This window comes from Streptomyces sp. NPDC127068 (assembly GCF_042724695.1).
GTDB lineage: Bacteria > Actinomycetota > Actinomycetes > Streptomycetales > Streptomycetaceae > Streptomyces.
The window spans coordinates 8,122-65,327 of record NZ_JBHXEN010000015.1 but is presented as its reverse complement, the minus strand read 5'-3'; the positions used below and the strand labels follow the sequence as shown (position 1 = coordinate 65,327).

The following is a 57,206-nucleotide window of genomic DNA, read 5'->3' as shown; positions in this document are numbered from 1 at the left end:
CTTCCACGACCACTTCGACTACCCGTACCCGTTCGGCAAGTACGACCAGGCGTTCGTCCCGGAGTACAACCTCGGGGCGATGGAGAACCCGGGGTGCGTGACGTTCCGGGAGGAGTTCATCTTCCGGGGGAAGGTGACGCGGGCCGCGTACGAGCGGCGGGCCAACGTCATCCTGCACGAGATGGCGCACATGTGGTTCGGCGACCTGGTGACCATGCGCTGGTGGGACGACCTGTGGCTCAAGGAGTCGTTCGCCGACTTCATGGGGACCTTCTCGATGGTCGGGGCCACCCGCTTCACCGACGGCTGGATCACCTTCGCCAACAACCGCAAGGCGTGGGCGTACCGCGCCGACCAGCTCCCGTCCACGCACCCGATCACGGCCGACATCCGTGACCTGGAGGACGCCAAGCTGAACTTCGACGGCATCACCTACGCCAAGGGCGCCGCGGTGCTGAAGCAGTTGGTGGCGTACGCGGGCCAGGACGCGTTCCTGGAGGGCGCGCGGCGCTACTTCAAGCGCCACGCCTACGGCAACACCCAGCTCCAAGACCTGTTGGTGGTGCTGGAGGAGACCTCGGGGCGCGACCTGGCCGCCTGGTCGCGGGCCTGGCTCCAGACCGCCGGGGTCAACACGCTCACCCCGCAGACGCTGCTGGACGCCCAGGGACGGATCACCGAGCTGGCGATCCTCCAGGAGGCCCCCGAGGCGTACCCGACGCTGCGTCCGCACCGGATCGCCGTGGGGCTCTACGCCCGCGAGGACGCCGGCGGCGACCTGGTCCGTTACGCACGGGCCGAGGTCGACGTGGACGGGCCGCGGACCGTGGTGTCCGCCCTCGCGGGCGAGCGGGCGCCGGAACTGGTGCTCGTCAACGACGAGGACCTGACCTACTGCAAGATCCGGTTCGACGAGACCTCGCTGGTGACCCTGCGCGAACGCCTCGGGTCGCTGACCGATCCGCTGGCCCGGGCGCTGTGCTGGTCGGCGCTGTGGAACCTGACCCGGGACGCGCTGATGCCGGCCCGGGACTTCGTGGACCTGGTGGTGCGGTTCGCCGGGCGCGAGAGCGACATCGGGGTGCTCCAGATGCTGCACGCCTGGGCGCTGTCGGCGGTCACCCACTACGCGGTGCCCAAGTGGCGCGAGGAGGGCGGCCGACTGCTCGCCGAGGGGGCCCTGCGGGAGCTGCGGATCGCCGAGCCGGGCAGTCAGCACCAGCTCACCTGGGCCCGGTTCCTGGCCGCGACGGCGTCCGGGGAGGCCGACCTCGGGCTGCTGACCGGGCTGCGGGAGGGCAGTGCGCGGATCGACGGGCTCGACGTGGACCAGGAGCTGCGCTGGGCGTTCCTGGAGCCGCTGGCCGCGCACGGGGTGGCCGGCGCGGACGTCATCGCGGCGGAGCTGGCCCGGGACGACACGGCGTCCGGCAAGCGCCACCAGGTGCGGTGCCTGGCCGCCCGGCCGCTGGCCGAGGTCAAGGCCCGGGCGTGGGCGGACGTGATGGAGTCGGACGCGCTGTCCAACGCGCTGGTCGAGGCGACGATCTCCGGATTCACCCAGCCCTCGCAGCGGGAACTGATCGCGCCGTACGCCTCTCGGTACTTCGAGGCGATCGAGCGGATCTGGGCCGAGCGTTCCATCCAGATCGGCATGGACGTGGTCCGCGGGCTGTTCCCCTCCCTCCAGGGGGACCGGGCGACGCTGGACGCGGCGGACGCGTGGCTCGCCGCGCACGAGGGGGCGGCGCCGGCGCTGCGGCGGTTGGTCATCGAGTCCCGGGACGACCTCGCGCGGACGCTGCGCGGGCAGGAGTGCGACCGGCTCGCCGCCGGGTGACCGCCGACTCGGTGTGAGGCAGGTGGGACGGGGCGCGTGCGAGGGTTCGCACGCGCCCCGTTTCCTGCGCCCCGGCGGGCGACGTTCGTACTGGTGAACGCGCGCCCGCCGGAAGGGGGATCGAGGTTTCGCCTGCCGAACCACCACACGTTCGGGCGAAGTTGTCCCGGATTGTCGATGAATCCGTAACTCAGGTTAGTGACCCCGTCCGGGGTGGGCAGATTGCGGGACATGAACCACAATGCCCCACTCTCCGCTGGCACCAACCACCCCCGCTCCACCCCGGACTTCCGCGATGCGCGGCTGCGCGTGATGAGCCTCGCCCAGCTCCGCGCGCACGGGGTGTCCGCCGCCGAAACCAGTGCACGCTGCCGGTCGGGCGGATCGTGGCAGCCGTTCCTGCCCGGCGTGTACCTGCTGCACCAAGGACCGCCCACCAGCGAGGAGCGGCTGCACGGCGTCCTGCTGTACGCGGGACGGCCCAGCGCCCGGGGCACCGTCCCCGCCCAACCGGTCGCCCCGGAACCGCACCACGCCTACGAGTACGGGGACGGGCTGCCCTTCTCGGACGGCCTCCCCTACGAGGACGAGGAGCAGTCCCCGTACCGCGACGCCATGCTCACCGGGATGGCGGCCCTGAGGCTGTACGGCTTCGTGCACGCGCCCTCGCTGCTCGCCCTCGACCGGCTCGACGTCCTGGTCCCCCGCACCCGCCGGCTCCGGTCCACCCCCCAAGTGCGGCTGGTGCGCGCCGTGGTGCTGCCGAGGCCGCACCACGTGACCGGGCTCCCGGTGGCCCCGGTGCCCCGGGCCCTGGCCGACGCGATCGCCCAACTCGGCGACGCGCCCACGATCCGCGCGCTGCTCACCGAGGCCGTGCGCGACCGGCACTGCGAACCGGCCGCCGTGGTACGGGAGCTGAACCAGGCGCGGCTGCTGGGGCGCCCGCACGTGGTGGACGCGGTCGACTCGTTGCTCGCCGAGGGGCGGTCGGTCGCCGAGGACCGGCTGTACCGGCTGGTGAGCGCGCACGGGCTGCCCGAGCCGGTGTGGAACGTCGACCTGCGACTGCCCGGCGGACCGCACCTGGGCGGGGTGGACGCGTACTGGCCGGAGCACGCCGTCGCGGTGGAGTTGGACACCCGTTCCCCCCGGCCGGGCGCCCGGCACGGGGACCCCGCCCAGGAGGCCGAGTGGGCCGAGTACGCGCGCAAGCGGGACCACCTGGAACGGCTGGGGATCACGGTCGTCCACCTCACCCCGCGCAAGCTGCGGGACAGCGTGGAGCAGCAGGCCACGGTGGTGCGCACGGCGCTGTTGACCTCCGCCGAACGGGAGCCGGCCACCTATGTGGTCGTGTTGCCGCGCTGACCGGGCCCGCGGCCCCCGCTCCGGGCGCCGCCGCAGAACTCCGCCTCCTCGATCGCGCCGCCGCCCAGCCAGTCGGCGTTGAGGTTGTAGGCGAGGGCGTGCCCGCCGTCGCGGGTGCTGAGCGTGCGGGTGGACGATCCGGGGATGCCGCCCCCGTGGCCCCACAGCCGCAGGCCGCACCCGGTCGGGACGCTGGCGATGCCCAGCCCGTAGCGCGCCCGGGAGGGCAGCCCGGTCGGCACGGTCGTGGTCATCGCGGTGAGTTGGCGGGCGGGCAGGAGGTCGCCGTGCAGCAGGGCGGCGAAGAAGCGGGTGAGGTCGGCCGAGGAGGAGATCATCTCGCCCGCCGCGTAGGCCATCGACGGATTGAGGAGGGTGACGTCATGGACCGAGGTGGCCCCCGGGTGGGGGGAGAGCCTCCCGTAGCCCCGTCCGCTCGGGCCGGGCACGTGCGGGTCGGCGCCGGGGACGGAGGTGGCGCGCAGCCCGAGCGGTCGGATGATCCGGTCCCGGACCGCGTCGCCGTAGGGGCGCCCGGTGACCGCTTCGATCACCAACCCGGCGAGCACGTAGTTGGTGTTGGAGTATCCCCAGGTGGCGCCGGGTGCGAAGGCCGCCGGGCCGCTCAGGGCGGTGCGCACCAGGGTGCGGGGGGCGAGGGTGTCGAAGCGGTGCGTGAAGAAGCCCGGGTCCTGGAAGTGCCAGCGGCGGAACTCCGGGTCGGCGGTGTAGTCGCGGACGCCGCTGGTGTGGTTGAGGAGTTGGCGGACGGTGATCCGCCGCCCGTCGTGGCCGTCGCCCCGGACCAGCCCGGGCAGCCAGTGGTCGACGGTGTCGTCCAGGTCGACGCGGCCCTCGGCCTCCAGGGCGAGGAGCACGGTGGCGACGAACGTCTTGGTGACGCTGCCGATGCGGTAGCGGTCGTCGGCGCCGCGCGGGCGGCCGGTGCGCAGGTCGCCCACGCCCACCGCGGCCTGCCAGTTGCCGGCGCGGTCGCGCACCTGGGCGGTCACCCCGGGGGCGCCGTTCGCGACGGTCTCGGCCATGGCCCGCTCGGTGCGGCGGTGGTCGTCCGGGGCGCCGGACGCCCGGGCGGGTTCCGTGAGCGCGACGGTGACGAGCACCGCCGCGCTCAGCGCCACGAGTCCCCTGCGCGCGGTGCGTGCTGTCGGTGCTGTCGGTGCTGTCGGTGCTGTCGGTGCTGTCACAGGGGTCCCTGCTTCTTCACTCGGTCACGGTCGCGGGCCGTGCGGGGGCACCGGTCGGTCGGTGGGCCGGTGCGCAGCAGCTCGCGCCCGGTAAACCGGTGGAACCCGGGGAAGGTTCGCCGGCCCCGGGCGGTGGACCGCGGCTCTCCCCTTGGGGAGGAGGGTACGAACATCCGCCCGGTTCCCGTGCGTCGGGGGCCCGGTGCGCGGTTCGGTGCGCTCCGGGCGGCGGGTTCAGCGACCGACCGGCGGACGCTCCCGCCAGAGTCCGAGCGCGTGGTCGACCAACCCGACCCGGACCAGGTCGGGCACCTCGGCCAGCGGTATCCAGGCGGCGAGGTCGGTGGAACCGTCGGTCTCGTTGCGCAGCGAACCCCCGGTCACCTCGGCGCAGTAGAGGAGGCGCAGGGCGTGGAAGTCGGCGTACCGGCCGAGCGGCCGGGGGTCGCGGGGGTTGCGGTGCGAGTGGACGCCGAGCAGGACGCGCGGGACGACCTCGTAGCCGGTCTCCTCGGCGACCTCGCGGATCACCGTGTCGTACGGGTCCTCACCGTGGTCCATGCCGCCGCCGGGGAGGGTCCACCGACGGGCGCCCTCCCGGTCGACCCAGCGGGCGAGGAGGACGCGGTCGTCCTCGACGCAGACGGCGTAGGCGGCGACCCTGAGTACGTTTCCCATCCGGCCCACGGTACGGGCCGCCCGCCGGACGGCCCGAACGAATCCGTCTATCGCCCGCTATGCGCACCATGGCGTATGGCGGAAGTGCGCCATGAGCACGACACCGTTTCGGCAACCCTCCCCAAACGGCAGGACCGTACGTAAAGCTGAGCGGTCACCCGGCCCCGGAATCCGGAACACCTCCGGACCCGGCCGGCCGCGTAGACGCTCCGTCCCGGGTACCCGCCCGACCCGCCCGGACGACCGCCCGGCGCGGCTGCGCAGTGCGGTGCCCGGGGCCGGACCCCATCCGCTCCTACACCTACAGGGATGAGATGACCCCCACCCCCAAGCCGGCACCCGCATCAGGTGCGAGACGCGCGGCACGCATAGCCGTGGCCGCGGGCCTCGTGGCCGCGCTCTCCGCCGTCGGACCCATACCCTCGGCCTTCTCGGCCCCCGGCGGCGACCCGGCTCCCACGGACTCGGCCGTCAAGGCGGCGGACGCCAAGCTCGGTTCCGCCGACGCGGAACTGCTCGCCGAGGCCAAGGCCAAGGGCGACAAGAACGTCACGATGATGGTGGCCACCGTGCCCGGCGCCACCGAGCAGGTCAGGGACCAGCTCGACGCCGTCAAGGGCGGTTCGGTCGCGAAGACGCACGACAAGCTCGGCTACGTCCGGGCGACCGTCCCGACGGCGCGGGCCGAAGCGGCGATCGCGGCGGCGGTGAAGCTGTCCTCGGTGCAGGGCATCGACCTGCGTCACGAGATCAAGCTGGACGACCCGCCGGTAGGCGGCGACGAGTCCCGCGGCAAGCGCCCGGCCCCCGGCAGCTACCCCGCCCCGGGCCGCGACACCCCCGCCAAGAACCCGTACAACCCGTCCTTCGAGACGGGCGCGGTCGACTTCGTGCGGCAGAACCCGACGGCGGACGGCCGCGGGATCACCATCGGCGTCATCGACTCGGGCGTGGACCTCGGCCACCCGGCGCTCCAGAAGACCACCACCGGTGAGCGCAAGATCACCGACTGGGTCACCGGCACCGACCCCATCCTCGACAGCGACGGCACCTGGCGCCGGATGGCCAACCCGGTCAGCGGCCCCACCTTCTCCTACCTGAACACGAGTTGGCGGGCGCCCGCGGGCAGCTACCAGGTCAACGCCTTCCGGGAGAACGTCACCACGACCGGCGACGCGCAGGGCGACCTCAACCGCGACGGCGACACCAGCGACGTGTGGGGCGTGCTCTACGACCCGGCGGCCGGCACCGTCCGCGTCGACCTGAACGACAACAAGGACTTCACCGACGACGAGGCCCTGAAGCCGTACAAGGACGGCTTCCAGATCGGGTACTTCGGCACCGACGACCCGGCGACGGCGATCGCCGAGCGCGTGCCGTTCGTCGTCGAGATCCGCAAGGACGTGCCGACCGACCCGTACGGCGGCGACTGGATCGGCAAGAAGGCCGACTTCGTCAACATCGGCATCATCGAAGGCGACCACGGCACCCACGTCGCCGGCATCGCCGCGGCCAACAGCCTGTTCGGCGGCAAGATGAACGGCGCGGCGCCCGGCGCCAAGCTGGTCTCCTCGCGGGCCTGCTCCTGGGGCGGCGGCTGCACCAACATCGCGCTGACCGAGGGCATGATCGACCTCGTCACCAACCGCGGTGTGGACATCGTCAACATGTCCATCGGCGGTCTGCCGGCGCTGAACGACGGCAACAACGCGCGGGCCGCGCTGTACACCCGCCTCATCGACACCTACGGCGTGCAGCTCGTCATCGCCGCCGGCAACGACGGCCCCGGCGTGAACACCATCGGTGACCCGGGCCTCGCCGACAAGGTGCTGTCCGTCGGCGCGACCATCTCCAAGGAGACCTGGGCCGCCAACTACGGCTCCGGGGTCCGCAAGTCGTACGCCATGATCCCGTTCTCCTCGCGCGGTCCGCGTGAGGACGGCGGCTTCGCGCCCGTCATCTCGGCACCCGGCGCGGCCATCAACACCACGCAGACCTGGACCCCCGGCGGCCCGGTCGCCGAGGCCGGCTACCAGCTGCCGCCCGGCTACTCGATGCTCCAGGGCACCTCGATGGCCTCCCCGCAGGCCGCCGGCGCCTCGGCGCTGCTGCTGTCCGCGGCGAAGCAGCGCGGCATCGACCTCACCCCGGCGAAGCTGCGCACCGCGCTGACCTCCACCACCGAGGAGGTCCGCGGCGAGCAGGCGCACGCCCAGGGCACCGGCCTGATCGACGTGGTCGACGCCTGGAAGGCCGTGCGACGCGGCGCCACGGCGCACGAGTACACGGTGAAGGCCCCCGTCGACACCAACATCGACCAGCAGCTGAAGACCCCGGGCTTCGGCACCGGCCTCTACGACCGTGAGAGCGGCCTGAAGAAGGGCCAGCGCAAGACGTACGACGTCACGGTCACGCGCACCACCGGCCCCGACCGCCCGGTCCGCCACGAACTGGACCTGGAGAACAACCACGAGGGCACGTTCCGGCTGCTCGGCGACGCCGCCGACGGGTACGTGACGCTGCCGCTGAACACCCCGGTCACCGTGCAGGTGCAGGCGCGCCCGCGTTCGCTCGGCGTGCACAGCGCGATCCTGGAGGTCAACGACCCCCGCACCGAGGGCATCGACCACCAGGTCATGTCGACGGTCGTGGTCGCCACGCCGATCAGCAAGCCCTCGTCGACGTTCTCCGCGTCCGGCGTCTCCACCCGCAACAGCCACCAGTCGTACTTCCTGACGGTGCCCGAGGGCGCCACCAGCCTCGAAGTGCGGATCGGCGGGCTGAAGGACAAGAGCCAGACCCGGTTCATCACGCTGCACCCGACGGGCGTGCAGATGGAGAACTCCAGCACCATCTTCTGCTACGCGAACTACGAGCACCCGCTGAACAAGTGCCGTCCGGACGTGCGCTCGTACGCCAACCCGACGCCGGGCGTCTGGGAGATCGAGGTCGAGTCGCGGCGCACCTCGCCGCTGCTGGACAACCCGTTCGAGCTGGACGTGACGGTGCTCGGCGCCGCCTTCGACCCGGCCGTGCAGCACCTGCCGGAGGCCAAGGCCGGCGTCCCGGCCCCGGTGTCCTGGCAGGTCACGAACCAGTTCGCGGCGCTCCAGGGCAAGTTGAAGGGCGCTCCGCTGAGCTCCGTCAAGGCGCAGCGGCCGACCATCGCCACGGGCCAGACCCAGCGGTACGAGGTCGTCGTGACGGAGGGCGCGACCAGGCTCGACGCGTCGATCGGCAACACGTCCGTCGCCCGCGCCGACCTGGACCTGTACCTGTACGACGAGGCGGGCAACCTCCTCGCGGACGACGCGGACGCCAACTCGGAGGAGGCGGTGTCGCTGCGCGACCCGGCCGCCGGGACGTACGTCGTGGAGGTCGCCGGGTACTCGGTGCCGGATGGCCCCACCGCGTACGACTACCTCGACCTGTTCGTGGCGCCCTCGCTCGGCTCGGTCACGGTCGACGAGTCACGGACGTACCCGCTCGGACTCGGTGACACCGTACGGGTGCCGGCCGAGGTCGTCGCGAAGGCTCCGGCGGCCGAGGGCCGTCAGCTGCGCGGCGAGGTCCAGCTGCTCAACGAGCGCGGGACCGTCGCGGGCGTCGGCGGCGTGCGGGTCGGCACGATCACTCCGTAGCCACCACCAACGCACGACGGCGGGGCCGGCACCCAGTTCGGGTGCCGGCCCCTTTCGTTGGTCGTGTCAGACCCAAGGGCAGGCCCGGGACTCCTCAGTAGGTACGGGAGTCGTGGGAAGTCGCGCCACTCCCCTTCATCTTGATCTTGATCCAGGGGTAAAGGGTGTCGTAGCAGCCATAGACCGGCATGCAGAGATCGATGCGCCGCTTCATCAGTGAATGGGCGGAAGCTGCAGGAAGCCGGGTCTTCTCATTGCGCGTACGGTTGCCCACCTGGACGAACCCGTTCTCGTTCGACGTGTAGTCGGAACGGGCACCCCAGGCCGTCACCTTTGACCCGTTGTACTTGAAGCGCGCCCGGTGGTGATACTTGTAGAGCGTCGTGCCCAGCAGGCTCTTGTGCGTAATCGAGACGCGCTTTGTCTTCCAACGGCCGGCAGCCGCCTCCACATTAGCCGCCCGCGCATCTCCAGCGGCTACGGCGGACACCGGGTCGGTTTCCTCCGGGACCTCAACTTCATCCGCCTCGGAAACGTCCTGCCCCTTCGGCCCCTTGATCAGGTCGGGCAACCTCACGGCGTCCCACGCCTTGGACTCGTCGGCCTGCGACAGCCCAGTGGTCGATATGGCCTGCATCGTCCCGTCATCGAAGACTTCGTATTCGATCTCCTCTGCGTCGACGGCAGCGGGAACCCTCGGGTCCGGCACCTTGTCGGCGAGCGCGGGGTTCGACGCGATTAACTCGACGTCAGCGTTGCTCCACGTGCCGTTCCCCAAGCGCTGTAGCGCCTGAACCACAGCCGGGTCGGGCGCGGCCGAAGCGCGCGCTTCCGGTGCGATGGCCACGAGCACGGATGCTGCCGTCGCCAGGGCGAGCAATGTTCCAGTTCCCTTGGAAACTGATTGCCACATGACTGCAGACATATCTTCTCCTGCCTTTCCGGAGCGGCACCTTCTGGCCGCCATCACTCAGGAGGCTAGAACATCGAGCCCATCCAAAGCGGGAATCACTGAGGCAACTCAGTGACATGACCTGCACCTGCCGACCGTCGGCACGAACACACAGCTACTTCAAGCAGGACGCGCCCGTGTGCACGAGAGTTAATATTGGGCCGACAAGCATCACTGCAACCCCCCTCGCTCGCCACTAGATGGGACCAAAGGAGGAGCAAGCGGCACGAAAATGCCCATCCAGGGCAGGAGAAAAGCTTTACGCCACCAGGCGACAAGCATTGGCCGTTGTTGCCCTACCGACGGCCACTCAACACATGGACAATGGGAAGGCGATTCATCGCGTTACGGGGAGAGCGCATTGAAAAGAACCGTGAGCAGCCTTGCCTCGTTTGGTGTAGATTCGAAGGCTCAGGCCGTATACACGACCCTCCTGGCACACCCGAACTGGGCACTCGGCGAAATAGCGGAAAGCTTGCAGATCAGCCCGCCAGAGGTGAAATCCGCCTTGCACCACCTCATTAAGAACTCGTTACTCTATGCCTCATCCGAAAAAACGGGACGCTACATCCCTCTCGATCCCGAGGTTGGACTGGTACCGGTCATAGAACGAATCGAGGCCGAGTTGGACGCAAGACGGTCTCAACTCGCGCGAGACCGCGCCACAATCTCTGAACTCAGACATAAATACACCGACCTCACCACCCGCCACAGCTCCATCACGGAAGAGACCTTCGACAATGTCGAGGCAGCCGAAGCCAAGCTGCTCGCATTGACCAAGAAGGCCCGGAAACAGATCGACATCTTGGGGAACTTCGAGCTGATCGGCGAAGGATCACCGCAAGAAGACGCCTTGATCAGCAAGGCGCTCAGCAGCGACCTGGCGGTACGCTCCATCCTTCTCGAAAGCATGAGGAACAGCGCCCCGCAAGCAAGTCGCGCCAGCTGGATATCCACGCTGGGCGCTGACGTTCGAACAGCACCTACGCTACCTTCACGCATGGTAATCTACGATCGCTCTACTGTCGCAATTTCAGGCGCCGAAAACGGAAGTGGGGCCGAGGTCGCGGTAATAACCGCGTCGGCGGCGACCCACGCGCTCCAGGAATTGTTCGAACTCGTTTGGATTGGCTCATCTCCGCTGGAGAGCCCCCACAACGAAAGCGACCGAGGTGCCCTCGGAAGTCGCGAGATGGCATTGCTGAGGATGCTCGCAGCTGGCCTCACAGATGACGGAATTGCCCGCCAACTGGACGTGTCACTGCGCACGGTGCGCCGTCACACCTCTCAACTCTTCGAGAAACTGACGGCCAGAAGCCGGTTCCAGGCAGGTGCCGAGGCTGCCCGACGCGGGTGGATATAGCGTCTCGCCGTCACCCATCGCTCAGCCGAGGTCAACGAAAGGCCGTTGGCCGCGATAAACCACCTATCACGGCCAACACCTCGCGCTCAGGCAGATTCCCAGGCTCCCCAGCATGTCTCGCATCGAACAATTAGACATGCACTCGCTCCGGCCGAGGGGCCGCCGCCCCCGTCGCCAAGATTTGCCTGGAATCCTTCACCTCAACCATTCTGTCGAGACGACACGTGCTGCTTCACAGTGAATGTCAGTGCAGCGGCCAGCAGGAGGGTACCCAAGCCCATTTCGACCGGGCCGAACCTGTGCCCCAACACACCCAGAACTAAGCTGAAAATCGAGATCACCACAACGATCTTGAGGACGAGATACATGCTGCACATCACCTTCAGTCACTGGCCAACCGGAGAAATGATTCTTTGAGAGTCGGATCAAGAGTAGGGGGGAACAACACTCTCCGGTCGTTACCATCAGAGTGATGGCGTGGTTTGGCCGGAGACACAGCTGGAGTTGGCCGGAAGGGTGCGGTACCTCACTCAACATCTGCGAGGGACCGCACCCTTCCAGTTTCGTCCATGGAGATCTTTCAGAGGCGTGGTGACCGATTGCCGCACTCGATCTTCCGGGAGGCGGGCAGGGCCTTCACCACCATGGTCCGCAGCGTGACCAGGTCGGCGCCCGTGGCCCAGTCGTCGGGGTGCGTCTCCCGGCCCTTGGGGAAGGTGAGCAGGGTGCGTTGGCCGACCGTGAGCTGCGGGTCCGCGTCGACGTCCATGCGGAACGTGATCCGGGCCGGGCCGCGGGCCGGCTTGTACCAGCGGGTCACCTGCACCGTGAGCTCCACCCCGGTGCCGTCCGGATGCAGCTCCCGGCGGGTCACCTCGCCCTCCGCGATCCGCCGCATGCAGGCGACGTAACCCTCCGGGCTCATCGACTCCCGGTCCCCCTGGGCACGGCCCGGCGGCTTCGCCGCCTGGGGCTCCCCCGCCTCGATCGACTTCGCATGCCCGCTCTCGGAGCCGTTGGTGCCGTGCGCGGTCACCCAGCTCACCCCGGTGACCAGGGCCGCGAGGAAGGCGAGGGCCGAGGCTCCGACGGCGAACCTGCGGGCGAGCCGCCGGCCGCGGGAGCGGCCGGGCGGGCGCGAGGTCCCCGGAGACCCCCCGGTGCGCCCCTGGGTCCTGGGCCGCGGGCGGGGAACGTGGGCGGTGCTCGACGAGGTCGGGGCGGGGGCCTCCTTCGCGGGGTCGCGCGACCAGGCCGGTTCGACCGGCTCGACCGGCTCCTCGGCTGGCTCCACCGGCGCTGCCGGCTCGTCGGCGAGGGCGGCGCCCAGCAGGTGCAGTTGGCGGCGGAGTTCGGCGACGTCGTCGACGGCGGCACGGTGCGCGGCGGCCGTCTCCGGGTCGGCGGCGGCCTCCGGGGCCAGCGCCTCGTCCAGGATCGCCGACAGCAGTACGTCGTCTTGGGCTCGGGGCCCTTGCTCGGTCACCTCACACCACCTCGTCCTCGTGCAGGAGCGCGCGCAGCGCCCGTACCGCCGTGTACAGCCGGCTCTTGACCGTGCCCTCCGGAACACCGAGCCGTTCGGCGATCTCCCGCACTTGCAGGTCGGCGTAGAAGCGGAGCACGACCACCTGGCGTTGCGGGGCCGGCAGCCCGTCCAGGCCCTGCGCCACGGCGACCGACAGGACGCGGACGTCCTCTCCGGCGCCGGACTCCTCGGTCCGCAGCGAGGCGAGCCGTTCCCCGACGCGTTCCTGGCGGCGCCGCGACCGGTGCCAGTCCACGGCGAGGTTCGATGCGACGACCGCCGCCCAGGCGGCGACGTCGCGGGGGGCCTCCTGGCCCTTGGCCGCGCGTTCGAGCAGCCGCAGGCGGACCTGCTGCACCCCGTCCGGCAGGTCCGCCTGCGGTACTCCACCGAGCGCCAGGATCGCGCGCACCCGACGTTCCAGGGCCGCGTCCAGCGGGTCCGCGGCCGGGTCGGCGGGGGACCCGACCGCCGGCGCGGCCAGCGTTTCGGCTGCTGGTCGGGCAGCCGGACCGCCGACCGGCGGGCGGGGCGGTCTCCCGTCCCCACGGAGCGCGCCCACCTCCACGTGCTGCACGGCACCGACCGCGGTGCCCCTGTTCCTGTTCCGGTCCCGTCGCCACAGCAAGGGCGCCTCTCCCCTCCCCTCGCACCGGACCGCCCCGGAGGGGGGCGACCGGTGTTCCCCCCTACGACGTCGGAGGTCGACGAAACGTTCGACGCGGATTCCGCGGGTCCTCCCCGTCCCACTTTTCGGAACGCGGACCAAAGGATTGGACAGGCGGGACGGGGACAGACGCATCATGGAACCGTGAGCCCGTCCTCGTACGTCAGCAGATGTGTACGTACGGGGGTGATTCACCCCATACCCCCCGTACAGCGCGGTACGGACACCGAAGTACACCCGGGCGGGCACACCACGTCCGGGCAGAGCACCCAGAAGGAGTCACCGTGAGGGTCGGAATCGTCGGAGCCACCGGTCAGGTGGGCACGGTCATGCGCAAGGTGCTCGCCGACCGGAACTTCCCGGTCAGTGAGCTGCGACTGTTCGCCTCGGCGCGGTCCGCCGGTTCCACCATCGACTGGCAGGGCACGCCGGTCACCGTCGAGGACGCCTCCACCGCCGACTACAGCGGTCTGGACATCGTGCTGTTCTCCGCGGGCGGCGCCACCTCCCGGGCGCTCGCCGAGAAGGTCGCCGCGCAGGGCCCCGTCGTGATCGACAACTCCTCCGCCTGGCGGCGCGACCCCGAGGTCCCGCTCGTGGTCTCCGAGGTCAACCCGCACGCCGTCGCCGACCGGCCCAAGGGGATCATCGCCAACCCGAACTGCACCACCATGGCCGCCATGCCCGTGCTGCGCCCGCTGCACGAGGAGGCCGGTCTGGAGGCGCTCGTCGTCGCCACGTACCAGGCGGTGTCCGGGTCCGGGCTCGCCGGTGTGGCGGAGCTGCACGGGCAGGCGCAGAAGGTCGTCGCCGAGGCGGATCGGCTCACCCACGGCGGCGACGCCGTCGAGTTCCCCGAGCCCGGTGTGTACCAGCGCCCCATCGCCTTCAACGTGATCCCGCTGGCCGGGTCCGTCGTGGACGACGGTTCGCACGAGACGGACGAGGAGCAGAAGCTGCGCCACGAGTCGCGCAAGATCCTGGAGATCCCGGAGCTGAAGGTCTCCGGGACCTGTGTCCGGGTGCCGGTCTTCACCGGGCACTCCCTCCAGGTCAACGCACGGTTCGCGCGGCCGATCAGCGTCGAGCGGGCGTACGAGCTGCTGGGCGGGGCGCCCGGCGTGGCGTTGTCGGACGTCCCCACCCCGTTGGAGGCCGCCGGGCAGGACGTCTCCTACGTGGGACGGGTCCGGGTGGACGAGACCGTCGCGCACGGGCTCGCGTTCTTCCTGTCCGGGGACAACCTCCGCAAGGGCGCGGCGCTGAACGCCGTGCAGATCGCGGAGCTGGTCGCCGCGGAGCTCGGCGCCTAGCCGCAGCCCGCGCCGCCGAGCCGCTGTCACGGCCGGGCCCGCTCCGGGGAGGCGCGGGCCCGGCCGTCGTCGTCCGTCAGGACCCGGCGGGCACCCGTTTCATCCGGCACGGACTTGGCGCGGACGTCAATCGGGTCGCGATGAGTGGATGCCGCACGCAGTGCACTCGCGCCCGGGGTCAACACACCTGCGCCCCCACGGGGACGGGCCGGGCGCCGGGTGAACGGCCGCCGCGCTAGCCGGTGGTGCGTCGGCCGGTCGGGCGCAGGGCGAGCAGGGCGAGGGCGGCGGCGGCCGTCGTACCGGTGAGGATCAGCACGCTGGCCTCGCCCAGGACGTCGACGAAGCCGCCGCCCACCGCGGCGCCCAGCGCGATCGCCGAGTTGAAGACGCCGGCGAACAGCCCGGACGCGGCCTCCCGGGCCCGGGCGCCCCCGCCCCCCAACGCACCCACCAGCCAGCTCTGGGCCGACACCGAGACCCCTCCGTACGCGAGGCCCCACGCCACCAGCAGTACGACGGAGAGCACGGCGCTCCCGGCCGCCGCCGCCAACAGCGGTACCGCCAGGGCGAGTACGGTCGATATCCCGAGCAGGGCCCGTCGCGGTGAACGTCCGGCGACCGTTCCGGCGACGAAGTTGCCGATGACGCCGGCGACCCCGTAGCAGAGCAGCAGGGCGCTGATCGCGCCGGCGTCGATCCCGTCGACCCGTTCCAGTACCGGCCGTACGTAGGTGTAGGCGGCGAAGTGTCCGGTCACCAGGAGGGCGACCACCAGCAGCCCCGCGCGCAGGGCCGGCAACCCCAGCAGGGCGGTCATCTCGCGGGGTCGGACGGCCGCACCGGCGGGCAGCGGCGGGAGCAGTACGGCGTGCAGCACGGCGACGAGGACGGCGAGGGCGCCCACCGCGGCGAACCCCCACCGCCAGCCCGCGACGTCCCCGATCAGTGCGCCCGCCGGGATGCCGAGCACGGAGGCGACGGCGATGCCGCTGAAGACGACGGCGGTGGCGCGGGCGACCGAGGGCGCGGGCACCAGTCGGTGGGCGAGTCCGGCGGCGACGGTCCACACCCCGCCGATGGCGACGCCGACGGCGACCCGGGCGGCCAGCAGCGCCCCGAAGGAGGGGGCCAACGCGCAGACGAGGTTGGCGGCGGCCAGTAACAGCAGCAGCCCGCACAGCAGGGTCCGGCGGTCGAGGCGGCCGGCGAGCGTCGGGAACAGCGGGGCGGTGACGGCGGCGACGACGCCCGGCAGGGTGACGGCGAGCCCGGCCGTGCCCTCCAGGACGCCGAGCCCCGCGCCGAGGGGGCTCAGCAGGCCGACGGGCAGCATCTCCGTGGTGACGACGGTGAAGGTGGCGGCTGCGACGGCGAAGACGGCGGCCCGCCCCCGGGCCGGAGTCAGGGGGCGGGCTGCGGACGGTGGTCCACTCAGGTCGGTGGTCATGTCCCCAGGCTCGACACGGTCGGGCCCGGGAACAACGCCGCGTGCGAGCGGGACGGGTGGAGGGGGTGCGGGTGCTCAGCGGCCCGGGGACTCCGGGGGTTCCGGAGACTGCGGGGCCTGCGGGGCCTCGGGCTGCTGGGGCACGTGGGGATGCTGGGGGGCCTGGGGGGCCTCCGGGACGGCAGGGGTGACGGGGGTCGTGGGGGCAGTGGGAGTTGCCGGGGGGACGGGGGTTGCGGAGGTGAAGGGGGCGACCGGACCGGTGGGACCGGCGGGGGTGTGTGCGTGGGCGGCGCCGACAGGGGCTTCGTACCGGGCGGGGCGCCTGCGGAGCAGGAACCCTCCGAACAGGACCACGGCCAGCGTGGTGTAGACGACGATCGTGAACGGCGTGGACACCAGCGTGGTGACGTCGCCGCCGGCGATGTCGAGCGCCCGGCGCAGCTGGACCTCCGCCAGCGGGCCGAGGATCGCCCCCACGATCATGGGCGAGACGGGGAAGCCGAACCGGCGCATGAGGTATCCGGCGAGTCCGAAGACGAGCAGGACCCCGACGTCGAACGCGCTGCCGTTCACGGCGTAGGTGCCGAGCAGGGCGAAGATCATGATGCCGGCGAAGAGGTACGGCTTCGGGATCTCCAGGATCTTCACCCAGAGGCCGATCAGCGGCAGGTTCAGGCCGAGCAGGATGACGTTGGCGATCAGCAGGCTGGCGATGAGGCCCCAGACCAGCGCCGACTGGGTGTCCAACAGCTGCGGACCGGGCTGGATGCCGTACTGCTGGAAGGCGACCAGGATGACGGCGGCCGTGGCGGACGTCGGGATGCCGAGGGTCAGCAGCGGCACCAGGGTGCCGGCGGCGTTGGCGTTGTTCGCGGCCTCCGGTCCGGCGACCCCCTCGATGGCGCCCTGACCGAACTCCTTGGGGCGCTTCGACAGCTTGCGTTCGAGGGTGTACGAGAGGAACGTCGGGATCTCGGAGCCGCCCGCGGGGATCACCCCGAGCGGGAAGCCGATGGAGGTTCCGCGCAGCCACGGCCGCCAGGCGCGCCGCCAGTCGTCGCGGGTCATCCAGCTCTTGCCCTTGTTCACCCGCATCACGTCGAAGCGGCTCGACGTCTGGTGCGCGGCGACGTAGAGCACCTCGCCCAGGGCGAAGAGCGCGACGATCAGCACGACGGTGTCGATCCCGTCGAGGAGGGACACCTCGCCGAAGGTCAGGCGCTGCTGACCGCTCTGGAAGTCGAGTCCGACGAGTCCGACGCCCAGGCCGAGCGTCATTGACACGAGTCCGCGCAAGGGCGAACCGCCCACGAGTGCGCTGACGGTGAGGAAGGCGACGACCATGAGCGCGAAGTAGTCCTCGGCGCCGAGGTGCACCGCGACCTTGACCATCCACGGCGCGAAGAACGCCAGCAGCAGCGTGGCGATGGTGCCGGCGATGAACGAGCCGATGGCGGCCGTGGCGAGGGCGGCGGCGCCGCGCCCCCGTCGGGCCATCTTGTTGCCGTCGATCGCGGTGATGACCGAGCCGGACTCGCCGGGGGTCTTCAGCAGGATCGCCGTGGTCGATCCGCCGTACATGGCGCCGTAGTAGATGCCGGCGAACATGATGAAGGCGGAGGCCGGTTCGAGCCCGTAGGTCATCGGCAGCAACAGGGCGATGGTCAGCGCGGGGCCGATGCCCGGCAGGACGCCGATGAGCGTGCCGACGATGGTGCCGATCAGCGCGAAGAGCAAGTTCTCCGGGGTGACCGCGAGCGAGAGCCCGTGGAGGAGTCCGTCCCAACCCGACATCAGAGCACCCCTTCCAGGACGCCGGGGGCCAGCGAGATGCCGAGGGCCCGGGTGAAGACGAGGTACACCACGAGGGACAGCACGACCGCGATGCCCGCCGACTTGAGGTGGCTGCGGGCGCCCATGGCCCAGGCGGTGAGCCAGAACGCCAGCGCGGAGACGATGACGTAGCCGAGCGATTCGACACCGGCGATGAAGATGAGCACGGCCGCCACGCAGACGGCGAGCGGTATCCACCGGGTGGTGCGGACGTCGACGTCGCCCTCTCCGGAGTCGGCCTCACCGCGCCGGCCCCGGGCCACCTGGACGCCGAGCGCCAGCGAGAGCGCGATCAGCAGGACGCCGACCACCTTCGGCGTGAAGCCGGCGCCCACCCCCGAGGCGGACGTCGAGGCCGCTTGCCCGAGGCCGTCGAGCAGGATGACCACCCCGATGGCCAGGAGTCCTGCGGTGATGGCCCACTCTCCCAAGGCCGCCCTGCGCTGTTCGCGGGGCCGGGTGGGGGAGGACTCGGGAGATGTCGAGCGGGTGCTCATGGGTGTGCCTTTCTCACGCCGAGGTGGGTGGGTGCCCGCCGTTCGCCGGGCACCCACCAGGGAGTTGCGGTCACTTCTTGGACAGGCCGAGCTGGTCGAGGACTTCCTTCACCCGGGTGTTCTCTTCCTTGAGCCAGGTCGCGAACTCGTCACCGGCGATGAAGTTGTCGTTCCAGGCGTGCTTCTTGAGCGCGGCCTTCCAGTTCGCCGAGCCGTGCATCTTCTTCAGCGCGTCGACGTACTTGTCCTTGGTCGCGTCGTCGAGGCCGCTGGGGGCCATCATCGAGCGCCAGTTCTGGAATTCGAGGGTCGGGCTGACGTCGAGGGCGGTCTCGGCGAACTTGACCCCCTCGACGGGCTTCAGCGAGGAGACGTAGAGGCCCTTCAGGTTGCCCTCCGTCACCTGGGCGGAGAACTCGCTCAGGCCCGAGACGCCGGCCTGGACCTTGCCGCCGAGGATCGCCGTGGTCGCCTCGCCGCCACCGCTGTAGGGGACGTAGTTCACCTCGGCGGGGTCGACGCCGTAGTACTTGGCGAGCAGGCCGACGTAGATGTGGTCGGCGCTGCCGGCGGAGCCGCCCGCGATGGAGACGGACTTCGGGTTGTCCTTGATCGCCTTGAACAGGTCCTCCACGGACTTGTAGGGCGAGTCCTTCGGCGTGACGATGACCTCGTACTCGCCCATGAGGCGGGCGAGCGGGGTGAGGTTGTCGAGCGTGACGTTGGTGCCGTTGCTGATGACGCCGCTCATCATGGCGAGCCCCGAGGCTATCCAGAGGTCCTCCTTGCCCTTCTGGGGCGCGACCTGCGCGAGGGCGACGGTGCCGGAAGCCCCCGGGACGTTCTTCACCTCCGGCGACGTCGCGAGTTTGGCGGATCTCAGCGCTTCCTGGGTCGCGCGGGACGCCTGGTCCCAGCCGCTGCCGGGCGCCGCGGGCGCGATGATCTCCAGGCGGTTGATCGCCTGGGCCTCTCCGTCCTTCTTGTCACCCGAGGAGTCGCTGCACGCGCTCAGGGAAGTGACGGCGACCACGGCGATGGCGACGGCAACGCGGGTGTTCTTCATTGAGACGACCTTGTCTCTCGACTGGGAGGGTGGGCTCTCTTGAGAGACGGAATGTATACACGCCAAGGGGTGTCCACAAGAGTTCTCTTCACTTTGCGCCCCGCTCGTGACCAAGCGCCTCAGCCGTGTATACACTCCGGCTCATGCCGACCTCTTCCCCCACCGCCGCAGGACGTGCGTACGCACAGCTGCGGTCGGAGATCCTCGACGGCGACCTGCCCCCCGGTGCTCCCCTCTTAGAAGTGGAACAGTCCGAGCGGCTCGGGGTCTCCCGCACGCCGGTCCGCGAGGCACTGAGCAGGCTGGTCGCGGAGGGGCTCGTCGAGCCGTCCGGCAAACGCGGCGTCGTGGTCACCCAGGTCAACGACCGTGACGTACGCAGCCTGTTCGAGTTGCGCGCCTGCCTGGAGGCCCAGGCCGCCCAACTCGCCGCCGCCCGCGGCGAATCCGCGGTCTTCGCCGCCTTCGAGGACAGCTTCGCGCGGTGGAACGCCGTCCTGCGGGGCCCCGCCGTCTCCGACGAACAGGTGAGCGACTACTTCGCGCTCATCAGGAGCTTCGACGAGGCCGTCAACCAGGCGACGGACAACTCGTTCCTCATCGACGCGATGGAGAACCTGCGGACCCACGTCGCCCGGGTGCGGCGCATGGCCGGCCACTCCCAGGCCAGGCTCGAAGCCTCCGCCGCGGAGCACGCGCTCATCGCGCGGGCCATCTCCCGCGGTGACGCCGCGCTCGCCCGCCACGCCACGCACGTCCATCTGCACAACGGCGTGGAGCACTTCCGCCAGTCCTGGCGTCCCGCCGAGCGGGACGCCTTCGAGGAGCACCACCCCACCAGCACAACGGAGAAGCCCCGATGAACAACCATTCCCTCCGGTCCCACCGCAGCGAGGAGAACCTTCCGCGCGAGGATCAACTGGCCTGGAAGATGGCGCAGGTTGCCACCGACCCGGTCGAAGTCACCGACCCCGTGGTCGAGATGATCGTCAACCGCGTCATCGACAACGCGGCGGTGGCCGCCGCCTCGATAGGCCGCTCGGCCCCCTCCTCGGCGCGCGCCCAGGCGTTGTCGCACGCACCGAGCCGCGGCGGCGCGGGTGCCACGGTCTTCGGCCTGGGCCCCGAGGTGCGCACCAGCCCCGAGTGGGCGGCGTACGCCAACGGGGTGGCCGTCCGTGAACTCGACTACCACGACACCTTCTTGGCCGCCGACTACTCCCACCCCGGCGACAACATCCCGCCGGTCCTCGCGGTGGCCCAGCACGCCGGCAAGGACGGACGCGCCCTCGTCCGCGGCATCGCGACCGGCTACGAGTTGCAGATCGACCTGGTACGGGCCATCAGCCTGCACCGGCACAAGATCGACCACATCGCGCACCTCGGCCCGTCGGCCGCGGCCGGCATCGGCACCCTGCTCGGCCTGTCCACCGAGGTGGTCTACCAGGCCGTCGGTCAGGCCCTGCACACCACCACCACGACCCGGCAGTCCCGCAAGGGCGAGATCTCCTCGTGGAAGGCGTACGCGCCCGGTTTCGCGGGGAAGCTCGCGGTCGAGGCGGTGGACCGGGCGATGCGCGGGGAGACCAGCCCGGCGCCGATCTACGAGGGCGAGGACGGGGTCATCGCCTGGCTGCTCGACGGACCGGAGGGGCGCTACGAGGTGCCGCTGCCCGCTCCGGGGGAGGCCAAGGAAGCCATCCTGCTCAGCTACACGAAGGAACACTCGGCCGAGTACCAGGCCCAGGCGTGGATCGACCTGGCCCGCAAACTGCTCCGGGAGCACCCCGAGGTGGCCGACCCGGCGAAGGTCGAATCCCTCGTCGTGCATACATCCCACCACACGCACTACGTCATCGGGTCGGGCGCGAACGACCCGCAGAAGTACGACCCGTACGCCTCGCGCGAGACGCTGGACCACTCCCTGCCCTACATCCTCGCCGTCGCCTTGCAGGACGGGCGCTGGCACCACGTCGACTCGTACGCCCCCGAGCGGGCCGCGCGCCCCGACACGGTCGCCCTCTGGCAGAAGATCACCACCGTCGAGGACCCGGTGTGGACGGAGCGGTACCACGCGGGCGGCGACAGCCAGTCCTACGGCGGGCGCATCGTCGTGACGCTGGTCGACGGGCGCACCGTCGAGGACGAGATCGCCGTCGCGGACGCGCACCCCGCCGGCGCCCGTCCCTTCGGCCGGGAGGACTACGTGGAGAAGTTCCGCACCCTGGCGACGCCCGTCCTCGGGGAGGCCGAGGTGAAGCGGTTCCTCGATCTGGCGCTGCGGCTCCCGGAGCTGGGGGCGGACGAGGTCCGTGACCTGACCTTCGTCGCCGGTGCGGGGCAGTTGCCGCCCGCCGGCCTCCCCGGAATCTTCTGAGGAGCCGTCGATGCTCTACACGAAGCGAACCGATGCGGACATCCGCCGGGCCTTCCGCGCACGGCTGGCCTCCGGTGAACTGCTCCGGCTGCCCGGCGCCTTCAACCCCCTGTCGGCGCGGCTGATCGAGCGCCACGGATTCGAGGGCGTCTACGTGTCGGGTGCGGTGCTCAGCGCCGAACTGGGACTTCCCGACATCGGGCTGACGACGCTCACCGAGGTCGCCGGCCGCACCCGTCAGATCACCCGGGTCACCGACCTGCCCACGCTCGCCGACGCCGACACCGGCTTCGGGGAACCGATGAACGTCGCCCGCACCGTCCAGGAACTCGAGAACGCCGGCCTCGCGGGTCTGCACATCGAGGACCAGGTGAACCCCAAGCGCTGCGGTCACCTCGACGGCAAGCAGGTCGTGGACGCGGGCAGCGCGATGCGCCGGATCAGGGCCGCCGTCGACGCGCGGCGCGACCCCGACTTCCTCATCATGGCGCGCACCGACGTACGGGCGGTCGAGGGTCTGGAGGCGACGGTCGAGCGGGCGCGTCAGCTGGTGGACGCAGGTGCGGACGCGATCTTCCCGGAGGCGCTGCGCACCCTGGACGAGTTCGCCCGGGTGCGCGCGGCGGTCGACGTGCCGATCCTCGCGAACATGACCGAGTTCGGCAAGAGCGAACTGTTCACCGTCGACCAGCTCAGGGACGTCGGGGTCAACATCGTGATCTGGCCCGTCTCGCTGCTGCGGCTGGCCATGGGGGCGGCGGACCGCGGTCTGCACACCCTGCTCGACCAGGGTTCGCTGACCAGCCGGCTCGACGAGATGCAGCACCGTCGCGACCTGTACGACCTCGTCGACTACGAGGGCTACAGCCGCTTCGACTCCTCCGTCTTCGACTTCCGTTTGGAAGGCGACTGACGGATCGGGGCATGCAGGGGGAACGGGCGGGCGCCGTGGAAGGGCGCCCGCCCGCTCCCCCCGTATGAGAACGCACGGACCGGGGGCGGCGCCACCCCCTACCGGGTGGCGGCCGGGAGCGGGAAGCTGCGGCGCAGCGCCGCGTCGAAGGCGGCGTCGGGCAGCAGCCGGCGCGCGGTCAGCACCGTCCGGGCCACGGTGCCGATCGCGTAGCGGGCCCGGGGGCGTGCCGTGGTGGCGGCGCGGACGATGGTCCTGGTCGCCGTTTCGACGGGTACCGCGCCGCCTCGGCGGGTGAACGTCTTGTGGGTGTACATGTCGGCGAGTTCCGCGCGGAAGGTCCCGTACGGGTCGTGGTCGGCGGGGCCGTGCATGGTGGTGACGGCCGTGTCGGCGAAGTCCGTGAGGGTGGGGCCCGGCTGGACGACCACGACCTTGATCCCGAAGGGGGCGACCTCCAGGCGCAGCGAGTCGCTGAGGGCTTCCACGGCGTGTTTGGTCGCGTGGTAGAAGCCGCCGCCCGGCGGCGAGAACCGTCCGCCCATGGAGGAGATGTTGACGATCCGCCCGGTGCCGGCGGCCCGCATGGCGGGCAGGACCAGCTGGACGAGGCGGACCAGGCCGAAGACGTTGGTCTCGAACTGGGCCCGGACCTCTTCGGGGCGGGCGAGCTCGACGGGGAGGTGGAGGCCGTAGGCGGCGTTGTTGACCAGGACGCCGACCGCGCCGTGCTCGTCCTCCACCCGGGTCACGGCGGCGGCCATCGACTGCTCGTCGGTGACGTCCAGCGCCAGGGTGGTGATGCCCTCGGCCGCGAGTGCGGCGAGGTCGTCGGGGCGGCGGGCGGTGGCGTAGACGGGGTGGCCCTTGCGGTGCAGGGCGAGGGCGGTCTGCCGGCCCATGCCGGAGGAGCAGCCGGTGATGAGGGCGGGGGCGAGTGCGGTCACGGTTCACGGCTTCCGGTGCAGGAGGTCCCAGACGGCGGATTCGGCGTCGGCCAGGGCCTCGGGGGGCAGATCGGTGACGGGCAGGGGGCGGATGCTCTTGAGCAGGCCGCCGAACGCGCCGAGGGCGAGGGCGACGAGCACGGGGGCGGCGCCCTCGCGGATCGCGCCCGCGCGCTGGCCCCGTTCGATGAAGTCCGCGGCGAAGGCGTCGATCTCGGCGGCCACCGCACGGCTCTCGGCGTCGAGGAAGGTGTCGTGCTGCTGGTGGTCCAGGAAGGCGAAGGCCGCCGGATGGGCCCCGGCGAAGCGGACGAAGCCCCGCCAGACCTGCGCGAACTCCTCCCGGGGTGAGGCGGCGCGCTGCGCGGTGACCGCGTGCAGCTCGGCGAGCAGGCCCCCCTTGGCGTGCCGGAACACGGCGTTGCCGAGGGCCTCCTTGCTGGGGTAGTAGCGGTAGATGCTGCCCACGCCGACCTGCGCGTGCTGCGCCACGGCGGGCATCTGCGTGCCCTCGTAGGTGCGTTCGGCGAAGAGGACGAGGGCGGAGTCGAGGAGTCGGGAGACGAGGTCAGGGGAAGGACGGGGCACGGAATGAATATTCATTCCGTACGGGGCGACTGTCAAGGCCCCGGGGCGAAGCACCCCGGGGCCCGACCGCGCAACGGCCCTACCGCTGGACGGTTCCCCTCTCGCCGGTCCGCGTCCCGACCCGTGTCCTACGTGGTCGGACGGTCGACGGTGAACAGCAGACAGCCGTACTCCACGGCCCTGACGTGGACCTGGACGACCGCCGGATCGGCGAACGCCTCGTCCAGCGCCTCGTCGAAACCCCGGGTGTCGTCCTCGGGGACCTCCAGGAGCCGCCCGCCGACGATCCGGCCCCCGGCGTCGTACCGGCGCAGGGTGCGCAGCACCCCGGGGCGGGCGAAGGGGTAACCGTCGGCCCCGGCCGCCGGACCGCCGCAGTCCTCGGTGTGGATGAAGACGGGTCCCTGCTCGTCGTACGCCCCCGGGGACGCCCCGTGCGCGGCGGCCCAGCGGCGCAGCGGGGCGTACGCCACCAGGGCGATCGACTCGCCCGCGCGGCTGCGGCGCAGGCAGCAGCGCAGCGGGGCGCCGCCCTCCGGGTCGAGGTGGCCGGCGCAGGGGCGGCCCGCGTCGTCGGTGGTCCGCAGCCGGGCGAGGGCGGCCGGGTCGATGGGCCCGGGTCGGTATCGGAGCTCGGTGATCGTCATGACTCCAGCGTGCCGTGGGTACGGGCACCTTCCCGGCGGAATTCGGACCTCGTGGCCGCCCGGCGCGGCACCCGGATATCCCCGGGCGGGTGGTCCGAAGACCGTGGAAGGATGACGGGAAACGTCACGAATCGTCATGCGACCTAGGAGATGACCGCGTGCCTGGCACGAATCTGACCCGTGAGGAAGCGCAGCGCCGCGCCTCCCTGCTCACCGTGGACTCGTACGGGATCGACCTCGATCTCAGCGGCGCGCAGGAGGGCGGCACCTACCGCTCGGTGACCACCGTCCGCTTCGACAGCTCCGAGGCGGGGGCCGGGACCTTCATCGACCTGGTCGCCCCCACGGTGCACGAGGTGGTCCTGAACGGCACCGCCCTCGACCCGGCGACCGTCTTCGCGGACTCGCGGATCGCGCTGCCGGGCCTGCTGGCCGGGCGCAACGAACTGCGGGTGGTCGCGGACTGCGCGTACACGAACACCGGCGAGGGCCTGCACCGCTTCGTCGACCCGGTGGACCAGCAGGCCTATCTGTACACGCAGTTCGAGGTGCCGGACGCGCGCCGGGTGTTCGCGTCGTTCGAGCAGCCCGACCTCAAGGCCACCTTCCAGTTCACCGTGAAGGCGCCCACCGGCTGGACGGTGATCTCCAACTCGCCGACGCCGGAGCCCAAGGACGACGTCTGGAGCTTCGAGCCGACGCCGCGGATCTCCACGTACATCACGGCCCTGATCGTCGGCCCGTACCACTCGGTGCACAGCGTGTACGAGAAGGACGGGCAGTCCGTGCCGCTGGGCATCTACTGCCGTCCGTCGCTGGCCGAGTTCCTGGACTCGGACGCGATCTTCGAGGTCACCCGGCAGGGCTTCGACTGGTTCCAGGAGAAGTTCGACTACGCGTACCCGTTCGCCAAGTACGACCAGCTGTTCGTGCCGGAGTTCAACGCGGGCGCCATGGAGAACGCGGGCGCGGTGACCATCCGCGACCAGTACGTGTTCCGTTCGAAGGTGACGGACGCGGCGTACGAGGTGCGTGCGGAGACGATTCTCCACGAGCTGGCGCACATGTGGTTCGGCGACCTGGTCACCATGGAGTGGTGGAACGACCTGTGGCTGAACGAGTCCTTCGCCACGTACACCTCCATCGCCTGCCAGGCGGACGCGCCGGGTTCCCGCTGGCCGCACTCGTGGACCACGTTCGCGAACTCGATGAAGACCTGGGCGTACCGCCAGGACCAGCTGCCGTCGACGCACCCGATCATGGCCGAGATCCGCGATCTGGACGACGTCCTCGTCAACTTCGACGGGATCACCTACGCCAAGGGCGCGTCCGTCCTCAAGCAGCTCGTCGCGTACGTCGGCCGGGACGAGTTCTTCAAGGGCGTGCAGCAGTACTTCAAGCAGCACGCCTTCGGCAACACGCGCCTGTCCGACCTGCTGGGCGCGCTGGAGGAGACCTCCGGGCGGGACCTGAAGAACTGGTCGAAGCTGTGGCTGGAGACGGCCGGCATCAACGTCCTGCGCCCCGAGATCGAGACCGACGCGGACGGCGTCATCACCTCCTTCGCGGTCCGGCAGGAGGCGCCCGCGCTGCCCGCCGGCGCGAAGGGCGAGCCGACACTGCGCCCGCACCGCATCGCCATCGGCCTGTACGCGCCGGACGCCGCCGGGAAGCTGGTGCGCGGCGAGCGGATCGAACTGGACGTGGACGGCGAGCTGACCCCCGTGCCGCAGCTCGTGGGCACCGCGCGGCCCGCGGTGGTCCTCCTCAACGACGACGACCTGTCGTACGCGAAGGTCCGCCTGGACGAGGAGTCGCTGGCGTACGTCACCGGGCACCTGGGCGACTTCGCCGACTCGCTGCCGCGCGCGCTGTGCTGGGCCTCGGCCTGGGACATGACCCGGGACGCCGAGCTGCCGACCCGGGAGTACCTGGAGCTGGTGCTGTCCGGCATCGCCAAGGAGTCCGACATCGGCGTCGTCCAGTCGCTCCAGCGGCAGGCGAAGCTCGCCCTGGACCTGTACGCGGCGCCCGGCTGGCGGGAGGCCGGGCTCACCCGGTGGACCGAGGCGACGCTGGCGCACCTGCGGGCGGCCGAGCCGGGCAGTGACCACCAGTTGGCGTGGGCGCGGGCGTTCGCGGCGACCGCGCGCACCCCCGAGCAGCTGGACCTGCTCGACGCGCTCCTGGACGGCACCCAGTCGATCGAGGGCCTCGCCGTCGACACGGAGCTGCGCTGGGCGCTGGTGCAGCGGCTCGCGGCGGTCGGCCGGTTCGACGAGACGGAGATCGCCGGCGAGTACGAGCGGGACCGCACGGCGGCGGGCGAGCGCCATGCGGCGACCGCGAGGGCCGCCCGGCCGACCGCCGAGGCGAAGGCCGAGGCGTGGGCCTCCGTGGTGGAGTCCGACGCGCTGCCGAACGCGGTGCAGGAGGCCGTCATCGGCGGGTTCGTGCAGACGGACCAGCGGGAGCTGCTGGAGCCCTACACGGCGAAGTACTTCGAGGCGATCGCCGGGGTGTGGGAGGCACGGTCCCACGAGATGGCCCAGCAGGTCGCGGTGGGTCTGTACCCGGCGCTCCAGGTCTCCGCGGGGACCGTCGAGGCGACGGACGCGTGGGTCGCGGCGGCGCGGCCCGGGGCGGGGCTGGCGCGGCTCGTGTCCGAGGCGCGGTCCGGGGTGGAGCGGGCGTTGCGTGCGCAGGGTGCGGACGGGGCTGCCGGCTGACAGCGCTCCTGTGGGGTGCGGGGGTTTGGGCCCCCGTGCCCCCCCTGGGGGGGCGCCCGTGCGGTGCGTTGTCCCGTGCGGGTGCGTGGGGGTTGCTCGCGCAGTTCCCCGCGCCCCCTTCGGGGCGTTCCGCTGGGGTGCGCTGTCCTGTGCGGGTGCGCTGTGGTTGGCCGCGCCGTTCCCCGCGCCCCTTGCGGGGCGTTCCGCTGGGGGTGCGTTGTCCCCGTGCGGTTCGCTGGCTGCCGCCGTCGGGGCGACTGGACGGGCCCCGGTAGGGGCGCGGGGAACCGGAGCGGAGCCGCGCTCGAACTCCCCGCTAAGCGCCCGCGATCAGCGCCCGCACGGCGCGTTCCGCCGCGGCCTCGCGGGCCTCCGGGGTCAGCGCCTGGAGCAGGGGCAGGATCACCAGGTACTTCGCGGTCTTTTCGAGTGCGGCGAAGGCGCTGGCCGCTCGGGGGTCCGCAGCGAGTGCCGCCGCCAGCTCTTCGGGCACGTCCGCCGTCGACTGCGGTGCGTACGCTGCGGCCCAACGTCCGTCCGCCTGCGCCTTGCGCACCTGCGCCAAACCCGGCTCGCGCATCCGGCCGGCCGCCGCAAGGACGCTGACCTTGTCGACGTTGACCTGCGACCACAGGCTCTTGGGGCGTCGCGGCACGTACTTCTGTAGGTAGTACGAGGTGTCGAGCGACCTGCGCTGACCGGAGATCCAGCCCCAGCACAGCCCCACGTCGACCAGTTCGTCGGACGTCACGGACGCGATCCCGGAGCCCTTCTTGGCGACCTTGACCCACACGCCCTCGTGCCGCGCGTGGTGCGTCCCCAACCAGCCGTCGAACGCCTCGTCGTCCACGAACGCCACGACCTCGACACCATCGATCTCGTCCATCGCCCCATGCTAGGCGGGGCGAGGTCAGCCGTCCGTGTCGTGGTTCGCGGTGCACGGTCCCGTGGTGTGCACGTGGCGGGGGCAGACCCGGTGCGTGACGAAGTTCGCGCCGCTCTGGCTGCCGTACCCGATCACCACGGGAGCCGCGGTCCAGCAACCGCAGAGGCAACAGTGCGCACCGGACTCGGCGGGCGGCCCGCCGAGCAGCGCGTCACGTGTCACTACGTCTCCACCCCGGGGAGCGTGCGCGGGTCGACGTCATCCGGCGGGTCCCACTGCACCGTCTCGAACAACGCCCGGTCGAACCGACGATGACCCGTCTCCCGGAAATGCGACTCCGCCCACCGCAACGAACCCTCGTCCGACCGACACTCCGGCCCCCGCGGCGGCACCGCACCACACAACGGCGACCCCGACACGCACTGCACGTACGCACGCGCCCCCCAGAAGTCCAACCGCCGCAACGTCCACTCGATGTGACGAAACCTCCGGCTCACCGCAGCCCACCACCCCGACTGCTGCGCACGTTCGACTCCGCCAACGCCGGCCGCAACCGATCCACCACCGTCGCCACACGCACATCCTCACGACACACGTGCCACTCGACCCCACCCCCCGGCGGACGGAGATACACCGGACCCCACGTCACATCCATCACCACCCCCACGACACCCCGCACGGTGTCGAACACGAGGTCACCGACCCGGAGTTCGTCAATAGACACGAAAGCGACTCCTCTTCGTAGCGACTCTGCTACCAGGAGTACTCAGCGTGACCTAGGGTGGCTAGGTCTTCAACTTGCGGAATCTGCTTGGGGAATGGTGAAACGCTTTGAACCGCAAAGAGCTTGACCCTGACCAGTCGCCTAATGCCCTGTTCGGGCAACGGTTGCGCATGCTGCGGGATGAGCGTGGGTGGACGCAGGACGAGCTAGCTAAGCAGCTTCGGTGCTCCGGAACGCATATCTCTGCCGTGGAAACTGGCCGTCGATCCCCAACTCCCCATTTTGCTCGGAACGCTGACAGAATCTTGGGGACTGGCAACAGGTTCGAACAACTGAGCCAACGCGCACGTCAGACGGCGATCCTGGATGGGTTCCCCCAGTTCGTCGTGCACGAAGAGCGCGCGATCGAGATCAGGCTGTTTGAGCTGGGGATTGTGCCCGGGCTGCTCCAGACGCCCGAGTATGCAGCGGCCATTGCCTCCGGTGCCGTGCAACGAGGAGCGATCACCGACCAACAAGCAGAAGAGCGACTGTCACTCTTGTCTCGGCGGCAAGCCTCGCTAGAGCGCAGCCCGGCACCGATGGTCCACGCCGTGCTGGACGAGAGCTGCATCCGCAGGCCAGTCGGCGGACCCAAAGTCATGGCGGCGCAGTTGCGCCGCCTGGAGGAGTTCGCCGCGCTACCTTCCACGATCTTCCAAGTGGCCCCGTACGAACTCGGTGAACGACGAGCGTTCGATCTTCCGCTCTACATCCTGACCATGCGGAACCTCTCCGTCTTGTCGTACGCAGAGTCAGCGCATCAGGGCCATCTGGAGCGTGGCACCCAGTCCGTACTGAACTTGCTCACGGCATACCATCAGTTGCAGGCCGAATCGCTCGCCCAGGCGGCATCGGTTGACATGATCAACCAATTACGAAAGGGCACCCCGTGACGACCGAATCCCCCTGCTGGTTCACGTCCTCGTACAGCAGCAACGGCGGCGCCTGCATCGAGGTTGCCGCCAACCTCGCGTACTCGAACGGCACCGTCCCCGTCCGCGACTCCAAGGGCCCCAGCGGACCCATACTCCACCTCCCCGCCCACGCCTTCACCGCCTTCGTCGCAGGCGTCAAGGACGGGGAGTTCGGCACCGTCTGATCGGCCTGGTCGCCAAGGCCGGTCGGCCTGGTCGCAGCCGTCAGCGGGCGGCTGCGACCGGGCCGCTCAAGCCGGGGCGGGGTACGGCAGCAAGCCTTGGTCGATCCGCTCCCACGCGGACTTCAGGTCCGCGAGGAGTTCGGGGCGTACGGGGGCCTTGTCGGCCTGCTCGCGGACGTCCTCCGACAGGTCGTGGAGGCGGTCCCTGCCGTCCTTGCCGCGGTAGTACTTCCAGTCGCCGCGGCGCAGCGCCCGCTCGCCCCGGACCCGCCAGAACAGGTCACGCTCGGGTGCCTCGGTGCCGTCCAGCAGATAGCCGGCGAGGCTGACGCCGTCCAGGGGGTACGCGGGGTGGGGGCGGGCGCCGCCCACGTCCAGGAGGGTCGCCGTCCAGTCGGGCGAGTACACCGGGACCCGGCTGACCTGCCCGCCGTCGATCCGCGCGGGCCAGCGCAGGACCGACGGCACCCGGATGCCGCCCTCCTGGAGCGAGCCCTTGTTGCCGCTGAGCGGCCAGTTGTACGAGAAGCGTTCGCCGCCGTTGTCGCTGGCGAAGAACACCAGGGTGTCGTCCTCCTGCCCGGACCGCTTCAGGGCGGTGAGCACCTTGCCGACCGAGCGGTCGAGGTCCTCGACCATCTGCCGGTACTTCGCGAGCGAGCCCCCGTCCTGGTGCCGCAGCGCCCGCACGTCACCGGACTTGATGCGGCGGACGATCTCGGCGCTGGCCTCCTCGTCGCCGTCGGCTATCCACGGCCAGTGCGGGGTGGTGAAGTTGAGGTTGAGGAGCCAGGGGGTGCGCCCGTGGTCGCGGCTGACGTACTCGACGGCCCGTTCGGTCAGGATGCGGGTGTAATAGCGCAGGTCGCCGTACTCGGCGTCGCCCTCGTAGAGGTCGTACTCACCGCGGGAGCTGAGCTTGGAGTAGTACTCCAGCGCCCCGCCGAAGTTGCCGAAGAACTCCCCCCAACCGGACCGGGTGGGGCTGTAGTCGGGGAGGTAGCCGCAGTGCCACTTGCCGATCAGGGCGGTCCGGTACCCGGTGTCGCGCAGCAGCGAGGCGAGGGTGGGGTGGGTGGGTTCGAGTCCTACCGACCGGTCCGCGATCGGCTCGGCGAGTCCGCCCTTCGTGCGGCCCGGGTAGCGGCCGGTGTAGAGGCTGAACCGGGTGGGCGAGCAGGTCGCGGAGCCGCTGTACGCGTCGGTGAAGCGCACGCCCTGCCGGGCGAGCCGGTCCAGGTTCGGCGTACGGATCTCCGGAGCGCCGTAGGAGGAGAGGTCGGCCCAACCCAGGTCGTCGCCCAGGATGAACAGCACGTTGGGGCGGCGGGCACCGCGACCGGGCTTGCCGGCGGCGCGGAACGGGCGTTCGGCGGGCGGGGTCGCGGCGCCGTCGGCAGCGGCGTCGGTGGCGGACAGTCCGAGGGCCGCGGCGGCCCCGGCGGCCGTACCGCCGAAGGCGCGGCGGGACAGCGGGGGGTCGAAGGAGGTCACAGGGGTGCTCCAGGGCAGGGGGGCGGGCGCCACGGGATGCGTGGTGCCGCGAGGAGTGGGGGAACCGGGACCGGGGTCGCCGAGGTGCGGGGAGGGGCAGTTCGGGACGTGTCGGATCAACCGGAAGGCTGAGGGGGGAGCCTCAGGGCGTGGCGGGGCGCGTCAGACGCGACGACAGATGGCGCTCGCGACACGGACCAGGTCGACGTGGCGGCGCTCCACAAGACGGACCCGCAGGTCACGCGGTGGCTGCATGCCTCCAGACCCTTCCCGATGCCCCTCCCCCTGTCAACGGCCCGCCCGCCCTTCGGACTCCGCCGGGGCCACGTGACGCACCGGGCCCCGCGGTGGACGGATCGATCCACCGCGGGGCCCGGTGACCGGCGCCGCCCAGCCTCAGCGAGCGACCGGTACCCGGGCGGGGGCCTCGGGTGCGGGGGTGGGGGCGGGCAGGGGCTTGCGGGCGGGGAGGAGTTGGCCGGCGATCGTGGCGGTGAGGGCGAGGAGCATGCCGGCGACCTGGAGCGGGGTGAGCGACTCGCCCAGCGCGGCCCAGCCGATGACCGCCGCGGTCAGCGGGGACAGCGGGCCGAGGAAGGTGACCTGGGTGGCGGAGAGCAGGCCGATGCCCCGGAACCAGAGCCAGTACGCGAGGGCCGTGTTGGCGACGGCGAGGTACAGGTAGCCGGCGACAGCGGTGCCGTCCAGGGCGGGGGGCGCCCCCTCGACGGCGAGGGCGAGGGGGGCCATCAGCAGGCCGCCGGCGGTCAGTTGCCAGCCGGTGAGCGCGAGGGGGCCGACGCCTTCGGGCCGCCCCCAGCGCTTGGTGAGTACGGTGCCCGCCGACATCGACAGGCTGGAGCCGACCGCCGCGGCGACCCCGATCAGGTCGAAGGCGCCGGCGGCCTTGAGGACCACCAGGGTCACGCCGAGCGCCGCCGCTATCCCGGTGAGCAGGGTCCGCAGGCTGGGCCGTTCGGAGAGCAGGAGCACGGCGAGTCCGGCGACGAAGAGGGGGCCGAGCGATCCGACGACCGCCGCCATCCCGCCGGGCAGCCGGTACGCGGAGAGGAACAGCAGTGGGAAGAAGGCCCCGATGTTCAGCGCGCCGAGCACCGCGGACTTCCACCACCAGGCGCCCTTCGGGAGCACCCGGGCCACCGCGAGGAGGGCGAGCCCGGCGGGCAGGGCCCGCATCAGGCTGGTGAACAGGGGGCGGTCGGGCGGCAGGAACTCCGTGGTCACGGCGTAGGTGGAGCCCCAGGAGATGGGGGCGAGCGCGGTCAGGACGATGGTGGCGGTGCGGTTCACGGCGGTCCCCCCGGGGATCGGCTGTCGAGTGTGCTGGCGTGCGGGCCGTCGCATCCTTCACGGCGACCGGAGCTTCCTGACGACCGAAGCTCCCTTACGAGTGATTAGCTTAGCTCTAAGCTTGTTTTAGTCAAGCGTCTCACTGGAGAGTGACTTACTTGGGAGCGGCTTGTTTACAAGCAAGCGAGTGATGCGGATAATTCCCCCCATGAACCAGCCCCCCACGGACCCCGGTCCTGGCCGCCCGTCCCCCGTCGAAGCCGCACCCTCGGCGACGCCCGAATCGGCATCCGGATCGGCATCCACACCGGATGCCGCGCCCGATGCCGTGGACGCGATCGTCGAGCAGTGGGCCCGGGTGCGACCCGAGTTGGACACCCGGGCGATGGAGGTCTTCGGCCGGATCTACCGGCTGGCCCGCGCCATGGGCGAACGCGGGGAGAAGGCGTACGCCCGTTACGGCATCGGGCGCGGCGAGTTCGACGTCCTGGCCACCCTGCGCCGAGCGGGCGAGCCGTACACCCTCTCGCCGCGCGAGCTCTCCTCGACGCTGATGCTGACCAGCGGGGGCATGACGGGACGGCTCGACAAGTTGGAGCGGGCGGGGCTGCTGCGCCGGGCGCCCGACCCGCACGACCGGCGGGGGCTACGGGTCACCCTGACGGATGAGGGGCTGGCCCTGGTGGACCAGGCGGTCGTCGCCGGACTCGACGTGCAGAAGGACGTCCTGTCCCTGCTGGACGAGCAGCGGGCGGCGGAACTGGCCGAGCTGTTGCGGGTGCTGCTGGCCGAGGCAGAGGGGACGGCGCAGCAGCCTCCCCGGGCGGAGTGACACGAGTCCCTCGGGCCGGGCGGGGACAGGAGCAGCACGAGGGCGGCGACCGCGCAGCACGCGGTCGCCGCCCTCGTGGCGGATACGGCGGGGGGTCAGCCCTGCTTCGACTGCTTGGCGGGCCGGTCGGCCACCACCACCAGTGCGGTGATCGCCAGGAACAGCACGATCGGGAGAACCACGAAGAGACCGACGGTCTCCACCACGCTCAGCCCGGAACCCGGGTCGTCGCCGTCGTCGCGGGTCAGCGCGAGCGCGGGGGACGACATCAGCAGCATCATCAGCGTCGTGCCGGAGGCCAGGGCGCCGGCGCGCAGGGCGTTCTTCTTCACGGTGCCAACGTAGCGAACCCCCGCCCGCCGCGCGCGCCCGGGGTCCCGTACGCGCCGTACCGCCCGGTCAGCCACTCGGCGGGGGCGCCGTTGGGGACACCTGCGGCGCGGTGAGCACGTCGACCAGGGCGCGTAGGCGCCGGGAGGTCATCAGCTGTTCCAGGGTGACCGGGCGGCCGTCCGCGTCGGCCAGGGGCAGCCGCCAGTTGGGGTACTCGTCCCGGGTGCCGGGGAGGTTCTGCGGGCGCAGGTCGCCCACCGCGTCCGGGAGCCAGACGCCGACCATGCGGGCCGGGGTGCGCACCAGGAAGCGGTGCACCGCCCTGATCTGCTCCTCCTCGGCGGCCGGGGCGTCTTCGGCGCGGTCCCGCAGGAGCAGGCCGAGCCGGGTGAACAGGGCCAGCCAGGCGGCGGTGTCCTGCCGGGCCCCGGCCCGTTCGTCGGCCGCCGGGCGGGTCAGCAGGCCCAGCGAGTCGCGCAGGTCGACATCGGCGCCGGTGAGTCGGGCTGCGGTCGACGGCAGGTCGTGGGTGGTGGCCGTGGCCAGGCAGTCGGCCCGCCAGTCGTGGGGCGGGAGCGGCCGGCCCGCCCGCCCGCGTTCGAACCACAGCACCGAGGTGCCGAGCACGCCCCGCGTCCGCAGGGCCTCGCGGACGCCGGGCGCCACGGTGCCGAGGTCCTCGCCGATGACCGGGGCGCCCGCCCGGTCGGCCTCCAGGACCAGGACCGCGAGCATCGCCTCGGCGTCGTAGTGGACGTACGTGCCCTCGGCGGCGGGGCGGCCGGACGGCACCCACCAGAGCCGGAACAGGCCCATCACATGGTCGATGCGCAGGGCGCCGGCGTGGCGGAACAGGGCGCGCAGCAACCGCCGGTAGGGCGCGTAGCCGGTGGCTGCGAGCCGGTCGGGGTGCCAGGGCGGCAGCCCCCAGTCCTGGCCCCGGGCGTTGAAGTCGTCCGGGGGCGCCCCGACCGACGCGCCCTCGGCGAAGTGGTCGCGTCCGGCCCAGGTGTCGGCGCCGTGCGGGTGGACGCCGACCGCGAGGTCGTGGACCAGGCCGATCGGCATGCCGGCGGCGCGCGCGGCCCGCTGGGCGGAGCCGAGTTGGAGGTCGACGAGCCAGGCGAGCCAGCGGTGGAAGTCGACCCGGTCCGCCAGGTCCCGGCGGGCGCGGGCGGTGGCCGGTGAACGCGGGTCGTCGAGTCCGTCGGGCCAGCCGCGCCAGTCGGGTCCGTGCCGTTCGGCGAGGGCGCACCAGGTGGCGTAGGCGTCCAGGGCGGCGCCCTGGTGGGCCACGAACTCCTCGTGGGCGGCGCGCCGTCCGGGCGTCAACGGCACCGTGCGCACCAGTTCCAGGGCCCGGCGCTTGAGCGCGTCGACGGCGTCCCGGTCGATGAGCGCGCGCCCGTCCAGCACCCCGGCGCGCAGGGCCGCGGCCCGCTCCGCGAGGTCGGCGGCGCGGGCCCGGTCGGCGGGGTCCAGCCGGGCGTACTCCTCGATGTCCTCGATCCTCAGGTGGACGGGGTCGGGGAAGCGGCGCGACGAGGGCCGGTAGGGCGACGGGTCGGTGGGCGTCCCCGGCACGGCCGCGTGCAACGGGTTCACCTGGACGAAGCCGGCGCCGAGCGAACGGCCCGCCCAGTCGGCGAGGTCGGCGAGGTCACCGAGGTCGCCCATGCCCCAGGAGCGGTGGGACAGCAGCGAGTAGAGCTGGACGAGGAAGCCGTACGTCCGGGTGCCGGGGGCGGGTGCCCGGGCGGGCGCGAGGACCAGGTGCGCGGTGGCGGCGCGCCCGTCGCGCGTGGTCACGGCGAGTCGGTGCACCCCGTACGGGAAGCCCCCGGGCAGGGCGGGCGCGGTGCCGGGGCCGACGGTCCACTCGGCGTCCGCCCGGGGTGGGGAGGTGTCGGTGGGGTCGGGGGGTTCCGGGGTCAGGCGCACCCGGGTGCCGGGCGGCAGGGCGGTCAGCTCCGCGGGGGGCCGGTCGGGCCACCACACGAGGGTGGGCGGCAGCAGCCGGGTGCGGAGTTCCGCCTCACGGGCGGCGAGGGCGTCCGCGGTCCTGGCGGGGTCGCTCACGTCCACGCCGAGCGCGGTGAGCACCGCGCGGACGGCGTCCCGCGGTACTTCGACGGTGCGGCCGGGCGACGGGGAGTACGTGGTGGCGACGCCGTGGAGTCCCGCGAGACGGGTGAGGGGCATCAGACCACCGAGGGGTCCTGCCCCACCGCCGGGGCCGTGGGCTCGCTGGTCAGCGGAAGGGCACCGGTGTACGGGGGCTCGCTGGTCAGCGGGGTGGTGGCGGCGATCGGCGGCTCACTGGTGAGGGGCGCGTGTTCCGGGTGCGGCGACTTGCCCTCGGGGGCGGCCGGGAGGCGGTCGGCTGCGCCGTCGCGGGGGTGCGGGGTGAGGGCGTCGAGCAGGAGGTGGGCGGAGGCGGTCATGGCGGGGCTCCTTCGGCGGCGGTCGCGGTCGGCCCCCTCGGTTCCGGGCGGTTCGCCGGAGCGGGCCGTGGTCACGGTGCGCGTACCCGGTCCCGGGCGGGTCAGGCATGGTCCCTGCGATGCGCTGCGCGTGCGTGGTTCGGCTCGGGTGCGCGGTGCGTTTCGCGCAGTTCCCCGCGCCCCTTATCAGGTGCGTTTCGCTGCGCGTGCGCGGTTCGGCTCGGGTGCGCGGTGCGATTCGCGCAGTTCCCCGCGCCCCTTATCAGGTGCGTTTCGCTGCGCGTGCGTGGTCCTGCTCGGGTGCGTAGTGGATTTGCGCAGTTCCCCGCGCCCCTATCGGGACGCGTACGCGCAGCGGATCGCACCTGATGAGGGGCGCGGGGAACTGCGCAACACCACAGCGCACCCCGCAGGACAGCGCACGTGGAGATGGACGCACCCCGATAGGGGCGCGGGGAACTGCGCGAAACGCACCACGCACGCGCAGCGCATCGCACCTGATAAGGGGCGCGGGGAACTGCGCAACACCACAGCGCACCTCTCAGGACCGCGCACGCACAGCGCATCGCACCACGACGGGTGCGCGGGGCCCAGGACCGTCGTCATGGGACCACTGTCGCCGACGACACGTCAGCACGCCGCAGAAGCTGCTCCGTCCGGGCAATTACGACACTTCGGCCACAGACGTTGACACGTTCCCCCACCTGGTGGTGGGCTCCATAACGTTTTGGGCCAACGGCGGCCCAGCACGGGCGGAAGGGTCGGGTGCCGTGGTAAAGCGCAGGACGAAGGCGGGAGCCGTCGCCGTGGCCCTGATGGCGGGAGCACTCGGTGGCGGGCCCAGCGCGATGGGCCCCACGGGGATCGGCGGCCCCACCGCCGCGGGACCGGCCGAACAGTCCGCGCCGCCGGGCGCAACGCCCGGTACCGGCACCGCCCCCGGCGGGCAGGCGACGGGACAGACCGGCAACGCGCCGGGCGCCAGCGGAGCCACCGCCGAGAAGCCCGTGCCCGGGGTGTCCGGGACGTCCGCGCCGGACCCGGGCGACCGGGTCAGCGAGGGCCCGGTGCCCGCGGTGTGGCCGCGCCCCCAGCACCTGCGCACCGGCAAGGCGTTCGCCCGGATCACCGACGAGGTGGTCCTCGTCACCGGCACCGGTACCGGCACCGACGAGCGGGCGGTGAGGGCGCTGACCGACCTGTTCGAGGAGGCGGGCGCGCGGCGCGTGACCCGGCTGTCCGAGGCGGACCGGGTGCCCGCCGGCCCCGCGCTGGTGGTGCGCGCGGGGCCGGACACCGGGGGCGGCGGTCCGCTCGGCGGGCGCGGCGAAGGGGCCGTGCTGGACGGCGTGCTGCGGAAGCTCGGCGCCCCCGCCCGGGGCGACCTGCCGGCGGGCGGCTACCGCCTCGCGGTCGGCCGGGCCGACGGCCGGGACACCGTCGCGCTCGCGGGCAGCGGCGCCGACGGACTGTTCCACGCGGTGCAGACGCTGCGTCAACTCGTGGACGGGCGGCGGATCGCCGGGGCGGCCGTCCGGGACTGGCCGGGGACGGCGGTCCGCGGGATGACCGAGGGTTTCTACGGCACCCCGTGGACCCATGAGCAGCGCCTCGACCAGCTGGACTTCCTCAGCCGCACCAAGCAGAACCGCTACCTGTACGCGCCCGGCGACGACCTGTACCGGCAGGCCCGTTGGCGGGAGCCCTACCCGGCCGCCCAGCGCGCCCAGTTCCGGGAGCTCGCCGAGCGGGCCCGCGACGGCCATGTCACCCTCGGCTGGGCGGTCGCCCCGGGACAGCGCATGTGTCTGTCGTCGGACGCGGACGTGCGGGCGCTGACCCGGAAGCTGGACGCCATGTGGGCGCTGGGCTTCAGGGCCTTCCAACTCCAGTTCCAGGACATCAGCTACAGCGAGTGGCACTGCCGCGCGGACGCCGAGGCCTTCGGTTCGGGCCCGGAAGCCGCGGCCCGGGCGCACGCGCGGGTGGCCAGCGCGGTGGCCGCGCACCTCGCCGCCCGTCACCCGGACGCGGCGCCGCTGTCGGTGATGCCGACCGAGTTCTACCAGGACGGCGAGACGCCCTACCGGCGGGCGCTGGCGGCCGGGCTCGACGACTCCGCGTCGGTCGGGGCCCCCGTCGAGGTCGCGTGGACCGGGGTAGGGGTGGTGCCGCGGACCATCACCGGCCCGGAACTCGCCCGGGCCCGGTCCGCGTTCGGACGGCCCGTGGTCACGATGGACAACTACCCGATCAACGACTTCGCCCGGGACCGGGTCTTCCTCGGCCCGTACCTGGGGCGCGAACCGGCCGTGGCGGGCGGTTCGGCGGCCCTGTTGGGCAATGCGATGCAGCAGCCGGTGGCGTCCCGCATCCCGCTGTTCACGGCCGCCGACTTCGCCTGGAACCCGCGCGCCTACCGTCCCGGCGACTCCTGGCGGGCCGCGATCGACGCCGTCGCGGAGGGAACGGCGAACGGGAACGCGGAGCGGACCCGGGCGGCGGTGACCGCGCTCGCCGCGCACGACGCGTCCTCGGTGCTCGGCGCCGAGGAGTCGGCGTACCTGCGTCCGCTCGTCGACGCGTTCTGGGCGTCCCGGCTGCCGGGCGGCAAGGACCGGGAGGGCGCCGAGCAGCGGTTGCGCGACGCGTTCGTCCAGCTCACCCGGGTGCCCGACGACCTCGCGGGCACCGAGCTGTACGGGGAGACCAAACCGTGGGCCGACCAGCTCGCCCGGTACGGGGCCGCCGGGGCGGCGGCGCTGGACCTGCTGGCCGCCCAGGAGCGCGCCGACGGCCCGGCCGCCTGGGAGCACGCGCGCGATCTCGACCGGCGGCTGCGGGAGCTGAAGGCGGCCGGGGTGACGGTCGGCGAAGGGGTCCTGGAGCCGTTCCTGAAACGGGCCCGGACCGCCTTCGACACCTGGTCGGGGGCCGCGTCGGAACCCGATCCGACCGGCTCCGGCGACGGTCGGACGCTCGCCTTCGAGCGGTCCCGCCCGGTCCTGGCGGTGACCGCGCTCACCGAGCCGGGCACCGTCGGCACGGTGGAGGCCCTGGTCCCCGGTGAGGGCTGGCGGCGCCTGGGCGCGTTGTCGGCGGACGGCTGGACCGAACTGTCCACCAGCGACCTGACGGCCCGGTCGATCCGGATCAGCGGCCCCGAACCGTCCCGGGTGCGGCACCTGGTCCCCTGGTACGCGGACACGCCCGCCGTCGCCTTCGCACTGGCCCGTACGGAGGCCGACGCGGCGATCGGGGGCGGGGCGCAGAAGGTCACGGTGCGGCTCACCGCCCAGCGGCCCGGCGCGGTGCGCGGCAAGGTGACCGTCAAGGCGCCCGAGGGCATCCGGGTGCGGGTGCCGAAGCAGGTCCTGGTGCCGCGCGGCACCCGGCTGGACGTCCCGTTGACGCTGACGGTGCCCGAGGACACCCCGTCGGGCACGTACGACGTCCCGGTGACGTTCGGCGGCGAGACCCGGGTGCTGACCGTGCGGGCCTTCCCGGAGACCGGCGGGCCCGATCTGGCGCGCGGGGCCCGGGCGGGTTCCTCGGCCGACGAGACCCCCGACTTCCCGGCCGCCGCGGCCGTCGACGGCGACCCCGCCACCCGCTGGTCCTCCCCCGTCGAGGACGGCTCCTGGTGGTCCGTGGAGCTGGACCGCCCGGTGCGGCTGGGCGAACTGGTCCTGCGGTGGGAGGCGCACGCCGCGCGGTACCGGGTGCAGGTGTCCTCGGACGGCCGGACGTGGCGCACCGTGGCGACCGTCGCGGACGGGCGCGGGGGCCGGGAGTCGGTCCGGATGGACGCCCGCGACGTCCGTCACGTCCGGGTCCAGGGCGACCGGCGGGCCACCCGCTTCGGCTACTCGCTCTGGTCGGTGGAGGCATACGCAGTGAAGCCGTGAAGCGGTGAAGCAGGAGGTGGGGACTGGTCCCGCGGCGGACGGCGTCAGGCGGAGACGCCGTCGATCCGGGCCAGTGCGTCATCGGCGCCGTACGGCTGGAGGTAGGGCAGCCAGCGCGGGTCCCGGTGGCCGGTGCCGATGATCCGCCAGGCCAGCCCGGTCGGCGGCGCCGGCTCGTGCCGCAGCCGCCAGCCGATCTCCACCAGGTGGCGGTCCGCCTTGACGTGGTTGCAGCGGCGGCAGGAGGCGACGACGTTGTCCCAGGCGTGCTGCCCGCCCCGGCTGCGCGGGATCACGTGGTCGACGCTGGTCGCGACGCCGCCGCAGTACATGCAGCGCCCGCCGTCACGGGCGAACAGGGCACGCCGGGTCAGAGGAACGGGCCCCCTGTAGGGGACCCGGACGAAGCGCTTGAGCCGCACTACACTCGGTGCTGGAACGGTGACGGTCGCGCTGTGCATGAAGGCGCCGGATTCCTCCAGGCAGACTGCCTTGTTCTCCAGGACGAGGACGAGCGCGCGGCGGAGCGGTACGACGCCGAGGGGCTCGTACGACGCGTTGAGGACCAGGACGTGCGGCACGTATGCCTCCTTGTACGCCGGCGGCGCGTGGCTCGCGCCGGGACGATCTGGTTCAGTCTCTCCTCTTGCCTGGTCGACGCGCCACCACCTCCCGGTAACGGGGCGAGGGAGTTTATTCTCACGTCGCCCCGACCATCGCCGGCACCCACCATCCGCCACCTCGTGGTACGGGGTCCCCGCCCCCTGCTCCCGCCCTGGTGGGAGCGGGTCCCCGCAGCCGCCCGGTGAGCCCGTCGAACGCCCCCGTGCGCGGCGATCGGAGCACTGTTCGGGCGACACTGCCCCGTTAGTGTGGTGTGTCTGCCCGATCCCGGCGGGTCGCCCCACCCCGCCGTCCCCCAGCGGGCAGGCCGCTGATGCCTGGAGGTACCTGCCGTGTTCCTGTCCGTCCTGCCGGTCACCGGCGCCGACCCGGGTCCCGTCACCCTGGAGGACGCTCACGAGTCGGCGACGAACGCCGCGAGCTGGGTCGAGCAGAACTGGTCGACGTGGCTGAGCATCGGTCTGCGCGTCCTGCTGATCCTCGTCATCGCCGTGGTGCTGCGGGTGGTCATCCGGCGGGCCATCACCAAGCTGATAGACCGGATGAACCGCACCGTGCAGGCCGTCGACGGCACCGCGCTGGGCGGGCTGCTGGTCAACGTGGAGCGCCGCCGCCAGCGCTCGCAGGCGATCGGCTCGGTACTGCGCTCGGTCGCGTCCTTCCTCATCCTGGGCACGGCCGCGCTGATGGTCCTGTCGACGTTCCAGATCAACCTGGCGCCGCTGCTGGCCTCGGCCGGCGTCGCGGGCGTCGCGATCGGTTTCGGCGCGCGCAACCTGGTCACGGACTTCCTGTCCGGCGTCTTCATGATCCTGGAGGACCAGTACGGCGTCGGGGACTCGATCGACGCGGGCGTGGCCTCCGGCGAGGTCATCGAGGTGGGGCTGCGGGTGACCAAGCTGCGCGGCGACAACGGTGAGATCTGGTACGTCCGCAACGGCGAGGTGAAGCGGGTCGGCAACCTCTCGCAGGGCTGGTCCACCGCGGGCGTCGACGTGACGGTGCGGCCCAGCGAGGACCTGGACCGGGTCCGTGCGACGCTCACGGAGGTCGCCGAGCGGATGGCCAAGGACGAGCCGTGGAACGAGCAGCTGTGGGGTCCCATTGAGGTCCTCGGCCTGGACAGCGTGCTGATCGACCAGATGGTGATCCGGGTCACGGCGAAGACGATGCCCGGCAAGTCGCTCGGCATCGAGCGGGAGCTGCGCTGGCGGATCAAGCGGGCGTTCGACGCGGCGGGCATCCGGATCGTCGGGGGGTTGCCGCTCCAGCAGGCGGAGGAGTCCGCGGATCCGACGGCGGGGGTGTCCGCGCCGTCGGCGTACGCGAACACCGCGTCGCCGCAGTCGATGGCGGCGTCCCCCATCCCCCCGACCAACCTCACGAAGTAGCCCGCTCCCGGGGCCCGCTGTCCCCTGCGGGTGCGCTGTTGGTTCGCGCAGTTCCCCGCGCCCCTTATCGGGGACCTCCCGCCCGGAGTTCGACTGCGGCCCCGCGTGGGTTGCTCGCGCAGTTCCCCGCGCCCCTATCGGGGACCTCCCGCCGGGAGTTCGGCTGCGGGTCCGCGGGGGTTGCTCGCGCCCCTATCGGGGCCTCGTTGCCGGACGGCGGTGGGGAACGCCCCGATTAGGGGCGCGGGGAACTGCGCAAGACGCACAGCGCACCCGCACGGGACCGCGGACCCGCAGGGAAGCGCACCCGAAGGGGCGCGGGGAACTGCGCAAAGCCACAGCGCACCCGCACGGGACAACGCACCCGCAGGAGCTCAAGCGCCAGGAACCCGTACCGGCATCACGCACGTGGTAAAGCTGCCCTGGTCCGCGGAACGCACCACGACGGGGCCGTCCACCGCCCGGACCTCCAACAGCGCATCGGGCCCGACCGCCGCGTCCACCGCGGGCAACAACACCCCGGGGTCGAACGAGATCCGCAGCGGCGGCCCGGTGCACAGCGCCCGCGGTACGGGCTCCCCGTCGACGACGACCCCGTCCGGCCCCGCCGTGAGGGTCACGTACCGCTCGCCCGCCGCGACCAGCGGCCCCCGCAGCGCGGCCCGGTCGACGACCACCCGCTGCCGCACCGGTCCGAGCCCGGCCAGCACCGACCGCCAGTCGGGGAACTCCCCGGGGGCGACGCGCACCGACCGCTCCCCGTCCGGACCGAGCAACCGCACCCCTTCGGGCCCCGCCTCGACGGTGACCTCCGGCAGCGGCAGCGCCCACCCCGCGAGTTCCCGCGCCTGCTCGGCCCCGACCAGGAACGACCGGGGCCCACCCCGCCCCGCATCGGCCCGTAGCGTGCGGGCCGCGAGCCGGTACCGGTCGGTGGCGACCACCCGGACCTCCCCGTGGTCCAGTTCGACCGACAGACAGCCGAGCACGGGGTGCTCGGCCCGCACCGCACCGCTCGCCGTCGCCGTGACCACCTGCCGCAGCGCACGGGAGAACTCCGCGCCGCCGACCCGAGCGGTCGCGGTCGGGTCCGGCAGCTCGACCAGGAGGTCCCGTACCGCGGCGCGGGCCGCGTCGGCCGCTTCCCCGGCCCGTCGGGCGTGGTCCTCCAAGACGGTCCGGGCGTCCTCGGGCGGACCGTCCAGCACGGCCAGCACATCGGCCAGCGGCACCCCGGCCGCCCGCGACCGGCGCACCCGCACCGCGCGTTGCTCCTGGTCAGGGGCGTAGTACCGGTATCCGGTGACGGGGTCCACCCGGGCGGGCCGCAGTACCCCGCAGTCGTCGTAGAAGCGCAGCGCGCTGGCGGCGAGTCCCACTCGCCGTCCGAACGCGCCGATGCCCATCAGTCCGTCCGGCTGCGCGTCGGTGTCCGGGTCACCGGGTGCGCCCGGGTCGTTCTGTTCGTCCATGCGTCTCAGCCTCTCCCTTCGAGCGGCTTGAGGGTCAAGCCGGGCGGGGCCGGTGCGGGGGCGCAGATAACGAGTTGGTAGCCGGCCGCCCGCTCCATTGACGACCGCGCGTGCTCGCCCCTACCTTCCCTGCAACGGATAGGAAAGTTTCCTAACAGTGCTCCGGGACGGGAAGGGCAGGTGATTCCGCGATGACCTCGACCGACCCCACCGGTCACGGCGGTCACGGCGGCCCCGTCTGGCATCCCGGCCCGGGCAGTGGCCAGAGCGCGCCGACCACCCCCGGCACCCCCCGCGTCCTGCGCACCATGAACGACCGCGCGGCGCTGGACCTGCTGTTGGCGCAGGGGCCCCTGTCCCGTACCCGGATCGGCAAGCTCACCGGGCTGTCCAAGCCCACCGCGTCCCAGCTCCTGGCCCGGTTGGAGGCCGCCGGCCTGGTCCGCGCCACCGGCACCACCGAGGGCCGTCCCGGTCCGAACGCCCAGCTCTACGGGGTGAACCCGACGGCGGCGCACGCGGCCGGGCTGGACGTCCGCCCCGAGGGCATCCGCGCGGCGGTCGCCGACGTCACCGGCCGCACCGTCGGCGAGTACGCCCTGCGCACCCCCGGCCGTCACAGCGACCGACCGGTGGTCGAGCTGGTGACCGAGGCGGTGGACGGAGCCGCGTCCGCCGCCGGGCTGACCCCGGGCGAGGTGCACCGGCTCGTGATCGGGACGCCGGGCGCGTTCGACCCGAACACCGGACGCCTGCGCTACGCCTCCCACCTCCCGGGCTGGCACTCCCCCACCCTGCTGGACGACCTGGCCGCGGCCCTGCCGATGCCCGTGGGCTACGAGAACGACGTGAACCTCGCGGCCGTGGCGGAGCAGCGGCTCGGTGCGGCCCGCGGGCACGACGACTTCGTGCTGCTGTGGAACGAGGACGGGCTCGGTGCCGCCCTGGTCATCGGCGGCCGGCTGCACCGCGGGTGGACCGGCGGTGCGGGCGAGGTCGGGTTCCTCCCGGTGCCCGGCGCCCCGCTGATGCGTCAGGTCACGAAGACCAACAGCGGGGGCTACCAGGAGTTGGCGGGGGCCCAGGTGGTCGCCCGGCTCGCCCGCCGGCTGGGCATCGTCCCGGTGCCGCAGGGTCCCCACCCGGAAGCCGCCGCGACTCTGATCGGGCGGGCGGTCGACCACCTCGCCGACCCGGAGACGTCCCGCCACCACGGCCGGATCGGCGACGCGTACCAGGACCTGCTGCGCACCTACGCGACCGGGCTGGCGACCGGGCTCGCCTCCCTGGTCTCCGTGCTGGACCCCCAACTCATCGTGCTCAGCGGCTCGGTGCTCACCGCCGGTGGTGAGGCGCTGCGCTCGCTGGTCCAGGCCGAACTGGCCGACCTGGCCGCCTCCCGGCCGAAGCTGGTCGTCGGCACGGTCGACGGACACCCCGTGCTGCGCGGCGCGCTGGAAAGCGCGCTGGCGGCCACCCGCGACGAGGTCTTCGACACCTCGCGCGCCCCCTAAGCCCCCCCACGGGATCCGGCCCCCTCCGGGAACCCGGATGCACCACGCACCACACGCACCACACATCACGCATCACCGCGCACCCCCAGTCCCCCGTCCCCTACCCCCAGCCCCGTCCGGCACCACCAGCACATCCCCGCACAGCACGTACGGCGCACACACCACCCGTTTGCCCCGACCCGCTCAAGGGAGACACCGTCATGCCCGGATTCCGTCGGAAGGCCGCGGCCGCCCTGGCCGCCACCACCTCGATAGCCCTGTTCGCGACGGCCTGTACGGGCGAGTCGTCGACGGGTGCCGAAGACGACGCGTCCAAGAACACGACGATCACGTTCTGGCACGGCTGGACCGCCCCCTCGGAGGTGAAGGCGATCGAGGACAACATCGCCCGCTTCGAGGACGCGCACCCGAACATCAAGGTGAAGGTCGTCGGCGCGATCAACGACGACAAGCTCAACCAGGCGCTGCGGGCGGGCGGTTCCAAGGGCCCGGACGTGGTGTCCTCGTTCACCACCGCGAACGTCGGGAAGTTCTGCTCCTCGGGCGCCTTCACGAACCTCGCCCCGTTCATCGAGAAGGACGGCATCGACCTGGAGAAGACGTTCTCCAAGGTGCTGTTGGAGTACACGCAGTTCGAGGGCAAGCGGTGCGCGCTGCCGCTGCTGTCGGACGCCTACGGCCTCTACTACAACAAGGACGAGTTCAAGAAGGCCGGGATCAAGGCGCCGCCGAAGACCTGGAGCGAGTTCCTGGAGGTCGCCAAGAGGCTCACCAAGACCAAGGGCGGCAGTTACGAGACCCTGGGCTTCATGCCGAACTACCACGGCTACGAGACGGTCGTCTCGCACTACATGTCCCAGTGGAACCACGAGTACTTCGATGCGGACGGCAAGTCCAACATCGCCAAGGACCCGGCGTTCGCGGAGATGTACACCTTCCAGAAGAAGCTGGTCGACGAACTCGGCGGCTTCGGGAAGCTGGAGAAGTACCGCACCACCTTCGGCGACGAGTGGGCCGCGGAGCACCCCTTCCACCTGGGTCAGGTCTCCATGCAGCTGGACGGCGAGTGGCGGCTCGGCATGGCCGAGGCGGCCGACGTCGACTTCGAGATCGGGGTGGCGCCGCTACCCGTCGCGGACGACGAGGTGGACGAGTACGGCAAGGGCTACCTGTCCGGGACGATCATGGGCATCGCCCCGCAGAGCAAGAAGAAGAACGCCGCCTGGAAGCTGATGAAGTACATGACCACCGACACCGACGCGGTGGTGCAGTTCGCGAACGGGATCAAGAACGTCCCGTCCACGCTGGCGGCGCTCGACTCGCCCGATCTGAAGCTCGACCCGCGGTTCAAGACCTTCCTGGACATCGCCAAGCACCCCAAGTCGAACACCTCGCCCGGCGCGGTCGACGGCATCGGGTACCAGAACACGCTCCAGGACTTCGGCTACCGCTACGAGGCCGGCAAGGTGAAGGACCTCCAGGCCGGCCTGGAGGAGACCGCCAAGCAGATCGACACGGACCTCGCGAAGGTCGCGCGGTAACCGTGGCCACCCAGCACACGCTGCGGGCGAAGCGCCGCCGTTCGGCGCTTCGCACGCTCGCCTTCCTCTCGCCCTGGCTGATCGGGTTCGCCGTCTTCTTCGCCTACCCGCTCGTGTCGACCGTCTACTTCTCGTTCATGCAGTACGACGGCTTCGCACCGCCCACCTGGAACGGGCTCGACAACTGGTCCTACCTGTTCAACGACTTCCCGAAGTTCTGGCCCGCGATGCAGAACACCCTCTGGCTGGTGCTGGTGATGGTCACCTGCCGGGTCGCCTTCGGGCTCGGCATCGGACTGCTGATCACCAAGATCAAGTCGGGTACCGGGGTGTTCCGGACCCTGTTCTACCTGCCCTACCTCGCACCGCCGGTCGCGGCGACGCTGGCCTTCGTGTTCCTGCTGAACCCGGGGACCGGCCCCGTCAACTCCGTGCTGGAGTCGGTGGGCATCTCCGCGCCGAGCTGGTTCAACGACGCCGACTGGTCCAAGCCGGCGCTGACCGTGCTCGCCGTGTGGGGCATCGGCGACCTCATGGTCATCTTCATGGCCGCCCTGCTGGACGTGCCCAAGGAGCAGTACGAGGCGGCCGAGCTGGACGGGGCCTCCCGCTTCCAACGGTTCCGGTTCGTGACGGTGCCGAACATCTCCCCGATCATCCTGTTCGCGGTGGTCACCGGCGTCATCGCGGCCATGCAGTACTACACGCAGCCGATCGTCGCCGCCAAGGTGGCCTCCGGCCGGATGGGCGGCTCCGGGCAGCCCTTCGAGCCGGGCTATCCGGAGGCCTCGACGCTGACCCTGCCCCAACTCGTCTACAACGTCGGCTTCCAGCGCTTCGACTACGGCACCGCCTGTGCCGGGGCGCTCGTCCTGTTCGTCCTCGCCATGGCGTTCACCGCACTGCTGATGCGACGCCGCGGCGGCCTCATCGGGACCGGTGACTGACCCATGGCCCAGGTGACCGAGAAGACCCCGGCGCGCGCGGCACGCCCCGCGCCGGCCCCCGTCACACCCGCCCAGCGCACCGCCCGCCGCAAGGCCCTGCTGCACTGGATCGCCGTGCACTCGCTCGGCGTGGCGGCGGCCCTGTTCTTCCTGCTGCCGTTCGCCTTCGTGCTGCTGACCTCGCTGATGAGCGACCAACAGGCACTCACCCGCGACCTGTGGCCGCGGGACTGGAAGTTCGACAACTACCTCACCGTGTGGGACACCCCCGGCTTCCTCACCTGGTGGCGCAACACCCTGCTCTACGCGGGCCTGGGGACCGTGCTGTCGGTGGTGTCCTCGATCCCGGTGGCGTACGCGCTCGCCAAGTTCCGGTTCCGGGGCCGCAAGCTCTCGCTGATGCTGGTCATCTCGATGATGATGCTGCCGCCGCAGGTCATCATCATCCCGATGTACCTGTTCTGGGCGAAGCAGATGGACCTGTCGGGAACGCTCTGGCCGCTGATCATCCCGATGGCCTTCGGCGACGCGTTCTCGATCTTCCTGCTGCGGCAGTTCCTGCTGACCATCCCGGACGAGTACCTGGACTCGGCACGGGTCGACGGCTGCGGGGAGCTGCGGACCCTGCTGCGGGTGGTCCTGCCGATGGCCAAGCCGGGCATCGCCGCGGTCGCCCTCTTCCAGTTCTTCTACGCCTGGAACGACTACTTCGGACCGCAGATCTACGCGTCCGACAACCCCGCCGCCTGGACGCTCAGTTACGGACTGGAATCGTTCAAGGGCGCGCACCACACCAACTGGAACCTGACCATGGCAGCGACCGTGCTGGTCATGGCACCGGTCATCCTCGTCTTCTTCTTCGCCCAGAAGGCGTTCGTCGAGGGTGTCACGCTCACTGGAGTGAAGGGCTAAGTACTACTGATGAAACTGACCGTGGTCGGCGGAGGGTCGACCTACACCCCCGAACTCATCGACGGATTCGCGCGGCTACGGGACACCCTGCCCGTCTCCGAACTCGTCCTGGTCGACCCGGCGGCCGACCGGCTGGAGCTGGTCGGCGGGCTCGCCCGGCGGATCTTCGCCAAGCTGGGCCACCCGGGCACCATCACCACCACCGACGACCTGGACGCGGGCGTCGCCGACGCCGACGCGGTCCTGCTGCAACTGCGCGTCGGCGGCCAGGCCGCCCGCAACAACGACGAGACCTGGCCGCTGACCTGCGGCTGCATCGGTCAGGAGACCACCGGCGCGGGCGGCCTCGCCAAGGCGCTGCGCACGGTGCCGGTCGTCCTCGACATCGCCGAACGCGTCCGGCGCACCAACCCGAACGCCTGGATCATCGACTTCACCAACCCGGTCGGCATCGTCACCCGGGCACTGCTGAACGCCGGTCACAAGGCCGTCGGGCTGTGCAACGTGGCGATCGGCTTCCAACGGCGGTTCGCCGACCACCTGGGCGTCACCCCGGGCGAGGTCCACCTCGACCACGTCGGGCTCAACCACCTCACCTGGGAGACCGGGGTCCGGCTCGGCGGGCCGCAGGGCGAGGACGTGCTGCCGAAGCTCCTCGCCGAGCACGGCGACACCATCGCCTCCTCGCTCAGCCTGCCCCGCTCCCTGCTCGACCGGCTCGGCGTGGTGCCCTCCTACTACCTGCGCTACTTCTACGCCCATGACGAGGTCGTCCGCGAACTGCGGACCAAGCCGTCGCGGGCCGCCGAGGTCGCCGCCATGGAGCGCGAACTCCTGGAGATGTACGGGGACCCCGCCCTGGACGAGAAGCCCGCCCTGCTCGCCAAGCGCGGCGGCGCCTTCTACTCGGAGGCCGCCGTCGACCTGGCCGCCGCGCTGCTCGGCGGGGGCGGCAGCCCGTACCAGGTGGTCAACACCCTCAACCGGGGCACCCTGCCGTTCCTGCCGGACGACGCGGTGATCGAGGTGCAGGCCGAGGTCGGCCCCGAGGGAGCCCGTCCGCTGGCCGTCCCGAAGCTCGACCCGCTGTACGCGGGGCTCGTCGCCAACGTCACGGCGTACGAGGACCTGGCGCTGGACGCCGCGCTGCGCGGGGGCCGCGACCGGGTGTTCCGCACGCTGCTCGCCCATCCGCTGATCGGGCAGGTCGAGTACGCCGACAAGCTCACCGACGAACTGATCGCGCACAACCGGGAGCACCTCGCGTGGGCATGAGCGGCTCCGCCCCGTCGCAGCGGCCCGGACCGCCCGCCGTGGCGGGCCGGCCGGTGCTCGCCATCGACGCGGGGAACAGCAAGACCGACGTCGCGGTGGTCCTGGCCGACGGACGGGTGGCCGGGACCGGCCGCGGCGGCGGGTTCCAACCACCGAAGGTGGGCGTCGAGGCGGCGGTCGACGCGCTCGCCGAAGCGGTGGCGCCGGCGTTCGCCGAGGCCGGCGTCACCTCGGTCGGGCACGTGTCAGCGTGCCTGGCCAACGCCGACCTGCCGGTGGAGGAGGCACAGCTCGCCGAGGCCCTGCGGCGGCGGGGCTGGAGCGCGGTCGACAGCGTCGAGGTGCGCAACGACACCTTCGCCCTGCTGCGGGCCGGGGTCGCGGAACCGCGGGGGGTGGCCGTGGTGTGCGGGGCGGGCATCAACTGCGTGGGCATGCGGCCCGACGGTCGCACCGCACGGTTCCCCGCGATAGGGAAGATCTCCGGGGACTGGGGCGGCGGCCTCGGACTCGCAGAGGAGGCCCTGTGGTGCGGGGCGCGGGCCGAGGACGGGCGCGGCGAGCCCACCGAGCTGGCGCAGGCGCTGCCCCGCCACTTCGGGCTCGACACGATGTTCGCGCTGATCGAGGCGCTGCACCTCGGGCACGTTCCCGCGGGGCGCTGCCACGAGCTGACCCCCGTGCTGTTCGCCACCGCGCAGGAGGGCGACCCCGTCGCCCGCTCCCTGGTCGACCGGCTCGCCGACGAGGTCGTCAGCATGGCGGTGGTGGCGCTGCGGCGGCTGGAACTGCTGGACGAGGAGACGCCCGTGGTGCTCGGCGGCGGCATCCTGGCCGCCCGGCACCCCCAGTTGGACGCCGGGGTGCGCGAACGGCTCGCGGAGCGGGCGCCGAAGGCCGTGCCCCAGGTGGTGACCCAGCGCCCGGTGCTGGGCTCCGCCCTGCTGGGGCTGGACCGCATCGGCGCGGACGACGACGCCCAACAGCGCCTGCGGGAGCACTTCTCCTAGGCCGGGTGTTGTGTCCGGCCACGCCCCTGCGCCGGCCCGCCCCCTGCACGGGCCGGCGCACGGGCAGCCATCCGGGAGCGGCGCCGCTCCGCGCCCTCAGCCGGCCGGCGGAGGCGTCCGCTCCGCACGCGCCGGTCCGGTCGCGTAGGCCAGCGGCGGCGCCACGGCCTGGGCGTCCACCCCCTCGCCGACCCAGAGCGAGATGAACAGCGCGGCGGTCGCCTCCAGGAGCCCCGCCCGGTCGAGCCCGCCGCCGGCCACCGGGTCGCAGCCCGCGTCCCGCACCAACGCACGGACGAGGGCGAGGGCTTGTGGATCGTCCCCGCAGACCGGAACCGCCAGCGGACGACCGTCGAAGACGGGGGGCCGCATGCGCCACACGTCCTCGTGGCAGAGGTTGAACGCCTTGACCACCCGGGCTTCCGGCGCCGCCGCGGCCAACTGCTCCGCAGCCGAAGGCCCTTGGCCGGTCAGCAACCGGAAGCCTGGCCCGACCGGATTGGAGCAGTCGAGCAGCACCCTGCCGGCCAGGACCCCGTGCAGTTCCCGCACCACCTCGGCCCCCGCGCCGAACGGCAGCGCCACCAGGACCACCTCCCCGAACCCGGCCGCCGCGGCCAGCCCGGCGGGGTGCGCGGCGGGGCCGATGCGCTGCGCGAGCCGCTGCGCCCGGCCCGCGTCCCGACCGCCCACGGCCACCTCGTGCCCGGCCCGCACCCAGTGGGTGGCGAGCGCGTCCGCCATGTTGCCCGTGCCCAGTACGCCGATCCTCATCACGTATTCCCCTCCGTAACCCGCCCCGCGGTGCCCGCTCCGGCCGTTCACCACGACGCTAGGCGGCCCGTCGGGCACCATGTGGTGCGTGACGACCGACGCCTTCCTCGCCGACTGCCGCGCTCGCCTCGCCTTCGACCTCCTGTCCCACACCTGGAACGCCGTGGTGCTCTGGGCGCTGCGGGACGGCCCCCGGCGCCCGGTCGAACTGCGGGAGCACATCGGGGGCATCAGCTCCAAGGTCCTCACCGAGACCCTGCGGCGCCTCCAGTTCAACGGGCTGGTGACGCGGCACGCACTGCCCGGGGCGCCGCCGCGGGTCGAGTACCGGCTGACCGACCTGGGGCGGACGCTGTTGGCCCCCATCGACGCCTTCGGGGCCTGGGCCTTCGAGCACGGCGACGAGGTGATGGCCGCGCAGGAGGCAGCGGAGGCCGCCACCCCGCCGGGTCCGCCCCGTACCGACGGGTAGGGGGGCGCCGGACCCCACAGAACCACTCGATCGTGTGTACGGAGCGTGCGAGAGGGAACCGAACACCCTCGGAGGGCGTATTCACCCATGGAGGGCGCAAGATCCAGGCAATGCCCGTGCGCGAGGGGACGCCTACGGTGATACTGGCCGCACCGAACGGGCAGCGCAGGGGGATGGACGGATGACCACGGGGGAGGCCGCATGACACATCCGTCGCACCGCGGCACGCAAGCACCGACCGGAGCCGTACCCACCGGCAGCCCGTCCACCAGACCGACACCGGGCAGGTCCGGAGCACCGGTCAGCGCACCGGCCGGCGTGCCCGGACAGCCCTCCGCACCCGCACAGCCGCACCCCGCGCACCCCTCCCCCGCGCCACCGGCGCCCCCGTTGGCCTTGTCGCCCCGCCGGTCCGCCTGGGCGGAAGGCGTGGACCGGCTCCGCGCGGCGGCGACCACCGAGCCTGGCCGGCTGCGCATCATCGGCGCCGTCCTCGCCCTGCTGGTCATCGGGTTCGGTGCGGTGACCTCCTGGCAGGTGACGGACCGCGCCGCCGCGGCCGACGACGTCCTGCACCGCAGCCAGCCCCTCGCCTCGGAAGCCGCAGCGGTCTACCGCTCGCTGGCCGACGCCAACACCGCCGCGTCCAGCGGCTTCCTGGCAGGCGGCCAGGAGCCCGCGCAGGTGATCGAGCGGTACCGGCGGGACATCGACACCGCCTCCGAGAAGCTCGCCGCGGCGTCCGCCGGAGCGGAACCGGGCTCCGCGTCCGCCGCCGCCATCGCCGACCTGAACCAACTCCTGCCGCGGTACACGGGCCTGGTGGAGCGCGCCCGCGCCAACAACCGGCAGGGCCTGCCGCTGGGCGGCGCCTACCTGCGGTACGCGAACGACACGATGCAGACCGAGATGCTGCCGGCCGCGGAGAAGCTCTACAAGGGCGAGAACGCCCGGCTGCGCGCCGACTACGACGGCGCGACGCCCTACCCGTGGGTGGCCATCGGGGTCGGCACGCTCGCCCTGGCCGCCCTCGCCTGGGCCCAGCGCCGCAACTACCTGCGCACCCACCGGGTGTTCAACCACGGACTGCTCGCCGCGACCGCCGCCTCGACGGTCGTCCTGCTGTGGCTGGTCATAGGGCACTCGGTGGCCCGCTCCGGGCTGAACGACTCGTACGAACACGGGGTGCGCTCGCTCAACGCCCTCAACGACGCCCGTCTGGCGTCGCTGAAGGCCCGCGGCAACGAGAACCTGACCCTGGTGAGCCGCGGCGCCGAGACGGTCACGGTGAAGGACGTCCCGGTCGACAAGTACGACGCCGCGTACAACGAGCAGATGGGCCTGCTCGCAGGCGCCGAGGGGCGGCCCGGTCTGCTGGCGGCGGCCCTGGACCTCGCCGACGACGCGGACGGCAGGACGCCCGTCTCGGACGCCGCCGACGCCATGAAGGTCTGGCAGGAGCGGCACGGAGTGGCCCGTGACCGGGACAACGCGGGCGACTACCAGGGCGCCCTGGACAAGATCATCGGTACCGAGAAGGACAAACCGACGGGCCGGTGCGTCGGTACGGAGGACCGGCCGACCGGGGAGTGTTTCGACGCGGTCGACGCGGCCCTGGAGAAGGCACTCGCGCATGAGCAGGGCGAGTTCAAGAAGGCCGTCGGACACGCGCCGAGCAGCATGAACGCCCTGGCCCTGGGCGCCGCGGCGCTCGCGCTGCTGGCCGCCGCGTTCGCCCTGCTCGGCATCGGGCGCAGGCTTTCGGAGTACCGGTGAGAGGGGACGCGACGATGAGTGCGCGACGCGTGAGCCTGCGGGGCTGGGGCGGGGTCGCCGCGATGGCGGTCGCCTGCGTCCTCACGGCCCTCTTCGTCCTGTTGCCGGTGGCCCACAGCAACGGGGACGACACCCCCCTGGGCGGGCTCGGGGTGGCCGACGGCCTCCAGACCGCGGCCGAGGACTGCAACCCGGAGGCGTCCAGCCTGCGCGCGAGTGCCGAAACGGGGCCCGCGGTCGCCGCGATCCGCAAGCGCGGACGCCTGGTGATCGGCGTGGACCAGAACAGCTACCGCTGGGGCTACCGCGACCCGAACAAGGACGGCGGCAGCCTGGAGGGCTTCGACATCGACCTGGCGAAGGCGATCGCCCGGGAGATCCTGCCGGGCGGCCCGGTCCAGTTCCGGGCGATCCCCACCAACCAGCGCATACCCGCACTCAAGAGCGGGCAGGTGGACATGATCGTGCGGACCATGACGATCAACTGCGAACGCTTGGAGCAGGTCGACTTCTCCACCGCCTACTTCACGACGGGCCAGCAGGTCCTCGCCCCCCGCGACTCCACCATCACCGGCTACAACCGCACCCTGGCGAACAAGCGCGTGTGCTCGGCCAAGGGCTCCACGGCCGAGACCGCGCTGAAGGCGAAGAGTTACGGCGCGGACGTCTCGACCACGGTGCCCAACCAGCTCGACTGCCTGGTCCGACTGCAACTCGGCGAAGTGGACGCGGTGGTCACGGACAGCGCGTTGGCGGCCGGGCAGGCCGCCCAGGACCCGACGGTGCAGCTGAAGGGCAAACCGTTCACGACGGAGTACTACGGCATCGCGATGAAGAAGGGCTCGGACGACCTGGTGCGCCGGGTCAACCAGATCCTCGTGGAGTACCGCGTCCAGGAGTGGCAGGAGTCCTACGACAAGTGGCTCGCCGACGACCTGGGCCCCGACGTGAAGCCGCCGGCCCCGCAGTACCGCGACTGAGACGACGCACGACGGCAGGTCCGATCCGGCCCACCGGGGCACGACCGAGAACAGTGAGGTGATCGATGGGCAGCACGGGACCCGCTGGTCCGGTGATGGACCGGGACGAGGTGGACCGTGCGCTGGCGCGGCTCGGCGCGGAGCACGAGGCCATCGAGACGTCGCTCCTCGCGCTCCAGGACCACGCGGGCCGCAGGCTGCTCGAAGGCGCCGAACTGACCGGCACCACCCGTGAGCGGTGGGCACGGACGGACGCCTCGATCTCCGTGCTGTGGGCCTACTTCGAACGCTACGCACAGGTGCTGCGCTCGGCCCGCGAGCTGCGGGCCCGCCGACGCTGGTCCAGCCAGGAGGACCTGGCGCGGCTGACGGAGCTGCTGCGCGGGCCCAGCGTGACGGTCCCCGGCCCCGAGGGCGCCGAGGCGGGAGCCGCACCGGCGCTCACCGGCCCGCCCCGGCTCAGCCGCCAGTTCACGCTGGAGGAACTGGTCTCCGTCATGAACGACCTGTACGCGAGTTCACTCGACCTGGTGGTTTCGGCGGACGCGGTGTGGTCGGCGCTGCCCGCCCGGATCGACCTGCTGGCGGCCGAACTCCAGCGCACCCGTGGGCTCGCCCACTCGGTGGGGGTGCGCCCCGGCGCACACCCGTCGGGGGACGATCTGGAGCGCATCACCCGCGCCCTGACCCTGTTGCGGGAACAGGTGGTGTCCGATCCGCTGGCGTTCTGGAGTCCCGCGCGCGGCAGTTCGGCCCCGGGCGGCGGACGCCCCGACACCGGACGCTACGACCGGGAGGCCCGGGCCCTGGAGGAGGTGCGGCGGGAGATCGACGCGGTGCTCACCGTCCGCCAGGACGCCGAGGCCCGGCTGCTGCGGCTGCGCGACGTGCTGTCCCGCGCGGACCGCACGCTGGCGGAGGCCCGTTCGGCGCGCGGGGAGGTGCTGGCCAAGATCGCGGCCTCGGAGGTCCCCGCGGTCTCGGGACCGCCGACCGCGCTCCAGGAGCAGTTGGCGGCGGCCTCGGAGTACCGTCGACACGCCCAGTGGCACCGGCTGTCGCCGCTGCTGGAGGCGTTGGAGCAGCGGGCGGAGGACGAGTTGTTGCGGGCCCGGGAGTCGCTGACCGCGGTGACGGCGCCGCTCGCGGTCCGGGCGGAGCTGCGCGGTCGGCTCGACGCGTACAAGGCGAAGGTGGCCCGGCACGGCCTGGCGGAGGACCCGTTGCTGATCGAGCGGTACGACCTGGCGCGCCGGATGTTGTGGAGCGCGCCCTGCGATCTGCGGGCGGCCGAGTCGGCGGTGCTGCGCTACCAGCGGGCCGCCGCCGAGGTACTGGTGCCGGGGGTGCCCGACCAGGGCGGCGCCGTGGACGGGAGGGGGAACCGATGACCGGGACGACGTGCCAACGGCCGGACTGCGAGGGCGCCTACGAGGACGTGGGCGGCGGCGAGCTGTACTGCGACACGTGCGGGCTGGCGCCGGTGGTCTCCGCGGGGAGCGGCCCGGGCTCCCCCGGCACGACGGGTACGGGTGCGACCGGGTCCGGTACGGGTGCGACGGGGGCGGGCAGCGCGTCCGGCCTCTCGGGTTCCGCGGGGTCGGCACGTTCCGGACGCTCCGCGCGCTCCTCCTCGTCGCGCCGTTCGGTGTCCGGGCGGCTGTCGCGGGCCCGTTCGGTGTCGGGCCGGCTGACCGAGCGCTCGGTGTCGGTGAACACGTCCGGCCGTACCGGCGGGGGGGGGCGCCGCGGGCCGGGCGGGGGGGGGGGGGTGGAGGGGGCGGGGGGGGGGGCCCCCCCCCCCCCCCGGCAGGTTGGGGGGTACACCCCGGGG

At 72.1% G+C, this 57,206-nt stretch carries 49 protein-coding genes (1 of these 49 running past the window's edge); 24 read left to right on the top strand and 25 right to left on the bottom strand.

The window, feature by feature from the left end; genetic code table 11:
• Together pepN (ACFWIA_RS12075) and ACFWIA_RS12070 are read left to right on the top strand one after the other, a co-directional pair.
• Positions 1-1,840 carry the 3' portion of an aminopeptidase N gene (gene pepN / locus ACFWIA_RS12075; RefSeq protein ID WP_387002963.1) on the top strand. 743 nt of this gene lie to the left of the window's left edge, so the window shows 1,840 of its 2,583 coding nt (coding positions 744-2,583); its start codon lies beyond the left edge, outside the window; the stop codon is at positions 1,838-1,840.
• 231 nt (positions 1,841-2,071) lie between these two features.
• Entirely contained in the window at positions 2,072-3,211 is a 1,140-nt protein-coding gene (locus ACFWIA_RS12070) for a hypothetical protein (protein WP_387002961.1), read from the top strand.
• Here the strand turns inward: ACFWIA_RS12070 and ACFWIA_RS12065 are convergent.
• Both ACFWIA_RS12065 and ACFWIA_RS12060 read right to left on the bottom strand, forming a co-directional pair.
• Positions 3,187-4,419: a serine hydrolase domain-containing protein gene (locus tag ACFWIA_RS12065; RefSeq protein WP_387002959.1), complete on the bottom strand. Its 1,233-nt coding sequence runs from the start codon at positions 4,417-4,419 to the stop codon at positions 3,187-3,189. The two genes, ACFWIA_RS12070 and ACFWIA_RS12065, sit on opposite strands and share 25 nt — an antisense overlap.
• 234 nt (positions 4,420-4,653) lie before the next feature.
• Positions 4,654-5,097, bottom strand: a complete 444-nt coding sequence (locus ACFWIA_RS12060; protein ID WP_385487376.1) for an NUDIX hydrolase — start codon at positions 5,095-5,097, stop codon at positions 4,654-4,656.
• 314 nt (positions 5,098-5,411) lie between these two features.
• Here ACFWIA_RS12060 and ACFWIA_RS12055 point away from each other — a divergent pair, with 314 nt between their 5' ends.
• Positions 5,412-8,738 carry a S8 family serine peptidase gene (locus tag ACFWIA_RS12055; RefSeq protein WP_387002957.1) on the top strand — a complete coding sequence of 1,109 codons (3,327 nt, stop codon included), beginning with the start codon at positions 5,412-5,414 and terminating at the stop codon, positions 8,736-8,738.
• Between the two features lie 94 nt (positions 8,739-8,832).
• Here ACFWIA_RS12055 and ACFWIA_RS12050 read toward each other — a convergent pair whose 3' ends face one another.
• Complete coding sequence (locus ACFWIA_RS12050) at positions 8,833-9,663, bottom strand: hypothetical protein (protein WP_387002955.1); 831 nt, start codon at positions 9,661-9,663, stop codon at positions 8,833-8,835.
• 400 nt (positions 9,664-10,063) lie between these two features.
• Here ACFWIA_RS12050 and ACFWIA_RS12045 point away from each other — a divergent pair, with 400 nt between their 5' ends.
• A complete protein-coding gene (locus tag ACFWIA_RS12045) occupies positions 10,064-11,053 on the top strand; it encodes a LuxR C-terminal-related transcriptional regulator (RefSeq protein ID WP_387002954.1) in 990 nt (329 codons plus the stop codon).
• A 200-nt stretch (positions 11,054-11,253) separates the two neighbouring features.
• Here the strand turns inward: ACFWIA_RS12045 and ACFWIA_RS12040 are convergent, their stop codons facing one another.
• From ACFWIA_RS12040 to ACFWIA_RS12030, 3 genes are all read right to left on the bottom strand, one after another.
• On the bottom strand, positions 11,254-11,421 hold the full coding sequence (locus ACFWIA_RS12040; protein WP_387002952.1) for a hypothetical protein: 168 nt from the start codon (positions 11,419-11,421) through the stop codon (positions 11,254-11,256).
• A gap of 212 nt (positions 11,422-11,633) precedes the next feature.
• Positions 11,634-12,539, bottom strand: coding sequence for a hypothetical protein (locus ACFWIA_RS12035; RefSeq protein ID WP_387002950.1), 906 nt, complete (start codon positions 12,537-12,539; stop codon positions 11,634-11,636).
• 1 nt (position 12,540) lies between these two features.
• Positions 12,541-13,065 (bottom strand): RNA polymerase sigma factor, encoded by a 525-nt coding sequence (locus ACFWIA_RS12030; RefSeq protein ID WP_387003062.1) that lies wholly within the window; start codon positions 13,063-13,065, stop codon positions 12,541-12,543.
• A gap of 467 nt (positions 13,066-13,532) precedes the next feature.
• Here ACFWIA_RS12030 and ACFWIA_RS12025 point away from each other — a divergent pair, with 467 nt between their 5' ends.
• Positions 13,533-14,561, top strand: a complete 1,029-nt coding sequence (locus tag ACFWIA_RS12025; RefSeq protein ID WP_387002948.1) for an aspartate-semialdehyde dehydrogenase — start codon at positions 13,533-13,535, stop codon at positions 14,559-14,561.
• 235 nt (positions 14,562-14,796) lie between these two features.
• Here the strand turns inward: ACFWIA_RS12025 and ACFWIA_RS12020 are convergent, their stop codons facing one another.
• From ACFWIA_RS12020 to ACFWIA_RS12005, 4 genes are all read right to left on the bottom strand, one after another.
• Positions 14,797-16,011, bottom strand: a complete 1,215-nt coding sequence (locus tag ACFWIA_RS12020; protein ID WP_387002946.1) for an MFS transporter — start codon at positions 16,009-16,011, stop codon at positions 14,797-14,799.
• Positions 16,012-16,086: 75 nt separating this feature from the next.
• Positions 16,087-17,808 (bottom strand): tripartite tricarboxylate transporter permease, encoded by a 1,722-nt coding sequence (locus tag ACFWIA_RS12015; protein ID WP_387002944.1) that lies wholly within the window; start codon positions 17,806-17,808, stop codon positions 16,087-16,089.
• Complete coding sequence (locus ACFWIA_RS12010) at positions 17,808-18,344, bottom strand: tripartite tricarboxylate transporter TctB family protein (RefSeq protein ID WP_387002942.1); 537 nt, start codon at positions 18,342-18,344, stop codon at positions 17,808-17,810. Before ACFWIA_RS12010 ends, ACFWIA_RS12015 begins: the two co-directional genes overlap by 1 nt.
• A 70-nt stretch (positions 18,345-18,414) precedes the next feature.
• Positions 18,415-19,410: a Bug family tripartite tricarboxylate transporter substrate binding protein gene (locus ACFWIA_RS12005; protein ID WP_387002940.1), complete on the bottom strand. Its 996-nt coding sequence runs from the start codon at positions 19,408-19,410 to the stop codon at positions 18,415-18,417.
• Between the two features lie 143 nt (positions 19,411-19,553).
• Here ACFWIA_RS12005 and ACFWIA_RS12000 point away from each other — a divergent pair, with 143 nt between their 5' ends.
• From ACFWIA_RS12000 to prpB, 3 genes are read left to right on the top strand one after another with little or no spacing between them, the layout of a single operon-like run.
• Positions 19,554-20,273 carry a GntR family transcriptional regulator gene (locus ACFWIA_RS12000; protein WP_387002938.1) on the top strand — a complete coding sequence of 240 codons (720 nt, stop codon included), beginning with the start codon at positions 19,554-19,556 and terminating at the stop codon, positions 20,271-20,273.
• On the top strand, positions 20,270-21,787 hold the full coding sequence (locus ACFWIA_RS11995) for an MmgE/PrpD family protein (protein ID WP_387002936.1): 1,518 nt from the start codon (positions 20,270-20,272) through the stop codon (positions 21,785-21,787). Before ACFWIA_RS12000 ends, ACFWIA_RS11995 begins: the two co-directional genes overlap by 4 nt.
• Positions 21,788-21,797: 10 nt before the next feature.
• Positions 21,798-22,700, top strand: coding sequence for a methylisocitrate lyase (gene prpB, locus ACFWIA_RS11990; RefSeq protein ID WP_387002934.1), 903 nt, complete (start codon positions 21,798-21,800; stop codon positions 22,698-22,700).
• A gap of 98 nt (positions 22,701-22,798) precedes the next feature.
• Here prpB and ACFWIA_RS11985 read toward each other — a convergent pair whose 3' ends face one another.
• The 3 genes from ACFWIA_RS11985 to ACFWIA_RS11975 all read right to left on the bottom strand — a co-directional run bounded on the left by ACFWIA_RS11985 (position 22,799) and on the right by ACFWIA_RS11975 (position 24,882).
• Positions 22,799-23,647 carry an SDR family NAD(P)-dependent oxidoreductase gene (locus ACFWIA_RS11985; protein ID WP_387002932.1) on the bottom strand — a complete coding sequence of 283 codons (849 nt, stop codon included), beginning with the start codon at positions 23,645-23,647 and terminating at the stop codon, positions 22,799-22,801.
• A gap of 3 nt (positions 23,648-23,650) precedes the next feature.
• On the bottom strand, positions 23,651-24,235 hold the full coding sequence (locus ACFWIA_RS11980) for a TetR/AcrR family transcriptional regulator (RefSeq protein ID WP_387002931.1): 585 nt from the start codon (positions 24,233-24,235) through the stop codon (positions 23,651-23,653).
• Positions 24,236-24,363: 128 nt separating this feature from the next.
• The gene (locus ACFWIA_RS11975; RefSeq protein WP_387002929.1) at positions 24,364-24,882 is read right to left on the bottom strand and encodes a DUF1203 domain-containing protein; all 519 of its coding nucleotides are present in this window, start codon (positions 24,880-24,882) and stop codon (positions 24,364-24,366) included.
• Positions 24,883-25,040: 158 nt separating this feature from the next.
• Here ACFWIA_RS11975 and pepN (ACFWIA_RS11970) point away from each other — a divergent pair, with 158 nt between their 5' ends.
• A complete protein-coding gene (pepN, locus tag ACFWIA_RS11970) occupies positions 25,041-27,611 on the top strand; it encodes an aminopeptidase N (protein WP_387002927.1) in 2,571 nt (856 codons plus the stop codon).
• Between the two features lie 316 nt (positions 27,612-27,927).
• Here the strand turns inward: pepN (ACFWIA_RS11970) and ACFWIA_RS11965 are convergent, their stop codons facing one another.
• Positions 27,928-28,497, bottom strand: a complete 570-nt coding sequence (locus tag ACFWIA_RS11965; RefSeq protein WP_387002925.1) for a YdeI family protein — start codon at positions 28,495-28,497, stop codon at positions 27,928-27,930.
• Positions 28,498-28,521: 24 nt separating this feature from the next.
• Complete coding sequence (locus ACFWIA_RS11960; RefSeq protein ID WP_387002923.1) at positions 28,522-28,719, bottom strand: hypothetical protein; 198 nt, start codon at positions 28,717-28,719, stop codon at positions 28,522-28,524.
• 609 nt (positions 28,720-29,328) lie between these two features.
• Between ACFWIA_RS11960 and ACFWIA_RS11955 the strand changes: the two genes are divergently transcribed.
• Together ACFWIA_RS11955 and ACFWIA_RS11950 are read left to right on the top strand one after the other, a co-directional pair.
• Entirely contained in the window at positions 29,329-30,156 is an 828-nt protein-coding gene (locus ACFWIA_RS11955; protein ID WP_387002921.1) for a Scr1 family TA system antitoxin-like transcriptional regulator, read from the top strand.
• The gene (locus tag ACFWIA_RS11950) at positions 30,153-30,362 is read left to right on the top strand and encodes a DUF397 domain-containing protein (RefSeq protein ID WP_387002919.1); all 210 of its coding nucleotides are present in this window, start codon (positions 30,153-30,155) and stop codon (positions 30,360-30,362) included. The genes ACFWIA_RS11955 and ACFWIA_RS11950 overlap by 4 nt, the downstream gene beginning before the upstream one ends.
• Before the next feature lie 66 nt (positions 30,363-30,428).
• On the opposite strand, the gene ACFWIA_RS11945 is transcribed toward ACFWIA_RS11950, so the two are convergent.
• The 3 genes from ACFWIA_RS11945 to ACFWIA_RS11935 form a co-directional block, all read right to left on the bottom strand.
• Positions 30,429-31,856, bottom strand: a complete 1,428-nt coding sequence (locus tag ACFWIA_RS11945) for a sulfatase (protein ID WP_387002917.1) — start codon at positions 31,854-31,856, stop codon at positions 30,429-30,431.
• Positions 31,857-32,018: 162 nt separating this feature from the next.
• Entirely contained in the window at positions 32,019-32,111 is a 93-nt protein-coding gene (locus ACFWIA_RS11940; RefSeq protein WP_385487318.1) for a putative leader peptide, read from the bottom strand.
• A gap of 141 nt (positions 32,112-32,252) precedes the next feature.
• Entirely contained in the window at positions 32,253-33,221 is a 969-nt protein-coding gene (locus ACFWIA_RS11935; RefSeq protein WP_387002915.1) for an EamA family transporter, read from the bottom strand.
• Between the two features lie 154 nt (positions 33,222-33,375).
• On the opposite strand from ACFWIA_RS11935, the gene ACFWIA_RS11930 reads away from it, so the two are divergent.
• On the top strand, positions 33,376-33,999 hold the full coding sequence (locus ACFWIA_RS11930) for a MarR family winged helix-turn-helix transcriptional regulator (protein ID WP_387002913.1): 624 nt from the start codon (positions 33,376-33,378) through the stop codon (positions 33,997-33,999).
• Between the two features lie 95 nt (positions 34,000-34,094).
• Here ACFWIA_RS11930 and ACFWIA_RS11925 read toward each other — a convergent pair whose 3' ends face one another.
• The 3 genes from ACFWIA_RS11925 to ACFWIA_RS11915 all read right to left on the bottom strand — a co-directional run bounded on the left by ACFWIA_RS11925 (position 34,095) and on the right by ACFWIA_RS11915 (position 36,776).
• Complete coding sequence (locus ACFWIA_RS11925; protein ID WP_387003061.1) at positions 34,095-34,280, bottom strand: hypothetical protein; 186 nt, start codon at positions 34,278-34,280, stop codon at positions 34,095-34,097.
• A 118-nt stretch (positions 34,281-34,398) separates the two neighbouring features.
• Positions 34,399-36,534, bottom strand: coding sequence for a 4-alpha-glucanotransferase (gene malQ, locus ACFWIA_RS11920; protein ID WP_387002911.1), 2,136 nt, complete (start codon positions 36,532-36,534; stop codon positions 34,399-34,401).
• The gene (locus ACFWIA_RS11915) at positions 36,534-36,776 is read right to left on the bottom strand and encodes a hypothetical protein (protein ID WP_387002910.1); all 243 of its coding nucleotides are present in this window, start codon (positions 36,774-36,776) and stop codon (positions 36,534-36,536) included. The genes malQ and ACFWIA_RS11915 overlap by 1 nt, the downstream gene beginning before the upstream one ends.
• Before the next feature lie 770 nt (positions 36,777-37,546).
• On the opposite strand from ACFWIA_RS11915, the gene ACFWIA_RS11910 reads away from it, so the two are divergent.
• Positions 37,547-40,684, top strand: a complete 3,138-nt coding sequence (locus ACFWIA_RS11910; protein ID WP_387002909.1) for a beta-N-acetylglucosaminidase domain-containing protein — start codon at positions 37,547-37,549, stop codon at positions 40,682-40,684.
• 44 nt (positions 40,685-40,728) lie between these two features.
• On the opposite strand, the gene ACFWIA_RS11905 is transcribed toward ACFWIA_RS11910, so the two are convergent.
• Entirely contained in the window at positions 40,729-41,265 is a 537-nt protein-coding gene (locus ACFWIA_RS11905; RefSeq protein WP_385487306.1) for an HNH endonuclease, read from the bottom strand.
• A gap of 375 nt (positions 41,266-41,640) precedes the next feature.
• Between ACFWIA_RS11905 and ACFWIA_RS11900 the strand changes: the two genes are divergently transcribed.
• Positions 41,641-42,699, top strand: a complete 1,059-nt coding sequence (locus ACFWIA_RS11900) for a mechanosensitive ion channel family protein (protein WP_387002906.1) — start codon at positions 41,641-41,643, stop codon at positions 42,697-42,699.
• A 374-nt stretch (positions 42,700-43,073) separates the two neighbouring features.
• Here the strand turns inward: ACFWIA_RS11900 and ACFWIA_RS11895 are convergent, their stop codons facing one another.
• The gene (locus ACFWIA_RS11895) at positions 43,074-44,171 is read right to left on the bottom strand and encodes a MerR family transcriptional regulator (protein ID WP_387002905.1); all 1,098 of its coding nucleotides are present in this window, start codon (positions 44,169-44,171) and stop codon (positions 43,074-43,076) included.
• Positions 44,172-44,479: 308 nt separating this feature from the next.
• On the opposite strand from ACFWIA_RS11895, the gene ACFWIA_RS11890 reads away from it, so the two are divergent.
• From ACFWIA_RS11890 to ACFWIA_RS11865, 6 genes are all read left to right on the top strand, one after another.
• Positions 44,480-45,685 (top strand): ROK family transcriptional regulator, encoded by a 1,206-nt coding sequence (locus ACFWIA_RS11890; RefSeq protein WP_387003059.1) that lies wholly within the window; start codon positions 44,480-44,482, stop codon positions 45,683-45,685.
• Positions 45,686-45,885: 200 nt separating this feature from the next.
• Positions 45,886-47,226: an ABC transporter substrate-binding protein gene (locus ACFWIA_RS11885; RefSeq protein WP_387002903.1), complete on the top strand. Its 1,341-nt coding sequence runs from the start codon at positions 45,886-45,888 to the stop codon at positions 47,224-47,226.
• Between the two features lie 2 nt (positions 47,227-47,228).
• Positions 47,229-48,173, top strand: a complete 945-nt coding sequence (locus tag ACFWIA_RS11880) for a carbohydrate ABC transporter permease (RefSeq protein WP_387002901.1) — start codon at positions 47,229-47,231, stop codon at positions 48,171-48,173.
• A gap of 3 nt (positions 48,174-48,176) precedes the next feature.
• On the top strand, positions 48,177-49,085 hold the full coding sequence (locus ACFWIA_RS11875; RefSeq protein ID WP_387002899.1) for a carbohydrate ABC transporter permease: 909 nt from the start codon (positions 48,177-48,179) through the stop codon (positions 49,083-49,085).
• Between the two features lie 9 nt (positions 49,086-49,094).
• Positions 49,095-50,360 (top strand): 6-phospho-beta-glucosidase, encoded by a 1,266-nt coding sequence (locus tag ACFWIA_RS11870; protein ID WP_387002897.1) that lies wholly within the window; start codon positions 49,095-49,097, stop codon positions 50,358-50,360.
• Positions 50,357-51,370 (top strand): N-acetylglucosamine kinase, encoded by a 1,014-nt coding sequence (locus ACFWIA_RS11865; protein WP_387002895.1) that lies wholly within the window; start codon positions 50,357-50,359, stop codon positions 51,368-51,370. The genes ACFWIA_RS11870 and ACFWIA_RS11865 overlap by 4 nt, the downstream gene beginning before the upstream one ends.
• Positions 51,371-51,466: 96 nt before the next feature.
• Here ACFWIA_RS11865 and ACFWIA_RS11860 read toward each other — a convergent pair whose 3' ends face one another.
• The gene (locus tag ACFWIA_RS11860) at positions 51,467-52,144 is read right to left on the bottom strand and encodes an NADPH-dependent F420 reductase (RefSeq protein ID WP_387002893.1); all 678 of its coding nucleotides are present in this window, start codon (positions 52,142-52,144) and stop codon (positions 51,467-51,469) included.
• Positions 52,145-52,232: 88 nt separating this feature from the next.
• Between ACFWIA_RS11860 and ACFWIA_RS11855 the strand changes: the two genes are divergently transcribed.
• The 4 genes from ACFWIA_RS11855 to ACFWIA_RS11840 all read left to right on the top strand — a co-directional run bounded on the left by ACFWIA_RS11855 (position 52,233) and on the right by ACFWIA_RS11840 (position 56,763).
• The gene (locus ACFWIA_RS11855) at positions 52,233-52,616 is read left to right on the top strand and encodes a winged helix-turn-helix transcriptional regulator (protein ID WP_387002891.1); all 384 of its coding nucleotides are present in this window, start codon (positions 52,233-52,235) and stop codon (positions 52,614-52,616) included.
• A gap of 201 nt (positions 52,617-52,817) precedes the next feature.
• Complete coding sequence (locus tag ACFWIA_RS11850; RefSeq protein ID WP_387002888.1) at positions 52,818-54,392, top strand: hypothetical protein; 1,575 nt, start codon at positions 52,818-52,820, stop codon at positions 54,390-54,392.
• A 14-nt stretch (positions 54,393-54,406) separates the two neighbouring features.
• Positions 54,407-55,372, top strand: a complete 966-nt coding sequence (locus ACFWIA_RS11845) for a glutamate ABC transporter substrate-binding protein (RefSeq protein WP_387002886.1) — start codon at positions 54,407-54,409, stop codon at positions 55,370-55,372.
• Between the two features lie 65 nt (positions 55,373-55,437).
• Positions 55,438-56,763, top strand: coding sequence for a hypothetical protein (locus ACFWIA_RS11840; protein WP_387002884.1), 1,326 nt, complete (start codon positions 55,438-55,440; stop codon positions 56,761-56,763).
• A 37-nt stretch (positions 56,764-56,800) separates the two neighbouring features.
• Here the strand turns inward: ACFWIA_RS11840 and ACFWIA_RS11835 are convergent, their stop codons facing one another.
• Positions 56,801-57,091 (bottom strand): hypothetical protein, encoded by a 291-nt coding sequence (locus ACFWIA_RS11835; RefSeq protein ID WP_387002882.1) that lies wholly within the window; start codon positions 57,089-57,091, stop codon positions 56,801-56,803.
• Between the last annotated feature and the right edge of the window lie 115 nt (positions 57,092-57,206).

Coding starts and splice junctions, on each gene's coding strand:
- ACFWIA_RS12070 (WP_387002961.1), top strand. CDS start 2,072: ATGAACCACAATGCCCCACTCTCCGCTGGCACCAACCACCCCCGCTCC.
- ACFWIA_RS12060 (WP_385487376.1), bottom strand. CDS start 5,097: ATGGGAAACGTACTCAGGGTCGCCGCCTACGCCGTCTGCGTCGAGGAC.
- ACFWIA_RS12055 (WP_387002957.1), top strand. CDS start 5,412: ATGACCCCCACCCCCAAGCCGGCACCCGCATCAGGTGCGAGACGCGCG.
- ACFWIA_RS12050 (WP_387002955.1), bottom strand. CDS start 9,663: ATGTCTGCAGTCATGTGGCAATCAGTTTCCAAGGGAACTGGAACATTG.
- ACFWIA_RS12040 (WP_387002952.1), bottom strand. CDS start 11,421: ATGTATCTCGTCCTCAAGATCGTTGTGGTGATCTCGATTTTCAGCTTA.
- ACFWIA_RS12020 (WP_387002946.1), bottom strand. CDS start 16,011: ATGACCACCGACCTGAGTGGACCACCGTCCGCAGCCCGCCCCCTGACT.
- ACFWIA_RS12015 (WP_387002944.1), bottom strand. CDS start 17,808: ATGTCGGGTTGGGACGGACTCCTCCACGGGCTCTCGCTCGCGGTCACC.
- ACFWIA_RS12010 (WP_387002942.1), bottom strand. CDS start 18,344: ATGAGCACCCGCTCGACATCTCCCGAGTCCTCCCCCACCCGGCCCCGC.
- ACFWIA_RS12005 (WP_387002940.1), bottom strand. CDS start 19,410: ATGAAGAACACCCGCGTTGCCGTCGCCATCGCCGTGGTCGCCGTCACT.
- ACFWIA_RS12000 (WP_387002938.1), top strand. CDS start 19,554: ATGCCGACCTCTTCCCCCACCGCCGCAGGACGTGCGTACGCACAGCTG.
- ACFWIA_RS11995 (WP_387002936.1), top strand. CDS start 20,270: ATGAACAACCATTCCCTCCGGTCCCACCGCAGCGAGGAGAACCTTCCG.
- prpB (WP_387002934.1), top strand. CDS start 21,798: ATGCTCTACACGAAGCGAACCGATGCGGACATCCGCCGGGCCTTCCGC.
- ACFWIA_RS11975 (WP_387002929.1), bottom strand. CDS start 24,882: ATGACGATCACCGAGCTCCGATACCGACCCGGGCCCATCGACCCGGCC.
- ACFWIA_RS11965 (WP_387002925.1), bottom strand. CDS start 28,497: ATGGACGAGATCGATGGTGTCGAGGTCGTGGCGTTCGTGGACGACGAG.
- ACFWIA_RS11940 (WP_385487318.1), bottom strand. CDS start 32,111: ATGCAGCCACCGCGTGACCTGCGGGTCCGTCTTGTGGAGCGCCGCCAC.
- ACFWIA_RS11935 (WP_387002915.1), bottom strand. CDS start 33,221: ATGCGACGGCCCGCACGCCAGCACACTCGACAGCCGATCCCCGGGGGG.
- ACFWIA_RS11930 (WP_387002913.1), top strand. CDS start 33,376: ATGAACCAGCCCCCCACGGACCCCGGTCCTGGCCGCCCGTCCCCCGTC.
- ACFWIA_RS11925 (WP_387003061.1), bottom strand. CDS start 34,280: ATGATGCTGCTGATGTCGTCCCCCGCGCTCGCGCTGACCCGCGACGAC.
- malQ (WP_387002911.1), bottom strand. CDS start 36,534: ATGCCCCTCACCCGTCTCGCGGGACTCCACGGCGTCGCCACCACGTAC.
- ACFWIA_RS11915 (WP_387002910.1), bottom strand. CDS start 36,776: ATGACCGCCTCCGCCCACCTCCTGCTCGACGCCCTCACCCCGCACCCC.
- ACFWIA_RS11895 (WP_387002905.1), bottom strand. CDS start 44,171: ATGGACGAACAGAACGACCCGGGCGCACCCGGTGACCCGGACACCGAC.
- ACFWIA_RS11890 (WP_387003059.1), top strand. CDS start 44,480: ATGAACGACCGCGCGGCGCTGGACCTGCTGTTGGCGCAGGGGCCCCTG.
- ACFWIA_RS11885 (WP_387002903.1), top strand. CDS start 45,886: ATGCCCGGATTCCGTCGGAAGGCCGCGGCCGCCCTGGCCGCCACCACC.
- ACFWIA_RS11875 (WP_387002899.1), top strand. CDS start 48,177: ATGGCCCAGGTGACCGAGAAGACCCCGGCGCGCGCGGCACGCCCCGCG.
- ACFWIA_RS11870 (WP_387002897.1), top strand. CDS start 49,095: ATGAAACTGACCGTGGTCGGCGGAGGGTCGACCTACACCCCCGAACTC.
- ACFWIA_RS11865 (WP_387002895.1), top strand. CDS start 50,357: ATGAGCGGCTCCGCCCCGTCGCAGCGGCCCGGACCGCCCGCCGTGGCG.
- ACFWIA_RS11860 (WP_387002893.1), bottom strand. CDS start 52,144: ATGAGGATCGGCGTACTGGGCACGGGCAACATGGCGGACGCGCTCGCC.
- ACFWIA_RS11850 (WP_387002888.1), top strand. CDS start 52,818: ATGACACATCCGTCGCACCGCGGCACGCAAGCACCGACCGGAGCCGTA.
- ACFWIA_RS11845 (WP_387002886.1), top strand. CDS start 54,407: ATGAGTGCGCGACGCGTGAGCCTGCGGGGCTGGGGCGGGGTCGCCGCG.
- ACFWIA_RS11840 (WP_387002884.1), top strand. CDS start 55,438: ATGGGCAGCACGGGACCCGCTGGTCCGGTGATGGACCGGGACGAGGTG.